This window comes from Alishewanella jeotgali KCTC 22429 (assembly GCF_000245735.1).
GTDB classification, from domain to species: domain Bacteria; phylum Pseudomonadota; class Gammaproteobacteria; order Enterobacterales; family Alteromonadaceae; genus Alishewanella; species Alishewanella jeotgali.
Genome location: NZ_AHTH01000023.1, coordinates 1 through 57,671, shown reverse-complemented (window position 1 = coordinate 57,671; position 57,671 = coordinate 1). Strand labels below are relative to the sequence as shown.

General features: G+C 47.4%; 40 protein-coding genes and 1 pseudogene (1 of these 41 running past the window's edge). 25 read left to right on the top strand and 16 right to left on the bottom strand.

Annotated features, from left to right (window positions below; translation table 11 throughout):
* The 4 genes from atpD to glmU all read left to right on the top strand — a co-directional run.
* Window positions 1-1,146, top strand: partial view of a F0F1 ATP synthase subunit beta gene (gene atpD / locus AJE_RS08985; RefSeq protein WP_008950593.1) — the 3' portion only. 240 nt of this gene lie to the left of the window's left edge; 1,146 of the gene's 1,386 nt are visible here — the last part of the coding sequence; its start codon lies beyond the left edge, outside the window; it ends in the stop codon at window positions 1,144-1,146.
* Window positions 1,147-1,168: 22 nt separating this feature from the next.
* Window positions 1,169-1,585 (top strand): F0F1 ATP synthase subunit epsilon, encoded by a 417-nt coding sequence (locus tag AJE_RS08980; protein ID WP_008606222.1) that lies wholly within the window; start codon window positions 1,169-1,171, stop codon window positions 1,583-1,585.
* Between the two features lie 149 nt (window positions 1,586-1,734).
* On the top strand, window positions 1,735-3,678 hold the full coding sequence (locus tag AJE_RS08975; RefSeq protein WP_008950592.1) for an alpha/beta hydrolase family protein: 1,944 nt from the start codon (window positions 1,735-1,737) through the stop codon (window positions 3,676-3,678).
* 116 nt (window positions 3,679-3,794) lie between these two features.
* Complete coding sequence (gene glmU / locus AJE_RS08970; protein WP_008950591.1) at window positions 3,795-5,159, top strand: bifunctional UDP-N-acetylglucosamine diphosphorylase/glucosamine-1-phosphate N-acetyltransferase GlmU; 1,365 nt, start codon at window positions 3,795-3,797, stop codon at window positions 5,157-5,159.
* Between the two features lie 65 nt (window positions 5,160-5,224).
* Here glmU and AJE_RS08965 read toward each other — a convergent pair whose 3' ends face one another.
* The 10 genes from AJE_RS08965 to AJE_RS08920 all read right to left on the bottom strand — a co-directional run bounded on the left by AJE_RS08965 (window position 5,225) and on the right by AJE_RS08920 (window position 17,294).
* On the bottom strand, window positions 5,225-5,476 hold the full coding sequence (locus tag AJE_RS08965; RefSeq protein ID WP_008950590.1) for a DUF1289 domain-containing protein: 252 nt from the start codon (window positions 5,474-5,476) through the stop codon (window positions 5,225-5,227).
* 56 nt (window positions 5,477-5,532) lie between these two features.
* Entirely contained in the window at window positions 5,533-6,669 is a 1,137-nt protein-coding gene (locus AJE_RS08960; RefSeq protein WP_008950589.1) for a dicarboxylate/amino acid:cation symporter, read from the bottom strand.
* 115 nt (window positions 6,670-6,784) lie between these two features.
* The gene (locus AJE_RS08955; RefSeq protein WP_237709332.1) at window positions 6,785-7,234 is read right to left on the bottom strand and encodes a hypothetical protein; all 450 of its coding nucleotides are present in this window, start codon (window positions 7,232-7,234) and stop codon (window positions 6,785-6,787) included.
* Window positions 7,224-7,610: a GntR family transcriptional regulator gene (locus tag AJE_RS08950; RefSeq protein WP_008606246.1), complete on the bottom strand. Its 387-nt coding sequence runs from the start codon at window positions 7,608-7,610 to the stop codon at window positions 7,224-7,226. Before AJE_RS08950 ends, AJE_RS08955 begins: the two co-directional genes overlap by 11 nt.
* Window positions 7,603-8,877 (bottom strand): hypothetical protein, encoded by a 1,275-nt coding sequence (locus AJE_RS08945; RefSeq protein WP_008606249.1) that lies wholly within the window; start codon window positions 8,875-8,877, stop codon window positions 7,603-7,605. The genes AJE_RS08950 and AJE_RS08945 overlap by 8 nt, the downstream gene beginning before the upstream one ends.
* Complete coding sequence (locus tag AJE_RS08940; RefSeq protein ID WP_008950587.1) at window positions 8,874-10,139, bottom strand: hypothetical protein; 1,266 nt, start codon at window positions 10,137-10,139, stop codon at window positions 8,874-8,876. Before AJE_RS08940 ends, AJE_RS08945 begins: the two co-directional genes overlap by 4 nt.
* On the bottom strand, window positions 10,136-11,011 hold the full coding sequence (locus AJE_RS08935; protein ID WP_008950586.1) for an ABC transporter ATP-binding protein: 876 nt from the start codon (window positions 11,009-11,011) through the stop codon (window positions 10,136-10,138). The genes AJE_RS08940 and AJE_RS08935 overlap by 4 nt, the downstream gene beginning before the upstream one ends.
* Window positions 11,012-11,095: 84 nt before the next feature.
* A complete protein-coding gene (locus tag AJE_RS08930) occupies window positions 11,096-12,187 on the bottom strand; it encodes an ATP-binding protein (RefSeq protein WP_008950585.1) in 1,092 nt (363 codons plus the stop codon).
* Window positions 12,187-14,436: an ATPase, T2SS/T4P/T4SS family gene (locus AJE_RS08925; RefSeq protein ID WP_008950584.1), complete on the bottom strand. Its 2,250-nt coding sequence runs from the start codon at window positions 14,434-14,436 to the stop codon at window positions 12,187-12,189. The genes AJE_RS08930 and AJE_RS08925 overlap by 1 nt, the downstream gene beginning before the upstream one ends.
* Window positions 14,433-17,294, bottom strand: coding sequence for an EAL domain-containing protein (locus tag AJE_RS08920; protein ID WP_050858389.1), 2,862 nt, complete (start codon window positions 17,292-17,294; stop codon window positions 14,433-14,435). The genes AJE_RS08925 and AJE_RS08920 overlap by 4 nt, the downstream gene beginning before the upstream one ends.
* Before the next feature lie 226 nt (window positions 17,295-17,520).
* On the opposite strand from AJE_RS08920, the gene AJE_RS08915 reads away from it, so the two are divergent.
* Window positions 17,521-18,081: a YceB family lipoprotein gene (locus AJE_RS08915; protein WP_083216255.1), complete on the top strand. Its 561-nt coding sequence runs from the start codon at window positions 17,521-17,523 to the stop codon at window positions 18,079-18,081.
* Window positions 18,082-18,199: 118 nt separating this feature from the next.
* Here AJE_RS08915 and AJE_RS08910 read toward each other — a convergent pair whose 3' ends face one another.
* Window positions 18,200-19,327: an ISAs1 family transposase gene (locus tag AJE_RS08910; RefSeq protein WP_008608682.1), complete on the bottom strand. Its 1,128-nt coding sequence runs from the start codon at window positions 19,325-19,327 to the stop codon at window positions 18,200-18,202.
* 118 nt (window positions 19,328-19,445) lie between these two features.
* On the opposite strand from AJE_RS08910, the gene AJE_RS08905 reads away from it, so the two are divergent.
* From AJE_RS08905 to AJE_RS08850, 13 genes are all read left to right on the top strand, one after another.
* On the top strand, window positions 19,446-22,757 hold the full coding sequence (locus AJE_RS08905; RefSeq protein ID WP_008950581.1) for a sensor histidine kinase: 3,312 nt from the start codon (window positions 19,446-19,448) through the stop codon (window positions 22,755-22,757).
* Window positions 22,758-22,977: 220 nt separating this feature from the next.
* A complete protein-coding gene (locus tag AJE_RS08900) occupies window positions 22,978-23,745 on the top strand; it encodes a DeoR/GlpR family DNA-binding transcription regulator (protein ID WP_008950580.1) in 768 nt (255 codons plus the stop codon).
* Window positions 23,746-23,799: 54 nt separating this feature from the next.
* On the top strand, window positions 23,800-25,629 hold the full coding sequence (glmS, locus tag AJE_RS08895) for a glutamine--fructose-6-phosphate transaminase (isomerizing) (protein WP_008950579.1): 1,830 nt from the start codon (window positions 23,800-23,802) through the stop codon (window positions 25,627-25,629).
* 787 nt (window positions 25,630-26,416) lie between these two features.
* Window positions 26,417-26,722, top strand: a complete 306-nt coding sequence (locus tag AJE_RS18165; RefSeq protein WP_083835109.1) for a hypothetical protein — start codon at window positions 26,417-26,419, stop codon at window positions 26,720-26,722.
* A gap of 345 nt (window positions 26,723-27,067) precedes the next feature.
* Window positions 27,068-27,829: a hypothetical protein gene (locus tag AJE_RS08890; protein WP_008950578.1), complete on the top strand. Its 762-nt coding sequence runs from the start codon at window positions 27,068-27,070 to the stop codon at window positions 27,827-27,829.
* 97 nt (window positions 27,830-27,926) lie between these two features.
* The gene (locus AJE_RS08885; protein WP_008950577.1) at window positions 27,927-28,754 is read left to right on the top strand and encodes a heteromeric transposase endonuclease subunit TnsA; all 828 of its coding nucleotides are present in this window, start codon (window positions 27,927-27,929) and stop codon (window positions 28,752-28,754) included.
* Entirely contained in the window at window positions 28,741-30,831 is a 2,091-nt protein-coding gene (locus tag AJE_RS08880; RefSeq protein WP_008950576.1) for a Mu transposase C-terminal domain-containing protein, read from the top strand. Before AJE_RS08885 ends, AJE_RS08880 begins: the two co-directional genes overlap by 14 nt.
* Window positions 30,824-32,434 carry an ATP-binding protein gene (locus tag AJE_RS08875; protein ID WP_008950575.1) on the top strand — a complete coding sequence of 537 codons (1,611 nt, stop codon included), beginning with the start codon at window positions 30,824-30,826 and terminating at the stop codon, window positions 32,432-32,434. The genes AJE_RS08880 and AJE_RS08875 overlap by 8 nt, the downstream gene beginning before the upstream one ends.
* Window positions 32,435-32,436: 2 nt before the next feature.
* Window positions 32,437-33,948, top strand: coding sequence for a TnsD family Tn7-like transposition protein (locus AJE_RS08870; RefSeq protein ID WP_008950574.1), 1,512 nt, complete (start codon window positions 32,437-32,439; stop codon window positions 33,946-33,948).
* A gap of 4 nt (window positions 33,949-33,952) precedes the next feature.
* Complete coding sequence (locus AJE_RS08865; RefSeq protein WP_008950573.1) at window positions 33,953-35,563, top strand: Tn7-like element transposition protein TnsE; 1,611 nt, start codon at window positions 33,953-33,955, stop codon at window positions 35,561-35,563.
* A 123-nt stretch (window positions 35,564-35,686) separates the two neighbouring features.
* Complete coding sequence (locus tag AJE_RS08860) at window positions 35,687-36,610, top strand: phosphoribosyltransferase-like protein (RefSeq protein ID WP_008950572.1); 924 nt, start codon at window positions 35,687-35,689, stop codon at window positions 36,608-36,610.
* 6 nt (window positions 36,611-36,616) lie between these two features.
* Window positions 36,617-38,620: an ORC-CDC6 family AAA ATPase gene (locus AJE_RS08855; RefSeq protein WP_008950571.1), complete on the top strand. Its 2,004-nt coding sequence runs from the start codon at window positions 36,617-36,619 to the stop codon at window positions 38,618-38,620.
* Window positions 38,620-39,522 (top strand): hypothetical protein, encoded by a 903-nt coding sequence (locus AJE_RS08850; protein WP_008950570.1) that lies wholly within the window; start codon window positions 38,620-38,622, stop codon window positions 39,520-39,522. Before AJE_RS08855 ends, AJE_RS08850 begins: the two co-directional genes overlap by 1 nt.
* Here the strand turns inward: AJE_RS08850 and AJE_RS08845 are convergent.
* Complete coding sequence (locus AJE_RS08845) at window positions 39,511-40,692, bottom strand: HsdM family class I SAM-dependent methyltransferase (protein ID WP_008950569.1); 1,182 nt, start codon at window positions 40,690-40,692, stop codon at window positions 39,511-39,513. The genes AJE_RS08850 and AJE_RS08845 overlap by 12 nt on opposite strands.
* 135 nt (window positions 40,693-40,827) lie before the next feature.
* Here AJE_RS08845 and AJE_RS08840 point away from each other — a divergent pair, with 135 nt between their 5' ends.
* The 3 genes from AJE_RS08840 (at window position 40,828) to AJE_RS08830 (ending at window position 43,294) form a co-directional block, all read left to right on the top strand.
* Window positions 40,828-41,178: a hypothetical protein gene (locus AJE_RS08840; RefSeq protein ID WP_008950568.1), complete on the top strand. Its 351-nt coding sequence runs from the start codon at window positions 40,828-40,830 to the stop codon at window positions 41,176-41,178.
* Between the two features lie 563 nt (window positions 41,179-41,741).
* A complete protein-coding gene (locus AJE_RS18450; RefSeq protein ID WP_039928402.1) occupies window positions 41,742-42,461 on the top strand; it encodes a HipA family kinase in 720 nt (239 codons plus the stop codon).
* Window positions 42,458-43,294 (top strand): DUF3037 domain-containing protein, encoded by an 837-nt coding sequence (locus tag AJE_RS08830; protein WP_008950565.1) that lies wholly within the window; start codon window positions 42,458-42,460, stop codon window positions 43,292-43,294. The genes AJE_RS18450 and AJE_RS08830 overlap by 4 nt, the downstream gene beginning before the upstream one ends.
* A gap of 128 nt (window positions 43,295-43,422) precedes the next feature.
* Here AJE_RS08830 and AJE_RS08825 read toward each other — a convergent pair whose 3' ends face one another.
* Both AJE_RS08825 and AJE_RS08820 read right to left on the bottom strand, forming a co-directional pair.
* The gene (locus AJE_RS08825; protein ID WP_008950564.1) at window positions 43,423-44,385 is read right to left on the bottom strand and encodes a sensor domain-containing diguanylate cyclase; all 963 of its coding nucleotides are present in this window, start codon (window positions 44,383-44,385) and stop codon (window positions 43,423-43,425) included.
* A 297-nt stretch (window positions 44,386-44,682) separates the two neighbouring features.
* The gene (locus AJE_RS08820) at window positions 44,683-45,057 is read right to left on the bottom strand and encodes a DP-EP family protein (RefSeq protein ID WP_008950563.1); all 375 of its coding nucleotides are present in this window, start codon (window positions 45,055-45,057) and stop codon (window positions 44,683-44,685) included.
* 327 nt (window positions 45,058-45,384) lie between these two features.
* On the opposite strand from AJE_RS08820, the gene istA reads away from it, so the two are divergent.
* Both istA and istB read left to right on the top strand, forming a co-directional pair.
* A complete protein-coding gene (gene istA, locus AJE_RS08815; protein ID WP_039928185.1) occupies window positions 45,385-46,938 on the top strand; it encodes an IS21 family transposase in 1,554 nt (517 codons plus the stop codon).
* Window positions 46,939-46,949: 11 nt separating this feature from the next.
* Complete coding sequence (gene istB, locus AJE_RS08810; RefSeq protein ID WP_008950208.1) at window positions 46,950-47,696, top strand: IS21-like element helper ATPase IstB; 747 nt, start codon at window positions 46,950-46,952, stop codon at window positions 47,694-47,696.
* Between the two features lie 20 nt (window positions 47,697-47,716).
* On the opposite strand, the gene AJE_RS08805 is transcribed toward istB, so the two are convergent.
* The gene (locus AJE_RS08805) at window positions 47,717-50,974 is read right to left on the bottom strand and encodes an nSTAND1 domain-containing NTPase (protein WP_008950562.1); all 3,258 of its coding nucleotides are present in this window, start codon (window positions 50,972-50,974) and stop codon (window positions 47,717-47,719) included.
* 227 nt (window positions 50,975-51,201) lie between these two features.
* Here AJE_RS08805 and AJE_RS08800 point away from each other — a divergent pair, with 227 nt between their 5' ends.
* Window positions 51,202-53,841 carry a glycoside hydrolase family 16 protein gene (locus tag AJE_RS08800; RefSeq protein WP_008950561.1) on the top strand — a complete coding sequence of 880 codons (2,640 nt, stop codon included), beginning with the start codon at window positions 51,202-51,204 and terminating at the stop codon, window positions 53,839-53,841.
* Window positions 53,842-53,866: 25 nt separating this feature from the next.
* Complete coding sequence (locus AJE_RS08795; protein ID WP_008950560.1) at window positions 53,867-56,824, top strand: TonB-dependent receptor; 2,958 nt, start codon at window positions 53,867-53,869, stop codon at window positions 56,822-56,824.
* 204 nt (window positions 56,825-57,028) lie between these two features.
* Here the strand turns inward: AJE_RS08795 and AJE_RS08790 are convergent.
* Window positions 57,029-57,671: pseudogene (locus AJE_RS08790) on the bottom strand (IS630 family transposase); the annotation flags it as partial.

The following is a 57,671-nucleotide window of genomic DNA, read 5'->3' as shown; positions in this document are numbered from 1 at the left end:
GTGGGTAAAGCCACGCTGGGCCGTATTATGAACGTTCTGGGTGAGCCAATCGACGAAGCTGGCCCAATCGGTGAAGAAGAGCGTTGGTCAATCCACCGCGCTGCACCAAGCTACGAAGATCAGGCAGCTTCAAACGCCCTGCTGGAAACGGGTATCAAGGTTATCGACCTGGTATGTCCGTTCGCCAAGGGTGGTAAAGTGGGTCTGTTCGGTGGTGCCGGTGTAGGTAAAACCGTAAACATGATGGAGCTGATCCGGAACATCGCGATCGAGCACAGCGGCTACTCAGTATTCGCCGGTGTAGGTGAGCGTACCCGTGAAGGTAACGACTTCTATCACGAGATGAAAGACTCTAACGTACTGGATAAAGTATCGTTAGTGTATGGTCAGATGAACGAGCCACCAGGAAACCGTCTGCGCGTAGCCTTAACCGGCTTAACCATGGCAGAAAAGTTCCGGGATGAAGGCCGTGATGTTCTGTTCTTCGTTGACAACATCTACCGTTATACTCTGGCCGGTACTGAAGTATCTGCACTGTTAGGCCGTATGCCTTCAGCAGTAGGTTATCAGCCAACCCTGGCGGAAGAGATGGGTGTACTGCAAGAGCGTATCACCTCAACTAAGACCGGTTCTATCACGTCAATCCAGGCCGTTTACGTACCTGCGGATGACTTAACTGACCCGTCACCGGCAACGACGTTCTCGCACTTAGATGCGACCGTTGTATTAAGCCGTAACATTGCGTCACTGGGTATTTATCCGGCGATCGACCCACTGGACTCTACCTCTCGTCAGTTAGACCCACTGGTTATCGGTAAAGAGCACTATGAAGTGGCGCGTGGCGTACAAACAGTACTGCAGCGTTACAAAGAGCTGAAAGATATTATCGCCATTCTGGGTATGGATGAACTGTCTGATGAAGACCGTACTACTGTATACCGGGCGCGTAAAATTCAGCGCTTCCTGTCACAGCCATTCTTCGTTGCTGAAGTATTCACTGGCTCACCAGGTAAGTACGTGCCGCTGAAAGAAACTATCCGTGGCTTTAAAGGCATCCTGGCCGGTGAATATGACCATATGCCAGAGCAGGCTTTCTACATGGTTGGTTCAATCGACGAAGCGATCGAAAAAGCGAAGAAACTGTAAGTTCAGGCTTTAGGAGAGCGAGATGGCGATGACAGTGCAACTGGATGTAGTAAGTGCCGAAGAAAAAATCTTCTCCGGCCTTGTCGAATCCGTGCAGGTCACAGGCAGTGAGGGCGAGTTGGGTGTGTTACCCTTTCACGCCCCTTTACTGACCACCCTGAAACCTGGCATGGTCCGTATCGTGAAGCAGTTTGGCGAAGAGCATCTGATTTATGTTGCTGGTGGTGTATTAGAAGTACAACCCGACAACATTACAGTGCTGGCCGATGTAGCGGTACGTGGCGAAGACTTAGATGAGCAGGCTGCTTTAGACGCACAAAAACGTGCTGAAGAAGCCATGCAGCATGCCAGCGCTGACTTTAATTACGCCGAAGCTGCGGCACAACTGGCGGAAGCCATTGCCCAGCTGCGCGTTATTCAGAAAATGCGGAAGAAATAAGTCTTGCGAGTTTAAAAAACCACCTGCGGGTGGTTTTTTTACGTCAAAAAATTCCTTGTAACGGCCCTGTTACAACTTGTACCAAGCAGTAAACCTCCCTATAGTAAAACGGCTACGCGATAGATATTATTAACACAGGAAAATTCACCATGCGCTTGCTGATAGCCGCCCTGTTTATGCTATGCCAGTTTGGTGTAGCGGCTCAAACCCTGACCCTGGAGGATTACGCCAGACAGGCTCAGTTTCTGGAAATAAAGATCTCGCCAACCGGTAAATATCTGGCTGCAACCACGCGAAGCGATGAAGGCAATATTTACCTGCAGGTTATCGATATCAAAACCAATAAAATCCTTAGTATTCGTCATTTTACCGGTAAGGATTCAATTGGCGCCATTAACTGGGCCAATGCTGAACGGATTTTGATTTACCTGGTACGGGACATCGGCTCGCTGGAATCGCCGGTACCAACCGGTGAGATTTTTGCGGTTAATGCTGATGGCTCTAATCCGAGGATGTTAACCGGTTATCGGGCTGATAACGATAAAGATCCGGCGGTCGTTATTAACTATCTGCCAGATGAAGATAACTTTGTGCTTATCGTCAGTGCTACGCCAAACCGGGTAGGTTCTTTTAGTTTAATTAAGCGGCTGAATATTGATAACGGACGTACCCGGCAGATTGCGCGGGCGCCGATGCGTTCGTCGGATATGATCACCGATGGTAACGGTGTGGCCCGTATTGCGGTTGGTGTTGATCAGAACAACGATAATGAAATGGTGATGATGTATCGCCAGAATGAACGTAGTGAATGGCAAACTTTACGTCGCTACGGCCAACGCGATGGTAATTTTATACCCTTGGGTTTTATGGCGGATAATATCCGCATCGTCGGCTTAAGTGATACGCAGACTGATACCAAAGCCATTAGTATCTTTAATCCGCAAACCAATGAAGAAGAAATCCTGGCTCATCATCCTAATGTCGATATCAGCCCAATCTTTAGCTTTCGTAATGGTTTGATCTATGAAGTGATAGGTGCCTCCTATGATTATGATATTTATAACGAAGTGTTTTTCGCCGATATACAGAGTAAGGAATTCAGCGCGCATTTACAGGGATTGCGTGCAGTCTTTCCCGGCCGTCGCATAGGCATTACGTCAGGCACCCGTGACAATAGTCTGGCAATACTTTCGGTGCGCTCTGCCAACCACCCAGTGGAATTTTATATCTATGATCTAAAAAATAAGCAATTAAGTTATTTGCTCAATGCCAGCCCCTGGCTTAAAGCTGAGCAGCTGGCGCAAACCCAGGCGATTTTTTATAAGAGTCGTGACGGCCTGGATATTCACGCCATCCTAACCTTACCCAACAACAAAGAAGCTAAAAATCTACCGCTGATTATGTTACCGCATGGTGGCCCGCATGGTCCTCGCGACTACCTGGATTACGACAGTGATGCTAAGGTTTTAGCGCAACACGGTTATGCTGTTTTACAGCCTAACTTCCGTGGTTCGGGTGGTTTTGGCCGCAGCTTTTTACAGGCCGGCTATCTGAATTGGGGCACGACAATGATCGATGATATGACGGATGGCGTGTTACATCTGGTCAAAGAGGGTATCGTCGACCAAAGTCGGGTATGTGCCTATGGTGGCTCTTACGGTGGCTATGCAGCGTTAATGAGTGCGGTGCGGGAGCCGGACTTATATAAATGTACTGTCGGTTTTGTTGGGGTCTTTGATTTGAATCTGATGTACACCGATGGTGATATTCCACAACGCAAAAGCGGGATTAACTATCTGGAAATGGCGATTGGTCGTGATAAAGAGCGGCTTGATGCCCAGTCACCGATCAAGCACTTAGACAAGCTTAAAGCACCGGTATTTATTATCCATGGTAAGGAAGATCAGCGGGTGCCTATTATTCATGCCGAGCGTTTACGGGCCGAGCTGGAAAAGCGCAATCACCCGTTTGAGTGGTTGGTTAAAGAAAAAGAAGGCCATGGCTTTTACAAGCCGGAAAATAACGTCGAACGCTGGCAAAAGATGTTAGCCTTCTTCGATAAGTATATTGGTGACGGCCGCGCCGCCAATTAACCAGCGATAGCTGCTATAAAGAGGGAGCCGGCAGGCTCCCTTTTTTCTGAGGGTTGGCTTACATCGCAGCCTATCCTTGTTAAAATACCGGCATCTTACACAACAGGATCGTTATTATGGGTTTAAATGTCGTCATTTTAGCCGCCGGTAAAGGCACACGGATGAAATCGGACTTACCTAAGGTATTGCACAAAGTGGCCGAGCGGCCGATGGTGCAGCATGTGATTGATACTGCCCGCGCGCTCGGGGCCGACAAGCCACAGCTGGTTTATGGTTATGGTGCCGAGGCGTTAAAAGCCGCTATGGGCGAGCAGCCACTGCATTGGGTATTACAGGCGGAGCAGCTGGGCACCGGCCATGCGGTGGCGCAAGCCATCCCGAATATCGCTGACGAAGATACCGTATTAGTGCTGTATGGCGATGTGCCGTTAACCCGGCTGGAAACACTGCAGCAACTGCTGGCAGCAAAACCGGCTAACGGTTTAGCCATTCTTACCGTCAATCTGCCGAACCCAACCGGCTATGGCCGTATTGTGCGCGAAAACGACAAGGTAGTCGGTATTGTCGAGCAAAAAGATGCTTCGCCAGAACAACTGAAAATTCAAGAAGTTAACAGCGGCATTATGGCGCTGCCGGGTAAACAGCTAAAAGGCTGGCTGAGCCGGTTATCGAATAGTAATGCCCAGGGCGAGTATTACTTAACTGACGTGATTGCCATGGCGCATAGTGAAGGTGTTGAAATAGCCACTGCTCAGCCGCAAAACCCGATGGAAGTCGAGGGTGCCAATAACCGCGTGCAGTTAGCCGCGTTAGAGCGCGCCTATCAGCAACGCAAAGCCGAAGAGCTGATGCTGGCTGGCGCTAACCTGCGCGATCCGGCGCGCATTGATGTGCGTGGTACGGTTGAAGTGGGCAATGACGTGATGATCGATATCAACGTTATTTTTGAAGGCAAAGTGTTGCTGGGGAAAGGCGTGACCATTGGTGCCAACTGTATTCTTAAAGACTGCACTATTGGTGATAACACTGAAATTAAACCCAATTCGATGATAGAAAAAGCGACGGTCGGCAGCGACTGTTCCGTCGGCCCTTATGCCCGTTTACGGCCAGACAGCGTAATGCTGGACGACAGCCATGTTGGCAACTTTGTTGAGATGAAAAAAACCACCCTTGGCAAAGGCTCTAAGGCTAACCATCTTACTTATTTAGGCGATGCGGTGATTGGCGATAAAGTGAATGTTGGTGCTGGTACCATTACCTGTAACTATGATGGTGCTAATAAATTTGTTACCACCATTAAAGATGGCGCCTTTATTGGCTCTAACAGCTCACTGGTCGCACCGGTTACGGTAGGCGTGAATGCGACTGTCGGTGCCGGTTCAGTGCTAACCCGCGATGCCGCCGATGGCGAGCTGGTGGTAGCCCGCGCCAAGCAGAGGCATATCGAAGGCTGGCAACGGCCGGTGAAAATTAAAAAGTAATCGCTGTTATTAACCCCACCAAGTCGTGGGGTTAATTTTATGTCGGGACAGGCTTTGTGTAAGGCTCAATCTTGTGATCGTTTTGATGCTTGTTTTGCTGCCTGCCACTCGGCCTGCGTTATTGGGCTGGTTGTGATATTGAAGATATCTTGTTGCTGATAAGCGGCTTTACGTGCCGCCACCTGCTGCATAATAGCTGCCAGCTCCGCCTCTGAGCGACGATTCCAGTCGACAATTTCACTGATATGCCGATAACAGCCAATGCAGACCTTGGCACTATCTAACTTACAGCAGGCGACACAGGGAGATTCGATCATCTGACGCTTATCTTTAGCCAAATAAGCTGGCCGGGGAGCCCCGGCCAGCAGCTGCTTTAACTGTTATCTACCAGCACTGCTATGGCGCCATCACCGGTGACATTACAGGCGGTACCGAAGCTATCCTGCGCCATATAAAGCGCTATCATCAGTGCTATGGCGCCTTCGCCAAAGCCCAGCATTGAGCCCAATAATCCGACGGCCGACATCACAGCTCCGCCAGGCACGCCCGGTGCTGCCAGCATCACTACACCCAAGGTCAGAATAAAGGGCAGCATGGTTAGCAGAGACGGGATTTCGAGATTGCTCTTCATCATCATCACCGCAACAGCGCAGGATACAATGGTAATGGTTGAACCTGCTAAATGCGTGGTTGCACACAGCGGCACGGTAAAGTTGGCGACATCTTCTTTTACACCATTATTTTTGGTGGCTTGCAGCGATACCGGAATGGTGGCAGCGCTCGACATAGTCCCCAGCGCAGTAAAATAAGCGGGCAGCATATTCTTAATTAAGCTCAGTGGTGACTTACCGGCTTTCAGGCCGGCAATCAGAAAGAGCGCAATAATCCATAACCAGTGCAGTACTATCGCCATAATCAGCACTATGCCAAAGGTTTTTAAGGTAACAAAAACACTACCTGCGGCAGCCATCTGTGCAAAGACACCTGCAATGTATAACGGCAACAACGGAATAATAATCCGGGTCAGTAACAACTGAATAATATCACGGCCCTGATCCGACAGTTGCTTCAATGAGGTCGCCTGAGTACTGGCGATACCCAGGCCAAAGATAAAGGCCAGTGCCAACGCCGTCATCACGTTAAATAGCGGTGGGATATTCAGTTCGATATAAGGTGTTAAGTTAACACCGGCAGTACTGGCCAGATCGGCCGCCGCTGGCGCCAGCAAAGGAATAACCCCGGCCGCAATTAAAAACGCGAAGCTACCGGCCGCGATAGTCGATAAATAGGCTATGCCCAGAGTGCGGCCCAATAACTTGCCGGAATTACGCGGCAGGGCGGCAATACCACTGGTAATAAAAAACAGGATAAGTAGTGGAATAGTAAAAAACAGCAACTGACCAAATAAGGCTTTAAAGGTGATCAGGATTTGCGTTAGCCAATGTGGCGCATACAGCCCCATCAGCATCCCCAGCACTATGCCGGCGACTAATTTCAGGATCAGTAACATAGGTGATTCTCGTTATTCTGGTTTGTCAGAGCACGGGGCGCTCTGCCCGGTTGTTCCCCAGGGCAGAGCATATCACACTCTGGCGCGCCTTAGCTGCTCTGGCTGGTTTAGCCAGTTAGTCGATAATCTCAGCCTGCGGTAGTTCCGTCGCCAGCCAGGCTTGCAAGGCAGCTAATTGCGCAGCCGGAAACAGCATTGCGGTGACGCGGTAAAGGTTAAACGGGAAGTCCAGCAGCGCTTGCTGCTCATCCAGCTTACTGAGCGCCACCTTTTTAATCTTCTGCACTTTAAGTTGACGTTGTTTCACGTGGAGCACATCATGCTCGCGCTTTAGCTGAGTAAAAATATCGGCTACCCATTCTGGCTCGTGCGAAGGGTTGGGCTTTAGGCCTAACAACAGGCTTTGCAGCAGACCATTTAATGCCGCAATCGTGAAGATAACCTCATGCTGCAGGGCATAATGTACTGTTGCAATTGCAAAAATAGTCGCAAGCAATACACGTAATGGGTGGCGTTGGCAAAAGTTACGGATTTTCAGCAGTGGTGAGAGGTGTTTAAGCATCATCTGACATCCTGTCGAGTAGGTTTGATAACGTGGATATTACAATTTCTTTTGAAAGTTGCAACTGATCTGCGGCCAGCGCCAGCTGTTGCAATTGCGGCAACAGTTGCTGCAGGCGGCTGGCTTCAGTTTGGCTCGGCGCGCTGGCTGCGGCTATCGTCATCGGCTTGCCGCGCTGGCGCTCTAACAGGCCTTCAGCCTCCAGTAGGCTATAGGCTTTGGAGATGGTCATCGGGTTAATTGCATATTGCGCGGCTAATTCCCGCACTGAGGGAAGCTCGGCTCCAGGCAGCAACTGACCTCCGGCCACCATGCGTTTAACCTGCTCGGTAAGCTGCCGGTATATGGGTTCGCCACTATTGGGGTTAATACTAAACATCCTGCTGCCTCACTGCTTTGGCGGCCTGGGTAAAATCCAATTGTTGCCAGCTTTTAATTGCCCAGCTACGTAATAGCAGTGCCATTAGTAATAGGCCTGTTAACAGCCAACTTTGGGTGCTGGCCTGGGTAGATACAGGCCAGATTTCGATGGCGAAAGCAAAGATAAGCCCATAGCCGAAATAGAAGCCTAATTTCGTCTGGGCACCTAATAACAGGTAAGTGCTAATTAACAACAAAGTTAGGCTAAGTAGTAAAGCAACCAGCAGTTCAGTCTGGTTCAAGCCAAGACTGAGCATTAAGCTGCATAGTGGTAGTAGCAGTAGCAACTGCTGCTGCAGATAGTAGCGTTCTATATAGTAAAATAGTTGCTGGCGGCTAAAAGGATAAAATAACCAGGCTTTACTAAGATTGCTTTGTTGTTGCCGAATCTGCAGCAGCCAACATAGCAGCGGGCTAACTAGCAGCATATTTTTAAAGATCGACCAATTATCTGCCGGCTGCCACTGCCACTGACCAGAGATAAACAGGTGGATGGTGCTGCCGATAACAGGTAATGCAAAGCAATAACAACAGTAGAAAAAGAGCCGATAGATCCAGTGCCCATTTTGTTGTAGGTGCAGGCTAAGCGCTAAGGATGGCTGGAAAATCCTCTGCGGCCAGTAAAATTTAAAGTCGGGTTGAGATAGCTTACCTGATGCTAACAAGGTTTTGCTAACAACGGTGGCGACACTCAGACTCGCTATCGCCAAAGCGATACCAAACCATTGTTTCTGGCCAAAAAACAGCAGAAAAAATCCGTTTGGCAGTAAATATAGAGTTACAACCAGCATCGCCAGACCTGCTTCGGCTTTTTGCTTGGTTAACCATAACGCCAGAATATGCATTAGTGCATGGATGCCGGCCAATATTAGTATCAGTTGCCATAGCGGAACTGCGCTTAACTGCTCGCCAGTGACGTGAAGTAGACCCGGAATAGGTAACAGAACAACCACTGACGCCAGCAGTGTCAGACCTACCAGACGTTCAGTCTGACTTAGCAATAACCGGCCATAACTACTGCGCATAAAATATAAGGCTTTTGGTAACAGGTTGCCGTAGTAATAGGGCAGCAACAGTAAGTTTGCCAGCACAAAACTAAAGGGAGCGGCAAAGCCCAGTAACCAAAAAAAACCGATCACACCCCAGACGAAGCTTCCCAGGGGGGTAAGGGTGAGTAGCCGGCCACAATTGCTCACAGCGACAGGTAGCGCAGCTTTATTACTCATAACCCACTCCTGATAGCTTGTGGGTTGATTAACTTAAGTTGTCCCCAGTCCAATTGCTGCAGCTGGGCTTTAACATGGCGGCGCAATGCAGCTGCCAGCAACCATAGCCCTGCGGTGCTCAACAGTAACAGCCAGGAACTGGACCAGTGCGTCAGCAACAGGATGACACCGGCAAATTGCAAGCTTACCAACACCAGGCCACTTTGCCACAATGGCTGATTGATCAAACGCCAGTTTAGTAATACCGAACACGCCAGCAGGCTTGGCCATAGCAGCAAAGTGCAGGCGGCAGCGACCAAATCCGGTGCCAACAGCAGCACCAGCGGCGCTAAAATCAGGGTACAAAGCAGGATATGTTGCGCTGCCTGTTGTTCCAGCAGTGGATAAAGTTGCTCCCGGCTGACCGGCAGTTGTAACCAGGCACGTCTGACGCGTTTTAGCATCAGGGTCAGTTGCTCCAGCAGCAACACTGCGGGTAAGAAAATATATAAGGCTCGAAGTAGCAGATCTTCGGGCAAGCCGTTATTGCCAAATAAGGCACCCCAAAGCCACATTGCCGCCGGCAGATACCAGCAATAAGCCAGATAGCGTAAGCTGCGCGAAAGCCAGCTATCGCCCTGTCCCAGTAATAAGGTACCGGAAAGTGAACCTGCGCGGCGGGTCAGGCGCTGCATTGCAAGCCAGGGAGTACGGGCACCAGTGCTGCTCTGATAGCGCTTGTCCGGGGTTAACCAATTCAGGGCAAACCAGGCGAGTAGCAACATATTAAGCAGGCCAAGCAGCGTTAATAGCAATGGCAGGCTAAACAGGGGCAATTGTTGCGGTAGCTCAGCGGCCAATATCAGGATCAGTAAGCTGCTGCCAAACCAAAGTGGCCGCAAATGGCCCAGCACCAGACATGGCAGGATCAAGCTGGCAAAGGCCAGTACGCCTAATTGCAACCCCAGCATAAAGCTTTGCTCTGCCAACCCCAGCAGGGTGCCGGCTAAACAACCGAATAGTACCGCGCTCAGTAACAACTGCTGCCGGCTATGGCGGCGGAAATTGGGCAGTAAGCGCCAGCTGCCACGTCGGCAGAGCGTCATAAACTGCAACGGAATACAAAACAGCAATAACATCAGGCAAGCCAGAGGTACTACCATGGCTTTAGGGTAAGGGCTGAGCAAAGTAGCAATTAGCAGCAGTACTAGCAGGCCCCAAACAACTTTGATCACGATACTTGGCCATAACAGGCGGCCAAGCAAGGCAAACCAGGCGCTCATCGGTGCAGCTCCAGAAAAATTTCTTCCAGATTCAGGTGTTCAACCCGGATACTGGCGGCCAGCTGCTGTTCTAAGCCGGCCTGCCATTCTGGTTGCCAGTTGGTTACGGTAACAGTGTATTGAGATGCCTGTTGTTGCTGATGTAATATCTGCAGTGGTGGCAGCGATGCCGGCAAGCTTTGTTCGGTGCTCAGATGCAACCGTACCACGGACTCTTTTAGTTCATCCAGTTCGCCCTGCCATAAAAACTGCTGATCTTTTAATAGCCAGACTTTATTCGCCACCCGCTCCATATCGGTAACGATATGGGAGGAAAAGATAATCGTTGTTTGCTGATCGGCAGCAATATTTACCAGCTCGGTCAGGAACTGCCGCCGTGCCAGCGGATCCAGACTGGCAACGGGTTCATCCAGAATCAGTAACCGGGGTTTGTGACACAGCGCCAGCATGATAGACAGTTTTTGTCGCTGCCCGAGTGACAGCTTGCTAATACGGGTCGTCAGAGGGATTTCCCAGCTGCTACTCAGGCGATCTGCCAGCCGTGGGTCCCAGTTCGGTTGAAAGCGGGCGAATAACTCAAGTTGCTCGTACGGGGTCAGTTGCTCCAGCAGTTCGTCTTGCTGGGGTACAAAGCCAATCAATTGCTTTTCTCTGGCACCGATTTCGGTGCTTGGCGTACCAAATAACTTCACCTCACCCTGCTGCGGCACTGCAAAACCAAGTACCGTTTCCAGTAAGGTCGTTTTACCGGCCCCGTTTTTGCCCAATAGCGCGACCACATCGCCTTCGTTGGCATTGGCCTGCAGTTGGTGCAGGACGGTACGGCCGCTAAAGTTGCGGCTTAAGGCGTTAATTTCGATCACTGCTGGCATATCCTTGTCTCCATCATAACTGTATTAATACACTAATACAGTAGTGGCGGATCTGCAAGCGGTTAACGAGAAAAATTTACATTTCTATAAAATTAATTCGCGGTGCCGATACAATTGCTGCCAATGGCTACCGGCTTTGTTACTGATTTCGCTATCAAAATAGTGCAGTAAACGGCGTCGATCTTCGGGGTTATCTTTTAAGGCCGAACCCAGTAAGAAATGCAGCAACTGGCCATATTCCAGCTGGCCTTGCTGATAATAGTAACTATGTACGCAAAGCGTATGACCTACCACCACGGCTTCGGCGGTCGACATTGCCGCCGCAGCCAGCCGGTCGGTGCTGCGTCCGTCCAGTGTTTGGCCATTGCGCAGTTCATGGAAAATGGTCGCCAGCATTTCGAACAACAATGGGTCGAGCGTGATGTCGATACCGGCTGCAGCATTCAGCTTGGCGGTTTCCCACATCACGACACTGATTTCATCGTCAATATGGCTGATCGGTTTAATATGTTCAAAGTTCATCCGGCGTTTCAGGGCGGCGCTCATTTTATGTAAGCCTTCATCGACACTGTTGGCGGTGGCGATAATATTGAAGCCTTTTTTCGCATACAGCACGCCCTGCTCGCCGCTGAGTTCAGGAATAGTAATTACCCGGTCGGATAGCAGCGACAATACGGCATCTTGCAGTGGTTGTGGGCAACGTGACATCTCCTCAAAGCGCACAAATTTGCCGTCACGCATCGCCCTGTACAGCGGGCTTGGGACTAAAGCCGCCAGACTGGGTCCTTCACGCTGCAAAATGGCCTGATTCCAGCTGTAGAGCAACTGATCGACGCTATTTACCGCCCCGCCCTGCACGATCAGTGAAGAGTCGCCGGATATAGCGGCACACAGTAATTCTGATAACCAGGATTTGGCAGTACCGGGTTCACCAATTAACAAGCAGCCGCGTTGGGTACATAGCGAGATTATGACCCGGGTCACGACATTGGGGGCGGCAATAAATTTTTTATGGATCCCGAGTGCCGGATCGCCGAGGATAAATTTTTCAGCGGCGATCGGCGATAGCTGCCAACCCGGCGGCACGGGTGCCGGATCCCAGTGCTGTAAACGCTGTAATTCTTCGGCAAAGCTCTGCTCAGCCGGCAGGCGTTGTTTATCTGCGGTAGTATGCATCAGCTTCTCCGGGTGCCGCCGCGGGCTTCAGGTGCCATCCGATCTTGCGGCAGAATTTTGGGTAGTTCAGATAGCGGAATAATGCCGTTAATTACCAGATCCAGTGCACTATCCCGCATGGTGATCAAGCCGGCATCGAGGGCTTGCCAGCGAATTTCGGTGATCGGGGGTTGGCGCGAAATGGCGCTGCGAATATCGGTATTAACCTGCATAAACTCCACCACAGCGGTACGCCCTTTGGTCCCGCGGTCATGACAATGGCTGCAGCCTTTACCCTCGTAGCAGCGGAAACTGGCTGGTACACCTTGCGGAAAGACTTCACGTAAAATGGCCGGGTCCGGGCTGGCTTCTGTTTTACAGTGCGGGCAGATGCGTTTGGCCAGACGCTGGGCAATCACCGCCAGTAATTCGCTGGCCAGCGAATTGGGATGAATATTCAAATCATACAGCCGTTGCAGCGCGTCCACCGCATCATTACAGTGCAGTGTAGATAGCACCAAATGGCCGGTTTGCGAAGCGCGGATCGCTTCTAAGGCGGTTGGGTGGTCGCGAATTTCGCCAACCAGAATCACATCGGGATCTTCCCGTACAAAGGCCCGTAATGCCTCCGGAAAATCAAAGCCAATATCGCTGCGGATACGGGTTTGTTGAATATTATCAATCGAATATTCGATAGGGTCTTCCACCGTGATTACTTTACGGGTGCCGTCATCAGCCAGCTCCTGTAGACCGGCATAGAGTGTGGTTGACTTACCGGAACCGGTTGGCCCTACGACCAGCACTAAACCGGCCGGGTTGTTCAGTAAGCGATGATAATAGCTGGCGACCTTGGGCGACATGCCCAGCTCCTGCATGGTCAGAGCGCGGCCGGTGTGTTTTAGCAGCCGGATCACCACATGTTCGGCATGTAATGCTGGCTGAGTCTGGATCCTCAGGTCGTAGGTGTTATTACCATGTTTTAATTGTGAGCGTCCGCCCTGGGGTAAGCGGCGCTCGGCAATATTGAGTTCTGCCCGGATTTTGATGATGTTGACCAGGCCCGCCATCTCCGCCAGGCTAAACTGAAAATGTGGTACGTTATGTAAATCGCCGTCTACCCTGAGCCGGACTCTGGCGGCATTATTATAAAACTCCAGATGGATATCGCTGGCATTTTCGCTAACTGCCTCCAGCAGAATGGCTTCATACAAGGCAACCAGATAAGGATTTACCGTATCGGCATTGGCTTCACGGTTCTCGGCCGGTTCAGGGTTAGTGGCCGGTCGGGCAAAATTGCTGCGCTGAGCGACATCCAGATGTGACCAAAGACGTTTGAAGTCGGTTGGCGTGACCAATACACAGCGGATGCCACCGCTGCCATTCATTCCCGACAGCTCGTCCAGTTGAATATCAGGATTATCAGTGGCCAGTAACAGCTGCTGCTGTTGATAGGCAACAGGTAACACATGCTGACTGTCGAGGTATGTATGGGAGAACTGGTTGAACAACTGGCAGTCGATCCGCTTTACCAGCTCGTCAAAATCCTGCAACGCCAACTGACGCTCTGCCGCCAGCGACGCATAGAGTTTGCGTTCATCCAAATTAAGTTTCTTGGTTAGCACCTGCAGCAGCGGTTTATGCTGTTTTTTGGCTTCCAGGCTGGCTTCACGCAGTAATTGCTCGTCGGCCAGTCCTAAATCGATAATGCTCTGCTGCAAACGGCGGCTAAAATCAATCCAGCCCAGATTTTGCCGTCGTTCCAGTTTGCCGGCGACCTTTTGATACAGTACCAGATTGGAAAATGCGGCCTGTTCTTGCTCCAGCAGCACCAAATAACCGTGTTCTGTTAACCAGGGCTCCAGATACTGCAGTTCCGTTAGCTGGCAGGTACAGAGTATCAGCTGGCAGGGTTCACGCACACTAAAAGCACTATTGGCATCGGCATGGATCAGTTCAATATTTTCCTGGCCATCAGCAGCCAGTCGTTGTGCCGCCTGATCCAGCCGCTGTTGGTCGCGTTCGACCACATAAACCCGGCGCACCAGCTTTGCCAGCACGGCTGCGACATAGCCACTGCCCCCACCGACGTGCAAAATGGCGCTGCCGGGATTGAGTGGTGGCAGTAAATTTAGCAAGCGTTGTAAAGCTGCCTGGGTTGGCAGGCTGTGTCCGGAGATCAGGGCTTCACGACTCCGGTCGGCAACATAGTGTTGCCGAGGTGTAGCGGCTATCGCCGGGTGCAGCATGCTCTCATCAATCTGATAAGTCATATCGGATGATCTGCTATGGGTAAGGTTAACAACTGCTCAATAGGCTGTGGCTGGCAGAATCCGGGCGCGGGTTTACCGAACAGAAACCCTTGAAACAGGTCGCATTTTAGCCAGGAAAGCATCTTAAATTGTTCCGTGGTTTCCACACCTTCCGCCACCACGGTTAGCTTTAGCGTTTTAGCCATACTGATAATGGTATCGACGATAGCGTAATCGGTTTGGTCGCTCAGAAAATCACGGACAAAGGAGCGATCTATTTTCAGCACCTGGATCGGAACATTTTTTAAGAAAGCCAACGACGAATAGCCGGTACCAAAGTCATCCAGTGCAAAGCGGATCCCCTGCTGATTCAGTTGTTGCAGCTTATGCCGGGTTTGTTCAACATCCGTCATTAGCATACTTTCGGTAATTTCAAACTCCAGACGAGAAGCCTTAACGCCGGCAGTTTTAATTTGTAGTAGTGTTTGTGCAACAAAATCAGGAGTTTGTAATTGTCGTTTGCTGACATTAATGGCTATGGTCAGTTGAGGGTCGGTAAGGTGTTTAAGTGCATTACAGGCTTCTGCCAGTATCCATTGCCCCAGTACGGTAATAAAGCCGGAGGTTTCGGCCACCGGAATAAACTGCTCCGGACTGATCATGCCGCGCTCAGGGTGTAGCCAGCGCAACAGAGCCTCATAACCGGTCAGCTTGCCTTTGTTATTGACCTTAGGCTGAAAGAACAATTTGAACTGCTGTTGGCTTAATGCCAGATGCATTTCCGATTCCAACTGTTGTCGCAACAAGCTGCGCTGCTGCATACCAGGTTCGAAGAAATACAGCTGGTTTCGTCCTTGCTCTTTCGAGTGGTACATTGCCAGATCTGCAGATGACATCAGTTCATCTGTGGTTTTGTTACTGCTATTAAATAATACAATGCCGATACTGGCGGTAATCTGATATTGGCGGTTTTTCAGTAAAAAAGGTTCGCGGATCTGGGTCAGTAACTTAGCGGCCAACTGTTGGGCGTCGGCAGCGGCTTCTTCGATAGTCGCCTTATAGGTTGGCGCCAGCAGGATAAATTCGTCGCCACCTGGCCGTGCCAGAGTATCGGTTTGGCGCAAACTATGTTGTAGACGTGTGGAAAGCTGTTGCAGTAACTCATCACCATAGGAATGTCCCAGCGTATCATTCAGGCGTTTAAAGTGATCGAGGTCGATAAAGAGTAGCGCGGCATAGAAGCCGTTGCGATCCGCTTCATGCTGGATGTCGGTGATCCGCTCCAGTAACAGACGACGATTGGGCAACTGGGTAAGAGGGTCATAATAAGCCAGTTTGTAGATCCGCTGCTGATCAGATTTACTGGCGCTGATATCGTTAAAACAGGCAATATAATGGCTGATTTCACCGTTACTGCCTGTAATGGCATTGATGATTATCTGTTCCGGATAGATTTCGCCATTTTTGCGTTTATTGTACAGCTCACCACTCCAAACACCTTGCTGATAAAGCTGCTGCCACATTTGCTGGTAAAACTGCTCATCATGTAGTCCTGAGCGCAATATCGCCGGTGTTTTACCGCAAACATCTTGCTCGCTATAGCCGGTGATCTCGGTAAAGGCCGGATTAACACGTACTATCCGCCGCTGGGCATCGGTAATCATAATGGCTTCGCGGGTATGAAATGCCAATGCATTAAGCTGTTCGGTTGCCTGGGCCAGCTTTTGTTCGGTGATATTGCGGGCGGCCAGCACAAAACGTGGTAATACCGAATCGCGGCTGGCGGGTTTTAGTGAAGCTATCACCTGAAACCATTGGATCTCACCGTTTAAATCTAGTGTGTATTGTTTGGGGCTGGATAGCCCCTTGTTGTTCCAGGCTTCCCGAATCGCCTGCTGGCCAGCACTGGCGGCGGATTCCGGCAAGACTTCAGCCATGGTCTTGCCGAGGAAATGTTCAGGCTGGAACAGCAGCTGTTGGTTTTGCCCGGTATGAGCCTGATAAAAACGACCGTTTAGGTCGACATCAAACAGTAAGTCAGGTACGGCATTCAGGGTAGCGGTCAGTTCTGCTGAGGAAAGACTGAGTTTGCGGAACGGCTCGGCCAGATTTTCATAAACCAGCGCGCGATACAAAAACAAGTAAGACAGTACCTTAAGCAAATGGCCGCTTAAGTTATATAGATCATTGGTATTCTGATATAGGGTAAAGAAAAACTCTGACAGTATAGTGGTGATCAGCGCGGCGATAAGCGCTGGCGCATGATAGGGGCGAGGTTGGTGCCGGAAATGCCAGATAAAACCGAGACAAAGCAGGCAAATGGCAATAACCAGGTACTCGACCAAGATTTTAAAGGGCGTCAGGCCGGCACCGGGCTGATAGGTAGCTGGCACCGACTCCGGATAACCAATAAACCACAGGTGGCAAGCCAGCACCAGTAACGCGCTGCCACTAATTGCCAGCCAGAGCTGAAATCGCCGCGCAGCTTTATCCGCCTGGGGTAATAATACGTACAACAGGGCGCAGGCGACAACCAGGCGGGCGGCTAACCAAAAATTAATCGCTTTTGCCGGCGAATTCGCTGTGAAGTAGGCTGGCATACCTTCAAAGGATAACAGATGCGCCAGGTCGAGCCAAAATACGGCAAAGAATGCGGCGGCCAGGACGACACTGCGCCGGCTTAGTTGGTAACGAGCCTGCTCACGTACCACAGTAAAAATCAGTGCGCTGATGGTGACAGCAATAATTTCCAGTGTCGTGTGCAGCGGCAAATAGTAATGGCTGGCAATACTGGGCAGGGTTGGTTGTAGCCACAGAGGTCCAAACGTCAAAGCGGTTAATGCCAGTAAAAACAACCCGAGTAATATTACGGAGCGCATGGGAAATGGCGACGAAGCGGTATGATTACTGGCTGGCATCAATAAGCTTAATTTGATTAATCTAATTTAAGAATACGCGCTTTTTGCTAAAACTCAATTCGCTTTGCATGACAGTTGATCCAGCACAAGCTTGCAGCTTGTTCAGGTTCTGCTAAGGTCAGAGCGGTACCTTATGCAAACTCTAGCAGCAGCCTCACCTGTCGGTGAGCAGAAACCGGAAACTCAGATGCGTAATATCTTGCTTTTAATCCTCTCGCTGGTATTGGTTGCCTGTAGTCAACTGAATCAGGTCGCGGTGTACTCGGTCTCAGAAGCGCAGCTGGAGCAGGTGCTCCGGCAGCAAATTCCGCAATTAACCCGACAGGCTAATGTGGCCGGTATCCCGTTGAAAATGGCGGTAGAGCGGATGGCGGTGCAGATTGGCCCCGATAACTCTGATGTGGTGCGGATCGATACGGCGGCCAATGCCAGTTTAAATCTGTTTGGGTTAACCTATCCGGCCAGTCTGCAATTACAGGTAGAGGGGGTTCCCTACTATGATGCTGAGCAAAAGGCCGTGTTTGTGCGCTCAGTTAAGCTATTAAACTCCACGGTCGATGCGGCCGGCTACCGCGGCAACTTAACCCCGGTCAGCAATGAGTTATTGCAGCTGGTAAACCAGATGTTGGCGACGCAACCGGTATACCGGCTGGATACCGCTGATCCGGCTATCCGGATGTTAACGGCACTGCCTTTTGATATGGCGGTACAGCGTGGAAAAATCGCCTTTATTCCCAAAAGCCGCTAAATAAAGTGAGCGCTCAGCTTGCACAACGGGGCGCTTTACACTAATACTTTCGGATAGTCTTTTTATATAGATCCGAATCGTGCAGTTATCGGTTGTTACAGGGCTCCCGCATGAGTGTTTAATTTTCAAACACTCTGCTGCTGAAACCAGCTTTTAAGACATCTTCCAAATAATCCGTTTTCATCCAGGCACGTTTTTGTTTTGCGGGGATGCTGCCTTTCGATGGCTCTGCTCTTAGCATATTTAAAGACCATTGCCGTAGTATTGACCAGTTTTCCGCCGCGTGATTCTGATAAATCTGGCAAGCATCTTCTTTCATGCTGACATCCAGCACCCAATGTAGGCTATTTTCAACGGCCCAATGAGCTCTAACCGCCTCGGCTAACTGTACTTCGTTCAGCTTGGCTGAACTGATGTAGTAACGATAAGTGAGTTCCGATTTTTTTCCTTTTACTTCCCGGTAACTTAGATTCATTCCAACGGTTTGCAGACCAACCCATTTACTAAAGTTTCCCTTCAGTTCGCTGGCGTCTTTTACATGGTAACTTCTTGCTTCTATTCGGCCTCGGTTCTTTTCTATGACAATCCCATCAAGAGGGCGACTTCGTTGCCCGGCAAATAACGCTTCTACTGCGTTGTATAACGTTCCCTGGTTTGCCTTAAGCGCCAACAGATAATCCCCATTCCCCTCTATCACTTGCTCTGCTATCGCCGTTTGACATCCCATCGCATCTATTGAAACCAGGGCGCCTTCAATATCCAGCAATCGAATCAGCTCTGGGATGGCTGTGATTTCATTCGATTTTTCCACGGTCTTCAGCTGCCCCAACACCACTTTGTTCGCACAAGCAAAGGCGTTCACCATATGGATGGTCGATTTTCTGTCTTCTGGTGCATAAGAGCTACGTAGCGTTTTGCCATCTATGGCAATCACTTCTCCCTGCGTTAGCTTGTGCACCGCTTGCATCCAGTCGATAAAACATTGCCTGAATTGTTCCGGAGCAATTTTGGAAATAATACGCGCTATCGTGTCATCTACCGGGACGCCATCACTTAAAAAACCTTGTTTCTGAAACCACTCGTGATGACCTTTAGCATAATCATGGATCTCCGACCATCCCTCTGCGCCTGCAATCACGCCACATAAGGTCACGAATAAAACATCAGATAAAGGATAGGTAACTTTTGCAGACTGACGGTTGTCGATGATGGTGTCAAAGTGTGTAGTAAAGAGTTCAAGGTACATGGCATGCTCCCAAAAAAGGAGTATATGATCACAACTAGATCAGATCGTCAAACTGATCGTTTATTGTTTAAAAAACGTTCGCGATCTCGCCCTGTCGGTTGTTATCCGCCTGTCAATAATGATGTTATTGGTTTACGTTGCCCTGCCTTTGCGGGCCGTAAGCCAGGAGTCTATTGAACACAGCCGGGTATTCAGCCGTTTTATTCAGCTCAGTGTCCCTGGCCGTTCTTTGCCTGTTCCCACCACCATGACCCAAGACCAACAAGGTTTCTTATGGTTAGGCACCCAACATGGCCTTTATCGTTATGATGGCACTGATTTACAGGAATTTAGAGCCAATCCTGGTCAGAGCGGTAGCTTGTCAGCTGGTTGGGTGTCTGCGTTAGCGTCAGATCCTCAGGGGTGGTTATGGGTAGGTACCCGTTACGGCGGTTTAAATCGTTTTGATCCAGTAACTGAGTCCTTCGTTCGCTTTGAGTTACCTGGGCCTGAGGACGTGTCTTCGGCTGAAATTAGTGCACTGGTGTTCGATCAGTCGCAGCAATTATGGATTACTTCTTACGGTGCAGGTTTGTTTAAATGGCAGCATGAGCAACTGCAACCTGTCACACTACCAACGATTTACAGCGAACTGGCTGTTAAATTCATTAACAGTTTATTTATTGATACCAGTGGTGGCCAATGGCTAGCGATTGGTGAAGCACCACTCCGTACTTATGGGCAGCAACGTGGTGGTGCCTTGTATCGTGCGAATGAACAAAGTGATTGGCAGGAGGTTGGCTTTGCCAGCGATGCGCCAGTCAGGGCATCCGTCAGTAAAATCAATCAGAGTCTCGATGGAACGGTTTGGGCCGCAACCTATGGTCAGGGGCTTTACCTGTTTGATACTGAACAACAAATTTTCCAACTTGCCAGGCAACCAGAACCGTTAAAACAAGCATTGCTGTCTGATTTGCATTTTGATGCCGAAGGAGGGCTTTGGCTTACTAGCTACAGTGCTGACCACCGCGGTGGCTTATGGCATCGCGATCAGCAAGGTAATTGGGTGCACTATCCTTTTCAAGCTGAATTCAGCGAGGGGTTGGCCCGAGCTGATTTATTGGCGCTATTTCAGGATCAACAAGGTATTTTGTGGACAGTCAGTCAGGGTGGTTTTCGGGGGCTGAGTCGTTTTGCCAGAGCGATCCGAACCTTACCTAATGGCCAAACTGGCAGCGGTTTACTGGCCGCACCCAATGTATTGGGTATTGATGCGGTCGCTGAAAACAGTATCTGGTTAGCTAACCGAGAGGGTGGCGTTGCCCATTTTGATCCTCAAACAGCCATATTAAAGTATTGGCTGCTACCTGACGGCCCAGAGCAGCCAACACTAGTACAAGCGGTACACCAGGATAATGACGGCACTCTCTATGTTGGTACTGATCGCGGATTGTATCGTTTAGTTCCTGCCACATCGGAATGGCAAAATATCAGTCTGTATCCAGCGGCAGAGCCATTTGTCAGACTATTGTATCGGGATCGGCAACAAAACTTGTGGATTGGGACTCGAGGGCACGGCTTATTCCGTTTAGCTCCTGACCGCACCCAACTGGAGCATTATCGCCGGGCTGACGGGAGGGAACAAATCCGCTTTGAAGATATCAATAATGTGACGGAAGACTATCTCGGAGCTATCTGGATAGGTTCGACAGATCAGGGAGTTGCTCGTTACCAACCTGAAACAGGAGAGGTTGAGTATTGGCTACAGCATGCCGGCAGTCAGCATGGGTTGCAACTGAACGGTATTCAACTGATGTTGGAAGATCAATCCCAACGGCTGTGGATTCGAGCAGGGAATATTAATCATTTGGTCTTACGAGATCCAGATCAGCCCGCGCTGGTTAGAGGCTTTAAACCCTATTTAACGCTTGATGATTATGATACTGCATTACAGCAAGCGCCCTTTTTTCGCTTGCTTTACCGACTACATTGGTTAGAGGAGCAACAAACTTACCTCGAGCTGAACGAAATGCATGGAATGCAGAGCAGTACCTGGATTGGTGCCTGGGATATTTTAGGTACTACAATTTATCGTGGCGGGGCCCGAGGTTTTGATTATTTTGATATCAATAAGTTACCCAAGCGAGTTGCATTGAATCAGGTGCAGTTAACTGCGCTTTCATTGTTTAATCAACCCGTCCGGGCTGGTTCGGCGTTATTACCACAGACCTTGGCCAATCTTGAACAGTTGGTACTGACCTATGATCAGGATATGTTTAGCATTCGTTTCGCCTCACCTGAATATAAACAAGCACAGCAAATTCAATATCGTTATCAACTAAAAGGCTTTGACCGTGATTGGATTCAAACGTCGGCACAAAGTCCGGTTGCAACCTATACCCGTTTACCACCAGGCGATTACTTGTTCAAGGTTGCGGCTCGCTTACCGGATGGACAATGGACTACGGACACTGAATTATCGGTGCGTGTTTTACCGCCCTGGTGGTTGACCTGGTGGTTCAAGCTCATCCTCTTTTTGCTATTGCTGTTAACTGTGATGGTAGTGCTACGTTGGCGTTTGCAGCGAGAATATCAATTACGACGAAAACTAGAGCTGTTAGTAGAAAAAAGAACCGCGCAGCTTGCTGAACAAAATCAGGCCTTGGAGCTATCCTATCAGCGCTTGCAACAAACACAGCAGCAATTGATTACTCAGGAAAAAATGGCTTCTTTGGGTGGCCTGGTGGCGGGGGTGGCTCATGAGATCAATACGCCGCTAGGTATTTGCGTTACCGCAACCAGCCACTTACAAAATGAGCAGGCACAGCTTGCCGAGGCTGCTGCAAACCGAACGATGCTACAAAGCCAGTTCAACCGCTTTATGCAACAACTTAGTGATGGTTTAAAAATACTGCAGGTTAATACGCAGCGAGCTGCAGATTTGGTAAACAGTTTTAAGCAGGTATCTGTTGATCAAAGCCACGACAGCTATCGTGAATTCGAACTTTGCCAGTATCTTAATGATGTGTTGCTGTCGTTGCGCTCGCGACTCAAACAACAACATTGCGAGCTAACTTTTGATTGTCCCCAGCCAATCATAATGTATTCCGATCCTGGTGCTATAGCGCAAGTGGTAACTAATTTGGTGATGAATGCGTTAATTCATGGCCTTGACGGGCATCCCGCACCTAAGATTCGGCTGCTAGTGGAAGATACAGCCAGTGAGGTTCTAATTCATTTTAGTGATAACGGCAAAGGCATGACAGATGAGGAGCTGAAGCAGCTTTTTGATCCTTTCTTTACTACTAAAAGAAATCAGGGTGGTAGTGGTTTGGGAGCGCATATCGTCTATAACCTGGTTACAGTAAGATTACATGGTACAATCTCAGTTAGTAGCCAACCTATGCAAGGTTTACATTATTTATTGCGTTTAACTAAGCAGGTAACGTAAAAAATCGGGGAGCCTGGGCTCCCCGTCAATGCAGGACAAATTTCACAACGACCAGAACATCCGTATTCAGGCTAAGCCCTCTCATTCCGTCGACGTTGATACTATAGCGCTCCTTTTGTGTTAATGCAAATGATTATCATTAATGACCTGCAATTTATTTGCTTGCAATAACAGTAAAGATCATTAAAATATGTTTCGTTTCGAAACTTAAGCGAAAGAAATGAATAAGCGTAATACCCAACAACGCCGCCATCTGATCGTCGCCCGCCTGCAACAACAGGGCGAAGTGACTGTTGAGCAGTTAGCCGAGCAATTTCAAACCTCCGAAGTGACGATTCGTAAAGACTTAACGGCATTAGAGGCCGCGGGGTTGTTATTGCGCCGCTATGGTGGTGCTGTGCCGGTGCCACAGGACTTTGTCTCCGATAGCAGCCTGGAAAAAGTTTCAGAGCGAAAGTTGGCGATTGCCAAAGCAGCGGCGGCGCTGATTAAAGATCATTACCGGATTATTATCGACAGTGGCCGCACCACGGCGGCCTTGTTACCTGAGCTGGCGCAAAAACGCGGTTTGGTGGTAATGACCAACTCGCTGGCCATTGCCAATGCGCTGCGCGAGCTGGAAAACGAACCGACGCTGCTGATGACTGGCGGTACCTGGGATCCGCAATCGGAAGCCTTTCAGGGCCAGCTGGCAGAGCAAATGCTGCGTAATTACGATTTTGATCAGCTATTTATCGGTGCCGATGGTATCGATCTGGCGCGCGGCACCACTACCTATAACGAGCTGTATAGTTTAAGCCGGGTGATGGCTGAGGTTGCGCGTGAGGTAATCGTGATGCTGGAGTCCGACAAGCTGGGGCGCAAAATCCATAATCTGGAGCTGCCCTGGTCACTGGTTAAGGTACTGGTTACCGACAGCGGCTTGCCGGAAAGCGCAGCGGCTGAAATTGCAGCACAAGGGGTAAGGGTGATCCGGGTTCAGGCCTGATTAACCTGAGAGCGATAACGTAGAATTTATTTATCAACTTATTGGAGTAAGGCTATGTGTGGCATTGTAGGCGCGGTCGCGCAACGGGATGTGGTGGATATTCTGGTTGAGGGTTTACGCCGGCTGGAATACCGCGGCTATGATTCTGCCGGTGTGGCAGTAGTTAACGACAGTGGTGAGCTGCAACGATTGCGCCGCCTCGGTAAGGTTAAAGAGCTGGCGGATGCGGTTGCCGCGCAGCCGGTTCCCGGTGGTACCGGTATCGCTCATACCCGCTGGGCTACCCACGGTGAACCAAGCGAGCGCAATGCCCACCCGCATGTTTCCAGCAATATTACGGTGGTGCATAACGGTATTATCGAGAACCACGCCGTATTACGCGACGCCTTAAAAGCCAAAGGCTATATCTTCACTTCTGATACTGACACCGAGGTGATTGCCCACCTGGTTGAAGAAGAGCTGAAAAGCCACAGTTCATTACTGACTGCGGTGCAGGCCGCGGTAAAACAATTACACGGTGCTTATGGTACTGTGCTGCTGGATAAAACCGATGCCAGCCGCGTGGTAGTGGCCCGCTCGGGCAGCCCGCTGGTGATTGGTCTGGGTATCGGTGAAAACTTTATCGCCTCGGATCAGCTGGCGCTGCTACCTGTTACCCGCCGCTTTATCTTTTTAGAAGAAGGCGATGTGGCGGAAATCACCCGCCACAGCGTTAGCATTTTTGATAAAAACGGTCAGGCGGTCGAGCGCGAAGTGCATGAGTCGAACGTTAGCTATGACGCCGGCGACAAAGGCCAGTACCGCCACTTTATGCTAAAAGAAATCTACGAGCAGCCAAGTGCAATCAATAACACGCTGGAAGGCCGGCTGAGCAGCGACAGTGTGCTGGATGAAACCTTTGGCAATGGCGCGGCTGAGCTGTTTAAAAAAGTAAAACATATTCAAATCGTCGCCTGCGGCACCAGCTACCACTCGGGTATGGTCGCCCGTTACTGGCTGGAAGCGCTGGCTGGCGTGTCCTGTAATGTCGAAATTGCTTCTGAGTTCCGCTACCGTAAATCCTTTGTGCAGCCAAACAGCCTGCTGGTTAGCATTTCACAATCCGGTGAAACGGCCGACACCCTGGCGGCACTGCGCTTGGCGAAAGAAGCCGGTTATCTGGGTAGCCTGACTATTTGTAACGTTGCCGGCTCGTCGCTGGTGCGCGAATCGGATCTGGCCTTTATGACCCGTGCCGGCGCCGAAATCGGTGTTGCCTCTACCAAAGCCTTTACTACCCAGTTAGTGGGCCTGGCGATGTTAACGTTGGCAGTGGGTAAATATAACGGTTTAACGCCAGAGCAACAGCGTGAGCTAACAGCTGCCCTGCGCAGCCTGCCAGCCAAGCTGGAAGAAACACTGACGCTGGCGCCGCAGATTGAAGCCCTGGCAGAAGAGTTTGCTGACAAGCACCATGCGTTATTCCTCGGTCGTGGCGATCAGTATCCAATCGCGATGGAAGGGGCGTTAAAGCTAAAAGAAATTTCCTATATCCACGCTGAAGCCTATGCCGCCGGTGAGTTAAAGCATGGCCCGCTGGCGCTGATCGACGCCGATATGCCAATTATCGTGGTAGCTCCCAATAACGATCTGCTGGAGAAGTTGCAGTCGAACGTGGAAGAAGTGCGTGCCCGCGGCGGTATTCTGTATGTGTTCGCCGATGCCAACGCCCGCTTTAAATCAGATGCCACCATGCGCGTTATCAATGTGCCGCATGTGGCTGATATTCTGGCACCCATCGTCTACACCCTGCCACTGCAGTTACTGAGTTACTATGTGGCCATTATCAAGGGCACCGACGTAGACCAGCCGCGTAATTTGGCGAAGTCAGTTACTGTCGAATAAGCGGTACTAAAATACGAAGGCCATTGTGGGGTGAAAATAAAGTTTCACCCCACAGAATAAAGCCACATCATATAAAATATAGTGTCATCACAAATGGCTGGTTTCCGATGCCGCTTTTTTATGCTTGAAATTCACGCAATAAATGATTTAAACAAAGAAATAGGAGCATGTAGTGTGAAATCTATTTCTAAAGAGACAAATTGTGACAATTTAACTTTTCGCGTTAAACTTTTATAGACATCGTTCGATAGGCAAGCTCCAAAATCTGGTGATCTGCCTCCCACTACAAATTCGTGCTCGTTTTTGGCTGATAACGCAATGCCGTTTGCTGCGCCTCTCTGTTTACACGTCACCCGTTCATTTGCGAAGTTTGTTTAATAACAGATTTTTTTGCTACTGAAGTCACCATTTTTGACAAAAGATCTTTCATGTCTTCGACTTTCAGTACAAGCATTTTCAGGCTTGCCGTTCCTAAAACTATTCCAGAAGCTTAGTTTATGCTTAGCCCTACATACTTGTTACGGCAATTGTAAGATGTGCCGATGGATATACCCATCTCTCGGAAAAGGTCTTCAACTCTTGTATCAGCTTTATGCTGTTTGATGGCTTTGATACCTTGTTCTTCGATGTGGCTTTTTCATTCTGAGATCCTCATTGGCTTCAGTTAATTGAAGCCAATGAGGAGACATGGTCTTAAATTTTGGGTAACAGTTCGTCACTATTGTTGACTTATTTAATGCTTAAGTCTATGCTATTTGCTCTTTAATTGGTTTAAGGTAATGGCATTATGAGTTTAACAATGCACCAGATCGACGGTTTTATTGATACCGCGATAAACCGCCTTTCAAGCGAAGCGGGATCGACCGTTAGTTATTTTTATGTTGATCTCCGTTCTTACCAGCAGCGCATAACTCAAAATCTTGTGGATCAATGCGTCAGAGTTTGCCTGTCGCGTGGGCTTTCAGCTGAACGCCAGGGCGATGGTCTGACCGTTACCGTAGATTTGAATACGTGTTTTTTGAATCCTAACCAAGCGCTGGCTTATAACACTGCTTTGATATACACACGAACCGTGCATGGCAATCACCTTTAAAAGAGTTGCTGGCTGGATGTTTCGATTGGGAGAGGAGCTACGGTCTTTGCGAAAGAGACAAAGTGTAGCCGGACAAAATAGTTCTGATATCTGACAACAAAAATCTATGACGAAAATGGCTTATTTGTACTTTTTTATTGCGGAGTTATTTTGTCAGGTCCTAACCTTTAGGGGGTAGAATAGGATGTGTCGTACTACCAGAAACAAGTGAGCCACCTAAAAAGGTGGCTCTTAAACTCGCTACCTGTTGTCAATACTCGTTAGAGCGTAAGAGGACAGGGCTATCACAACAAGAGGCTATGCCTCAGTGGATACAAATATACATAATAAATTTAATAAGGGCAAATGTTTGTGGATTTAGACGAGATAAAACAGGGACTATCCACTGAAAAGCTTGAAACTTATAGACAAGTCTTAGAATGCAAATCAGACAGTGAGGTAATTGCCGTATACATGGCTATGCAGGGGATTATGAGTCACTTCTTTACCGTTGTTCAGTTATTAGAAGTTACGCTAAGAAACTCTATACATAAAGCAGTTACCGCTCAGTTTAAAGACGATGAATGGTACAAACGTGTCCCGATCAGCGAAGAGTCCAGAAAACAAGTCAGTTTTGCCGAGCAGCAATGCATTGAGGAGATTGGCGCTAAGTATTATACCAGCGGTGATCTTGTCTCTCGATTACCCTTCGGTTTTTGGGTCCACATGCTACATAAGGATTACAACAACCCTCGGGATAAAGAACATAATATTTGGCAGTTTCAACTTCACAAATGTTTTCCGAATGCTAAACGGCAGAATGTATCGCTTAATACCATTTTTCAGAAAATGGGGACGCTCAATCGTTTCAGGAATAGATTATTTCATCATGAGCCAGCATGGAAATCACGCCAAACCAAAAATCGTAGCGATGCTATCAGTTATTTGAACAGCATGTACGGGGAGCATATGGAGGCTATAGAACTGCTCTCTTCCAGTAAACGTGAATTGATTTCTTTGTTGGGCTTTGATGCAAAATTTACAGACGAATGTGATATCAAAAATTTAGATAGATTTGAATTACTGCTGAATCCAGAAAAGGAAGAAGAGAAAGCTCAAGAAAATTAAATAACTTCACTTAATCTATGCAAGGGAGCATGAAGCTATTTATTAAACAATGTTATTGTACTAATCTATAAAAATCAACAGTCTAGATGGCTTAGCGATGGCAGGAAGTTACAAAGGCCTTTCCGACCAGCAAATCCAGAAACGGATAAAAGAAGGCCGTGGTCAAGGCGAAGGTCGAGATTACAGACCCTGGATTCAAACTTGGGATGTGTCCTCACTTGGCCGGTCTCACCGGATATTTGGCAACCGCAGTGGCCGGTTACATCACCTGCTTTCAGATCTGGAACTCGCTATTTTTTTGACATTAGACTGGCAACACTCAGTGTTGGATATCCGTGAACAGTTTCCACTGCGTGTCGAAGATACCACCCGTCTTGCTGATGAGCTCGGTATTAGCCATGCCGTCTTCAAAGGCGCACCCCAAGTGTTGAGCTCAGACTTTTTGGTCACGTTCGACCGACAAACTCAGCCCTTAATGGCGTTTCAGGCTAAATACAGCAGTGATTTATCCAAACCTGAAGTGATTGAACGGCTGCAACTGGAAAAACGATACTGGGAAGATAAACAGATACCATGGGCTATCATCACTGAGAAGGAAATCAGCAAAGAGGTGGTGATGAATATTCAGTGGCTTTATCCTGCAGAAAGCGAAAAGGTTGCTGAAGACGAGTTGCACCATCAGTTCCTGCTGTTTCAAACCCAGTTTGATAAACAACCAAACGACTCAATCATCAAAATAGCTCAGCAGTTGGACCTTGCGTATAACCAGGAACCCGGTCAGGCATTGTTCTGGTTGCGCCATCTGCTTGCCAGACGTTATTTCCAGTTTGATATTAATCTGCCCTACCGAAAGTTAATTGCAGCAAATCTCATCGCTACTACCCATGAAAAGGAGATCACGGAGGCCAACTATGTTTCCGGTTAATCAAGTTTTTAAACATGGTGAGTTGTATTACCGGCTGCTGTGGCTGGATGGCGAGCTTTCATTCTGGATTGATCTGTATTCGAAAACTGCATGGCCAGAGCAGATTGCTGTTACTGGTATAGAGCAATTATTAATTCAGCAGGAAATAACTCGGGTTGACGACCCTTGCTTCAGTTTGGTTGCGCGTAGCGTCGAGGAGGGCTCAACTGACTGGCAAAAGCGTGAGCATGCGTGGTCAATTATTAAAGATGATATTGAAAGTACCGCCCTGTTTTATCCTCGAGAGCGCGGCGCTGCTGTTAAGCGCATGATGGCCGTAAGTGGTGCCACCCACCAGACGATAAACCGTTTTATTCGTCGCTACTGGCAACGTGGTATGTGTAAAAATGCGTTGTTGCCAGATTATGCAAACTCAGGCGCAAAAGGCAAACCACGGCAGTCTGGAAAAGCAAAGCTGGGCAGACCAAGGACTGTACGGCCAGGTGTGGGTACTAACATTACACCAGTGATCGAAAGAGTATTTCATCAGGTAATCACCAGCAAACTACTTATCGAAAAGAATACGGCTGTAAGTCAGGCCTATGCCGGTGCATTAAATTTGATCGGTGCACTGATGCCCGAGCTCCAACCTGAAGAACTTCCAACACCTGAACAATTTCGCTACTTCTATCAAAGCCGCTATGCCAAAACGCTGGTCGTTGAAAAGCAGCATTCAGCGGTCAAATTTGCCAAAGATATCCGGCCATTAAAAAGCACCTCGACAGCAGAAACCTTTGGCCCAGGCCACAGGTACCAGATTGATGCCACCATTGCTGACGTTTATCTGTTGTCTGAGTATGACCGTAGCAGAATAGTTGGTCGGCCGGTTATTTACATAGTGCAGGATGTGTTCAGCCGGATGGTTGTTGGCCTCTATATTGGCTTTGAAGGGCCTTCATGGGTTAGTGCTATGATCGCTCTTGCTCATATAGTTGAGGATAAAGTGGCGTATTGTCAGCGGTTTGGTATTGAAATCTCAGAAGAGGATTGGCCCACCAAAGGTTTACCTGCAGTTATTCTGGCTGATAAAGGGGAAATAAACGGTACCAAGGTTGAAAAGTTTGCTGAGGCTTTTGGCGTTCGTATTGAAAACGCTACCGCCCGTCGTGGTGATGCTAAAGGTATTGTCGAACGAGCCTTCAGGACAGTTCAGGACGAATTTAAACCCTACACTCCAGGCGTTGTTGAAGCTGTGATGAGTACAAAACGCGGTGGTCATGATTATCGTCAGGATGCAACGCTGAACTTGCCAGAGTTCACCCGAATTATTCTGGCCTGCGTGCTTTATCACAATACCGATAAAGGTTTGGAAGGATATGACCGTACTGAGGATATGCCGACTGACTTACCCTTAATTCCTATCGAATTGTGGCGCTGGGGTGTGTCGAATCTGACTGGCAGGCTTCGCACTGCGCCAGAGCAGTTGGTCCAGATTAACCTGATGCCGCACTTTGAGGCGACAGTTTCAGAGCTTGGCGTCAATTTGTTCAACTGTTTCTACACTTGCCCTGAATTGATTAAAGCCGGCTGGTTACATCGCTCCGGAACCAAAAGGCCAGGCAAGGTATTGGTAGCCTACGATCCAAGAACCGCAGATCATATCTACATCAGGCCGTCTTCCGATTTAAGTGAATACTGGGTTTGTGAGTTGACGGATCGGAGCAGACGTTTTCGTGGTTTGTCATTTTGGGATGTCTGGCTTATCACCAAAGAAGAGCGAAAAACTGATGCCAAGGTGCGGATGACAACTGCGGTAGCCAAGGGAAAATTGATTCAGCAGATTGAAAGTATCGTTGCTGAAGCTGACGAAAAGCGGACTGAACTTAAGCGACCTGGAGTTAAAAAACTTGGGCAGCATATCAGGCAAAACAAGCAGTTGGAGAAATCAGTAGAGCGACAGGTGACAGCTTTCAGACCGGAACGAACGGAAATGAGTACGCCAGCACCTGTTGTGCCTATCCGTGGTAACAAACCTGAAAACTATAGCTTCCCTGATATGACTGATTTAATTTTTGGAGAGGATACCGACAATGACTGACGTTACGCAAGGTCGGATTCCTAATGCCGTTTATATTGATCCCGGATTACCTGAATATCGGGATAATCCGTTGATTGCTTCTCTGCCTCCAATTTTTGATACCAAGCAGGTTATTACTAAGCTTAGGTTAAAACCCTTGTATGACAGTGCCGAGCGTAATTTGGATGGTCGACTGAGAGTGCATGCTATTGCTAGGTTGCTGAATCGGTTTTTTCAACCGTTAAGCCACCATCTGGAATTAGAGCAAAAAATATCGCTAATCCTCAGGCAAGGCTATCTGGGACGTAATCCTGATCAGGGCTCATATCACCTTCATCTGCAAAATGGTTTTAAGCGGATTCAGGAAGAAGATCTTGATGCTTTTGTATTTGACCAGGCAAGGTCGAGCGCAAACAGCTTGTCACTATTTGGCTGCTCCGGCTGTGGCAAGTCTGTCACAATCAATCGAATTTTTTCGGTTTATGAACAAGCGATTTTTCACCCAGAACACAACATCACTCAACTAACCTATCTGAAAATCGAATGCCCGGTCGATGGTGATTTGGATGAGCTTTGTCTGAGCTTTTTTAATGAGGTGGACCGGGTGCTACACACTCAGTACAGCACCTCACATGGCCGGAAAAAGCTGGGAACCAAGCGTTTGATGGCCAGCATGTGCCAGATCGCCAATCTGCATGCTCTGGGCGTATTGATAATCGATGAAGTGCAAAACCTGAATGAAGCAAAATCCGGTGGTGCAGAAAAAATGCACAACTTCTTTGTGTCTTTAGTGAACACTATCGGTGTGCCAGTGATTCAGGTGGGTACCCACCGTGCACGAAAATTCTTTCAGCGAACATTCCGCGCTGCGCGTCGTATAACCGGATTTGGCAGTTTACTGTGGGACAGATTGCCGAATGACCATCAGTGGCGTCAGTTATTAAAACTGCTTTGGCAATATCAGTGGTTACGAAGTGCTGAACCGATAAATGATGAGCTGGTGGGTACAATGTACGACCTGACTCAGGGTGTAATGGATATAGTGGTCAAGCTTTATGTGCTGGCTCAGGTCAGGGCTATAGTCACCGGCATGGAGCGCATCACATCAGAGCTGCTTAAGCAGGTTTATCATGATGAATTAAAACCGGTTCATCCGATGCTAGCGGCTTTACGCAGCAACAACCCGGGATTACTGGAACAGTACGATGATCTGCTGATGCCTGAAATAGAAGCCAGAATGTTATCAATGGTATCGTCACTCGAACAGGCTGATACGTATGTAGACCGGCCAGAGATTTCAACCGATAAAAGTAAAAAACTGCTCGCCTTGCTGTCACAAATGGATATTCCGGAAGACATCGCTATTCCTTTGGTTGATAGGGTAATTAGCCGACATCCGGAACTATCCGTGGCGGCGCTGATGCACAAAGTTACTGAGTATACGGCGGATGTGACGGTTGAGCCCCCGAAAATAAACCGGATAAAAAGAACTCAATGGCTGGAATTACCAACCAATGATTTACGTTATTTGTACGCCAGTAGTGATAAGAACAATGTATATCAGTTGTTTAAGAAGCAGGGACTAATATATGACCTGAAATCAGTTAGTAACAGGACGGGTTAACTATGCTGGCTTACTTCCCCAAGCCTTATCCGGACGAGCTGTTGTACAGCATGCTCGCCAGATGTAAGGTACATATGGGGATAGATAGCCCAAAGCATTTGCTAGATCTGCTCTACCAAAAACGTACAGTCATTGCTGTACCCGACTTACCCGCTCAACTGCAATTGTTGTGTAACAGTCTCCAACATGTACAGCAGCTAAACGCCAAACAACTTCTTTACCAAAGAACCCTGTTCCCGCTGTATGCCCTTTTTATTCCCGAAAGCCGTAAGCAACACCTGACTGACTTGCTGGTCAATAGTGACGGTTCTGCTGTGTATGTGGAGATAGGTATGAGCGCTGGTACGGTAAAGTTACCAGCGTTTTTCCGATATTGTCCTGTGTGTATGAATGAGCTGCAGCAAGAGTATGGCGAGTTTGCCTGGTTACGGCGTTGGCTGGTGCCCGGTTATCAGGTGTGCCATATCCACGGCTGCGAGCTTTGTGATTCCAAGCTGCCGCTGAGATCTATCCATCGGCACGAATATTTGGCGGCATGCCCTCAGTATTGTGAAGACTTCACTGTAAACACAAATCATAGTTCTAAGCTGGCATTACTTTCTTCTAGTATTACGGAGTTGTTGGCCACAACCGAAAGCGAGAGCCCTACATATCACCAATGGACGTTGTTCTATCGAGAACTGGCTGCTGAAGCTGGTGTCCAAAATGGCATGCAGGTGTCAGGAACTGAGCTTCACAGCAAGTTCAGAAGCTACTGGCCAAATTCATTTTTAGTGCCCCTGAACCTGGTGCCGGTCGGCCCCAACTCCTGGTTATTAGCCATGTTTCGCAAACACAGGAAGTCTTTTAGTTATCTGCAGCATTTACTAGTTTGGCAGGTATTGAAACCTCAACTCTCAATCTCTCAGGTACTGGCTTGCGTACACTCATTGCCTGAATCAGCCAGCGTTTCACAGAAAGTGTTACCGGAAGGGCCAATTAATCAGGCTGACCGTGATCGTTGGCTTCAGTTACTGCAATCTGGTCTTAGCGTAAAGCAAGCAAGAGTTCTGTATGACAAAGCCTTGTATGCCAGATTGTATCGAAATGACCGAACCTGGTTACTGGAGACTAACAAGGGATGGCATTTAAAAAGAACAAATCACAGCAATACAAACTGGCATGCCAGAGATAGGCGCTATTTACGACAGTTGTATCAGGTGTTGGCGTTAAGGGATTTGGAGCTTAAAACGCCAAGGCAGAGCAGGAATTGGTTTTTAAAACAGCTCATGCGCTCATCGACCGCTGAAAAACATTTATCAAAATTACCCCTTTGCCAATCCTTTCTAAATAGGTACAGTGAGACTGTTGCTGAATTTCAAATACGGCGATTAGCCTATCAGGTTTTGTTAGATCGTCAGAATAATCAAAGCCATCTATGCTGGGAATTAGAGCGGCTGTGCGGATTAGCCACTGGCCGTACTCGACCACTGACATTGAAGTTTATGGAGTTGTTAGAAAGGGAAGTCTTGTAAATCAATGCAGAAAAAGATCTTTAAGAGAATCCCATCAGAGGCAAAGTTAGTCGCGTTAGGTAACCAGTTCAGAAGGGATGAACCTTCTTCATTTTGGCGTTTCTCAACATTTTTCAGCAGGCTAGATCGTCAGGAATATTCTGAAAACTTCGAGCTGGAGGCCCTTTGTGTTATGGGGCTCGGCCGAAAGTTTATGCAAAATACAGATCAGCTGTATACATCCAGTGGTTTCCATCAAACCCTCACTTTCCCTCCTGTTGAACAATGGGAAGAAGCATTGCTTGGGGATTGTCCTCAATTAGCAAAACGCCTAGCTGCCAAATCGGAAGTCGCCAATCAAAGATGTTTTGTATTCATAGCTGGTGGAGTGAAGGTATGGCTACCAAAGCTAGAACTCGCGCGAAAACTGTTTTTCCATGCGGGGTTTATGGTTAGAGCTGCCTATTTACCGAATGGCCTGGATAATTTGTTCCAAATGCGTTTAGGTGCTGACAAACTTTCATATGATGTATTTACCCCCAGCCGCACTGGTGTCCCGATAGCCTTTTTAAAACAGCCTGCTTATCGTGAGTTTTTTTCGTGGCTTCTGGTGAATAAAGATATTCGCAATTCGTTTGAATCCATTTGGCAGAAGTTAAACGCAGAACAAACCATTAAAAATGGCTACTGCCGTTGGGTGTTTAACTTCAACCCGCCGACCAGCATGGTTGGAGTGGAAGCAATGTTCCGTGGCATATACAACCATGAAGAAAAAGAGATCTTGGTTTGGGAAATTGCATCGCTTTCCGGATTGCCATACAACACCCTACGCACAGTTATATTTAGTCATCCGCAATTAAAACAACCAGTAAAAAATGGAGATGCTGCCGGAGGAGGATCTGGTGGCGGCTCCCCAGCTACCGTTGAGATTGATACTGAAGATGAGCCGTCCGGAGACAATGAAAGGGTTCGGATTGAATTACCCAGCGAAAGCTTGTCCTTCGACCGGGAAATAAAAACCAAAGTAAATTACAAAGGACAGAAAGGATACCCCGGCGGTAAAGGCGGTGGGGAAAGCTTGTCAGATGCGGGAGCCATTCAAACTGTAAGCACAAAAGATGATGTTATTGATGGCCGTGGGCGAGCTGGGGATTTTGATCAGTTAGGGCTGGGTTATGAAGGCGATACGAACCGTTATGCAGAACGTTTTACAGCACTAATTGATGTTATAAAGGAACTGTCAAAAGATCAGCGTTTAGAGTACTTAGGAACAAAAATTGAGCCATTGCCCGTGGTTAAACGCTGTAGCTATCACAAAATGAACGATGAACGGCCAAGGTGCTATTTGCTGGCCAAGTTCAGGCGAACTGATGGTGAGGTACGATACATACTGGATATCGACACCTCAGATGGTGCCAGAGCAGTTTCAACCCTTATACTTCATTCCTGCCCTGATTTTGATGAGTTACTTGAAAAAACGCTTGTTTTGACTCTAAGAAAATCGTTGAGGTGGCATGTTGTTAAGGTTTTAAGGATAACCGCAGTTCATCATCCAGAGTGTGATCAATCCGGAGTGCTAAGTATTCAAAAATTAGAGTCTTGGAAGTCCCGCCTTTTGAGCAGGCTGCTTCCGTAGTGAGATAAAACAATCATAAAAACGTGGACATCTTGGCTGGAATATGGAAACTTGGATGTATGGGAGAGCCCATTCACTAAATAATTGCTCTCTTGTTGCAGCATTAAGACGTAAGGAATAAACATGGCATTTCATGTTCCAGATGGATGGGAATCATATTTTCGACAAATAAAGATGTGTTATGAAGCTCTGATTAGGGAGCGGGTTATTCAAGGTATAAGTCCGACAACTTTGGGTGCTTGGTATAACAACTTTAAGACTGCTGAAGAAAAATATTTTGCTGCACACTTATTAGACTCATTTATTTTCCGTTCTGAGCCAATGTTAGTTGCTGCCTGTCGTCAAATCATCACTAAAACATTGCCTCAAATTTTAACTGGGTTAGGTTGTAATTTTGGTAGTATTTCTGATTTTCTCAGTGCCGTGCAAACAAACGACCATGACAAGAAAATCATATTTGTTCCTGTAACGTCGACGGTGCCTGGGAAAAGCTCAGATGCGATAATCCGGTTGTTTAAGAGAGCAAACTCTATTCCTGACTCAAAAACGAAATACCCAGAGGATATTCCGTTATTGGGAGAGGACTTGAAGTATGTCGTGTTTATTGATGACATGTGTGGTACCGGTCGCCAATTTAGTAAATTCTATTCTAAATATCAGCTAGCGAGTTTGGCTAATGAAAGAAAAATAGAGTTTATCTACATTCCTTTTATGGCTCATTTAAAGGGCCTCAAAAAGTTGCAACGAGACTGCCCTAATCTCCATGTGCACCCACTGGAAACTTTGGATATACAGCATAATTTTTTTCATTCTGTTGAAGGTGATGTAGAACCAAAATTATGGTTCAAAGATAAGGTAAACACAGTTGATGATGTGAAAAATTTTTATAAATCGATTCTTAAAAATTATGGAATCGAGACAATTACCCCTTTCGGTGATGGAAAGCTTGGTTTAACTATTTACACATGTTTAAGTAGTCCAAACAACAGCTTAAATATTTTCTACACTGACAAAAGTCCAAAGTGGGTACCATTACTTGCAAGGTGAAATTAAATGAGTGATGTTTCTTTAAGGCGCATATTTGTTAATAACCGAGCTGAACAATTACCAGATGATGTTTGGAATGAATTCGTTATTCCTGCTCACTTTAGAAAGATTGATCTAGGTAGTGATAGAAAATCCGTGCTCATTGAGGGAGGTAGGGGTTGTGGTAAAACTATGTTTATACGCTATTACTGCCACAACACTATATTCAGTCTCCAGAGGGAAAATATTCCTGATAGTGAGCTAGGTAATATAGGTATTTATTGGAAACCACATGTTAAATACTGTGCGTTTTTAGAGAAACCATCGTGGATACCTGATGAATACAAAGAGCGTACTTTTCAACATTATGCTGCTTTGGCTATCCTTGAGGATTTTTGTAGAGCGCTGAAATCCATAGAGCAGGCAAACTTAGAAAATGGACCAATTTCCATTTTGGATAAAAAGATCCCTCCACAAGCATCTATGTATTTTCAAGGCAGGGTCGAGACATACAAAGACTTGCAGGATTTCGTAATTATAGAAAGAACCCGTCTCGATATGTGGACAAAAAATCCACAGCTTGAAAAACCTATATTCATACAATTTGACCAGATTTTAGAGAGCCTGTCTGAATCACTGTCGGAGACAAACTCTCGATTAAAGAATGTTTTTTTCCGAGTATTCGTTGATGAATATGAAAATTTACAACAGCAACAACAACGTTTGCTGAATGATCATATAAAGCATCCTGGTAAACATTTTTGTCTGAATATTGCGACTCGACGCAATGCTACTTTTTGCACTGAAACAAGTGGCTTTGAGCGAGTTGTTGAAATTCACGATTATCGACGTGTAGATTTGGAAGCAGAGTTTTTATCGAAAACGGGTAGGAGTTCTTTTTCTCTTTTAGCTGCAGAAGTTTTGCTGCTGAGGTTACATCAAGCTGGATTTGTGTTTTCTGATGCCCCTGATTTAACTGCATTACGGGACAGAGATAGGATTGATGAGAGGCAAGTTCAGGATTATCAAGATAAGGTAAAGCGTGTTGCTAGAGACATGTTTCCGCAGCTCACTGCATCTGATATAGCAAAAAATGTGTTTGAAGAACAAACGTTAAAGCGAAGGCTTACTAAGTTAATTGAAAAAGGACTAAAAAAACATCGAGTAGAAAAGGAATATTCCGTTAATGAGTTTCTCAAAGAGAATGCACCAGAAGCCAGTATTGTTGCAGCCTGCATACTTAATAGGGATAGAACAGTTCCAAGTAAATTACTAATAGAGCTAAAGAATGCGGAAAGTGGCTTGCCTTCTAAATTCTCTACCAATGGAGAATGGGTTAAAACCAATCTTTACGGCGCACTCTACTATATATATATAGGCCTTCCCAAGCGTCCATGTTTGCTATATTCAGGGTTTGATCGATTTTGCCAAATAGCTAGGAGTAACCTTAGATACTTTCAAGAGCTATGTCATGAGTCATTTACTATTTTTGAATCAGATTTTCCCGCGAATATTCAAAAGAATAAAGTCTTTATCATACCTTTCGATGTACAAGCTGAAGCCGCTAAAATCGCGAGTGAAAAGTTGTTAATAAATATTTCTGATTTTGGTGTGGAGTTGCTCCATTTGATTCGGCGACTAGGGAAACTATTTCAACTAGCCCAGAAAAGACCTGGTCAGTCTGAACCGGAAGTTAATCATTTCTCTATATCGGGAAGTTTTACAACTGAACAGCAGGTGATAGTGGATAGTGTGCTTGCCAAAGCGAGAGTATGGTCTGTTCTATATGAGGACAAAGATACAAAAAATAAGGGGGCTGATGATACAGAATCAGTTGATTACATCCCTAATCCTATTTATTCACCATATTTTGGTATCTCTTATCGGAAGAAAAGAAAGTTAACTTTCACAGCTCAAGAGTTTATGGACATACTCGAAGGAAATGATGAGCATTTCAAGAGAATCGAAACTAAATATGAAACAAATTGGGAGCTGACTGATGATGTATCTATTCAGCAGGAGATGTTCTGATGTATAAGTTTTTGATTAATGAGGAATTTTCAGGGAAAGAGTTTGATATTAACTATAGGTACGATATTTCTTTGACTTCTTGCCCTATAGATGAAAGAAGTAAGTTCTCGAAAGAAATTGCAAAGGCCAGTAGCATTCAACAAATTGAGTTGTACTACGAGCAGGAAACGTTATCACTAACTATTGATGATAAAACTGAAAGCTTGTTTGATTTTTTGCAAAGAAAGGATATTTGGGGAGCTAGAAGTGTTTTATTTGACGCAACTAATTTATCATTTCCTGAATTAGTAATTGTGCTTCGGCTTTCGCTAAGTCTAAAAAGTGTAGGGCGTATCGGATTTATTTACACTGAGCCTGCTGAATATACTAGTAAGGTTGTGACCCCTTTAGAAATTCGCGGATTTGACCTCTCTTACAAAATTAATCCCTTGGACTTTATACCTAGGTTCTACAATGCATTAGAATCGGGGCTTAAAAACTATCTACTGGCTTTTGTGGGATTTGAGCAGACTCGTTTAGCTAGACTTGTTGATCCTGATCTGACAGAAACCTTTACTAAATTATCTGTCGCTTTTTCTGTTCCACCTTTCCAAGCTGGATGGGAAACTCATTCACTCATGGCACACAGTCGTATTTTTGAAAACAATAAGATAGAGGACGCTTTTTTCACGCCAGGTAACCAACCATACGAATCATATTTATTGATTCAGCGTCTTAAGAAGGCTGATGATGAAGCACATCTTACTTTAGCGCCATTTGGCACCAAGCCAACATCTGTAGCTGTTGCATTGGCTGCCGCTGAAGATGAAAATATAAGTGTACTTTTTGACTTCCCAGCAAAAAAGACTGATCGTTCAAAAGGTATTGGCATCACACATCATTACCCAATTTTAATTGAATAGGGGCATGTTTAACAAAGACTCTTTAGTAAGATATTTGGCGCAGGAGCCTTTGGCATTTATTTGTCTCCACAGTTTTCCATATTTGCTTGAGAGCGATGCAATAACTGTATCGATATCTGCTTCTGGCAGTTTAATCGTATAAATACAGTCAGTGATTGCTCTCTTCCCAGCTGTGACTAAAACTTGTCTATCCAAACACCTAGTACCAACCCTGGCTAACAGAATATCCCCTTCTTGTCCGAAGCGAATCCCATCTTTAACGTCGTCATCCAAAGATATTTCTATTTCGTTTATCGGAAAACTTGTCGTGTGAAAATGAGGAACGCTTTTTCTGACTAGTTCATTCCTCGACATATTACCCCTATGTATTAAGCCACCAATAGATCCAATAGTCTCGGACTCTTCTATACGAATACCTGACTCACTCATAAGCCTATGGTATGAGAAGTCCATGCGTGTTACTGCAGCTGCGGAGTCAATTTTCAGATAGTTTTCTATATCCCCATTGGCGTCTATGCAGCCTAATGTTAGTTGTTGGTTTTTTGTTTTTCTGTAGTTGAAATACAAGATGCAAGTACTGACTTCTGCGCCGGAGAATATACGACTAGGCAACTCAAATAGGGAAATGTTCGAAAAATTATCGATTATGTGCTCTCTGAAATATCTATATTGCTCAGAAATAAAGAAGGTCTTGGGTAATATAAATGATGCTTGTCCTCCCAATTTTAGCTGTTTGAGTGACTTTGCAAAGAAAAGCATTTCGCTACGCATTTTGTAGCCGGATGAGAGGAAATTTGGAATTGCATCTTTTACTTCTAAGACTAAATGGTTTGAAATTGGAATCTCAAGAAATGGCGGATTTCCTACTACTGTATCAACAGGCATAAAATCAGAAATAAGTGATAAGGCTTTTTCTTCTAAAACATCCGCACAGATGATAGTTTGCTCCGTGAGCAGATTGGCGCAATGATTAAAATGCTCCCTATCTTTTTCAATACCGACATATCGAGCCAAGGGAAAGCGCTTCAGTATTGATTTACCAAGTTGTCCACGTCCACATCCCAAGTCTAAAGCAAATCCCACTTGCTGTTCCAACAACTGCACTAATCGATCAGCTATCTGAGGTGGAGTAAAAAACTGTCCCATCGACTTTTTATTAATTTTTGACACTTATAATTTCCCTTCCGGTCATATGTGCAAATCTACCACAGCTTTTTACTGTTGGAGTTAAACTTGAATAAAAAATGATAATATGCAATAATTTTATATTAAAAATATAATTTTTGCAATAATTATGGTGCGACAATGACGTTAAAAGCTAGGCCAATCAAGGATATAAGGCATCAGCTAATTAATTACAAAGAGTCGTCGAAGCGAGGGGTTGTCAAGCGTGTGTCCGAGGCTACAAAGATCGATCAGTCTCAGGTAAGTAGGATACTTGCAGGCAACTTTGTAAGAGTCAGTCCGAATGTGAGAGAAATATGCAAACACGCAAATATTACAGTTAATGAAAAGGCTAAAAAGCCGAAGGTCTTGAGCAAAAAGCTAATCGACACGATAATGGATGTTTGGGATGGCTCGCCAGAAGTTGAGGAGCTTTTGTGCAATATGATTATTAGCATTAAGCCAACCATTGACAAAAACTATATTGGTTAGCAGTTTTCATAGAGTCCCAAGTGAAAAATAGGGAGATGATTTTTAGCTCTGTCTGTTTTTTCTAGTTTAGCGAAGTCTAAAATAAACTCGCTGTTATCTGTCCGGGGTATTAGTTGCTTTAGGGATAGTTTAAAAATTAGCTAATTTTGATATTGTCTAGCCAATCAGTGATGAAACTATATTTTCGCCTATAAAATCCATAAAGCTTAGCTAGATGAACCCAAGATGGTACTTTATCTTATTGGTTAACCCTCCCCGATTCATTGAATAAGTACTGTAGGGCGGTTTGCGTTAAATCTTTATTTTCAAACGACAGCCATTAACAGTATGCTGTGATGGCCTTTTTTTACCGCTTTATTAGCTGTACCTTTATCATGAATTTCGGTTAAGCCTCACAGTTTAATTTTGTTTCCAAAAGTGCTTCTCGATGCACAAAGCCTTGGTTTTAGTAGGGTAAGACAGCTTGATTGACGCAAATTACTTGCGAGCTGCTAACTAACTGACTAACTTAAAAGCAGTTTCAGAATTCTGGATGTTAATGCCGCAATCAAAAGGGGGCTTTGGTGCTCGACGTAATTGAAATTCAGCAAAAGTCCAGTCAAGGTCGAACAGAGCCTTATCTCTGCCGATTATCTGACAACAAGCACTACTATATAAAAGGACCTCAAGCAGGTTGTAAAGGACTGATAAACGAGGCGGTATGTGCATACCTTGGTCAGGCTTTACAATTAAAGGTGCCCGCATATTGTTGTGCTTACTTACCACAAGGTCTTTTGCATTTTGATTACGTTGCCAGTCGCGTGTTAGGAGCAGGTGACAGTGTAGTGTTTGCATCGGAACTTGTACCCGATCTTTTGGAGGTAACACCTACAAGTGTTTTATCTATGCCTGAGTCATACGCTCGTGATCTATTTCTTTTTGATTACTGGATCCGAAATGAGGATCGGACTATTACCGAAAAAGGTGGCAATCCGAACTTGTTTTATCAGGCAGCTTCAAAGCAATATATAGTAATAGACCATAATCTGGCTTTTGAGACCGACTATAATTTCAAGGACAATGCCAAACTACACTTAGCTTACAATGCTTGGTTTGGTTCGCAACATGATGCACTATGGCGTACGCATTACAGTGCGAAACTCGCCATTGCGTTACAAGGGTTGCCCCAGTATGCTGCCACTTTACCGCCTGAATGGTTGGCAGAAGAGCCGGGTTATCTGGCAGAAATAAACGACATACTGGCTTCATTTAACAGCGACGAATTTTGGGAGGTACTGATATGAAAACGCTATATCAGTATGCAATAGTACGGTTTCTACCTCATGTTGAGACGGGCGAATTTGCTAACGTCGGTATAGTACTGTGCGCCCCAGAATTAGGCTTATTTGATTTTCGCCTGGCGCCAAGCCGGTTTGCCCGTGTAACAGACTTTTTTGAAGACCTTGAAGGCAAGCTTTACAAGGCTACACTGCAGACGGTCGAGCAAGAATTACAACGGATACAAACTTATGTCACTCGGCTCACCCCAAAGGCGTTAGCACAACAGATGCAGGAAGTGGTACGGCCAAGAGAAACCTTGATACGCTACTCTGAACTGCGTTCTTTATATCTGGACCAGAAACCGACTGCCGTGCTTGAACAGTTGTTTGAGCGCCTGGTGCACCGTACTTTTCTGACCGAAGAGTATCAAGAAAACCTAATGGTTAAAGTCATTCGACAGCAGTTAAAAGACGAAAAGCTGACTCACTTTAAACAGCAGAAAATTCAGGATAATTTTATTGAAGTAACACTGCCGCTGGTGGCAAAAACCAACGGCCTTTTTGTGATAAGACCCTTAGCGTTTCGCCAGCAAACTGCTATTAGGCTGTTTGACCATGCTGAACAATGGCTTGGTCGTTTTCGGCGACTGGTAAATCATCATGTGCTACATAAAGAGCATATTTTGTTGCCATTACAGGGGCCAAAAGTTAGCGACAGCAAATTGCTCGGTGCATTCAGAGAAGTAGAGCGTGAATTGGCAGCCTTTGGCGTGCAAACTTTGGATTATAAAGATAAAGCCGGCATTAGCTGTTTTGCCAAACAGGCATTAATACCAGATGGTTTTAAACTTCAGTAATTCTACCCAATCGGAAGCTTAAAACTTCTAAGATTTGCCGTATCTAGCAAGTGAATATGCCAAAAATGGTATGCAACTTGGATACACAATTTAGTGCTACCGACAATTGCAAATATCGGTGTCATGTTTTAGCAACTGGTATTAATACAGTCGCGGCCATCTGCTTTGGCACGGTATAGCGCGGTATCCGCGGCGCATAATAGCGCTGTGCTGGTGCGAAACTGGCCGTTAATTTCACTGGCTATGCCCTGACTTACTGTAATGCCAACAGAAGCAGGTAAAGCTGCATCGGTAAATTGTAATTGCCTGACCGCTTGCTGAACCTCTCGGGCTACGGCTAATGCTTTAATTTCATTATAGTTAGGCAAAATCAACGCAAATTCTTCACCGCCATAGCGGGCGGCCAGCTGTGCGTCTAATGGCATTGCTTGCAGAATAGCGCGCGCGACTTTACGTAAGCAGGCATCACCCTGAATATGGCCGTAACTGTCGTTAAACTGCTTAAAAAAGTCGATATCGATAATGATGACGCTAAGAGGTCTTTTTGCTGCCGTGCACTGTAGCCAATGGTGCAATAATTGTTCGTCAAAACTGCGGCGATTTGCCAGGCCGGTTAAGGCATCCGTTGCCGCCTGGCGGCGTAGTTGCTCAAACTCGGCTTTTTGGCGGGTTAGGTCGCGTAAAATCAGTAACAGTCTGGCCTCAGGTTCTGATAAAAAGGACACAGATAGCTCAATATCTTTTAGTTCACCATTGGCGCAGCGAATAACCATCTCTGTGGGGCCAGTTTGCAGCGATAGCACTTGTTTCGCTACTATTTTGACCAGTCCCTGATATTGCGCTACGCAACGGTCATGTAAAAAGTCCGGCCAGGATTCACCAAGTAAAGGCCGCTCTATTCTGTTTAATAACAACGCAGCCTTGGCATTAGCACACTCTATTACCCCATCGGTATTCACCACCAGAACCGCTTCGGCCAGATATTGAATAAAGCGGTTGATATTAAAGTCGGCCGTATTTTCGTCACGACTTACTGACAAGCCGCTGTTGCCTTCGGCTGATAAAGTGCTTTTGAAAGGCGCTACGCTCATCTTGGTGTTCCGCAGTAGTGAGTTTTGTTATGACTCACTATAGAGCCTTGGTTGCGCCAGAACCTTTCGGTAACCTTACTTTTTAAGTTTCTGATTCTGTTTGATTATTTTTATTATTTGTTGGCCTGATTAGGAAGTAATAGGCAATAAGCGGGCATTAAATGCCGTCTCGGCTGCTGGCGTTGGCAGTGATTGGTATAAGCCGGGTTGGAACAGGAACGTATTGATAAGGTTAAAAGCCCCGGTTGGGGCTAGCTCAGAAGTTAAAGATCGCGCGTATCTGTAGTTGCGTTGACCTTAATCTGGTTCATTTTTAACTTGCGGATCTGGACTTAACACGAATAAAGAGTTCGTTGAGTTTGATAGTACAAATTGAAATTTAGTATCGCCTGCCGTTTGATCTGTATCCAGCAGTTGCAGGTATTGGCCATCACTGCTTACAGTCACAGCGTCGATAACGCCATCAAATGGCGTACTAAAACCGGCTCCGACAAATTTTAAACCTTTCCCGGTATTATCGATCAGTCGGTAAGTAATAGTACTGGCTTCCGTAACGGTTATATCGCCACTGGGTAAAGGTTCACCGCTTGTGCTTTGGTAACTAAAAGTGGGCTCACCTTGTTCTAGATTTACAATGACATTGATCATCAGAGAGGCGTTGGGAATGGGCATCGTCTTTTCCTTGGTTGTGTTGATCAAAAGTGGAAATTGGTAATCGCATTGTGTTGTAGCAAGGATATCAGCACTGAGTGTTCACTTATTTTATTTAAACAGTCTAACGCTTTTGCATAGTTGATAAGATACCGCGGTTCCTTGTTGCGTATTTCGGGATGATCCGGCCAGCGATTTCGGCATGAGTCGGCCACCCATTTCGGTATCATCCGGCCACTGATTTCGGCCTCATCCGGCCACCTGTTTCGGTATCGTCCGGCCAGTTTGTTCTTCCTTCGTTTTACGGTCTTTGGCATAACAGTTTTTTAACTGTTTGCCGGAGTAGTCATGACACGTAAAAAGAAAATGGTAAGGACAGATATGCAAACTTATCTGGATATATTCCGCCTCAAATTTGAGGCCAAGTTAAGTGACAGGCAAATCTCTCAGGCGCTAAATATTGGCCGGGCAACCATCAGTGATTTGGTTATCCGCTTTAACAACTTAGGCCTCAGTTGGCCGCTGGCAGCCGACTATCCGCTTGATAGCCTCGACAAACTGTTATTTCCTGGCCGTGATTACAGTACGCAGCGGGTCTTGCCGTCGTGGGTGCAGGTACATCTTGAGCTGCGTAGAAAAGGCGTCACCAAACTGCTGTTATGGCAGGAGTATCAGGCAGAGCACGGCAGTAAAGCGCTTGGCTACACGCAGTACTGTGAACATTACCGGCGTTGGTGTGCTGTACAAAAACGCTCGATGCGACAGCATCATGAAGCCGGTGAGAAGCTGTTTATCGACTTCTGTGGCCCGACAGTGCCGATTGTGAACCCAGAAACAGGTGAGATAAAACCGGCCGCTATCTTCGTCGCCACCCTGGGCGCATCTAACTACACCTATATTGAAGCCTGTAAAGGTCAGGATAGGGAATCCTGGCTGATGGCGAACAGTCGTTGCCTGACCTTTTTAGGTGGCGTACCCGCATTATTGATACCCGACAATCTCAAAGCCGCCGTTGATAAAGCGGATAAGTTCGAGCCGGTGATTAACGACAATTACAAAGCGCTGGCCAGACATTATGGCTGTGCGTTGATGCCCACCCGACCACGCAAACCGCAGGATAAAGGTAAAGTCGAATCTGCGGTGCTGATTGTGGAGCGCTGGGTATTAGCCCGGCTGCGCCATCAGGTATTTCACTCACTGGCAGCGTTAAATCAGGCTATCCGGGAGTTGAATACTGAACTCAATCAGCGGCCCATGAAGCATTACAACGGTGCCAGCCGTGAGCAGTTGTTTAACTTGCTGGATGCGCCTGCATTACAACCACTGCCGCCTTACGCTTATGAGTACACCGATTATCGCATTGCCAAAGTCGCCAAAGACTACCACGTACAATACGACTATCACTGGTACTCGGTGCCACACCGTTTAGTCGGTGAGCGGGTTGAAATCAGTGCCACGCAAACGCTGATAAAGGTTTACCATCAGGCGAAATGCGTCGCTCAGCATCCGCGCAGCTATACCCGCTACCGGCACACGACTGATATAGCGCACATGCCAGAAAACCATGCTGCCCATCTGGAATGGAGCCCTGAGCGCATTCGCAGCTGGGCAACCCATATCGGCACCAACACGCTGGCGGTGGTCTTAGCGGTTGAGCGTAACAAAGACCATCTTATCCAAGCGCAGCGCACCTGCCTGGGACTCCTGAGCGAGCAAAAACGCTACGGCAGTGACCGACTAGAAAAGGCCTGCGCACTGGCCATCAGTCGCCAACTACCTTATATACCGGTCATCAAAAAGCTGCTTAAAAACGGTGAAGATATGCGCTGGCAACCGGATGAAACTAAAACCATTATCCCTGGCCCGCACACCAACATCCGTGGCTCAAAATACTACCAATAAGGACAACACCAATGGACTCACTGCTTATCCAACTACGCCAGCTTAAGCTGGCGGCTATGGCCAGTGCGCTGGAGCAACAACGCCTGGCGCCCCATACCTATGCCGAACTTAGCTTCGATGAACGATTGGGATTGCTGGTCGAGCAAGAACATCTGGCGCGGGATAACACCCGCTTACAACGCTTGCGCAAACAAGCCAATCTGCGCCTTAAAGCGACACCAGAAGGCTTACGCTATCCGGCAAAGCGCGGCTTGCGAGCTGAACAAATTACACCACTTATGCAAGGACATCACCTGACGTACCACCAGAATATCTTGATAACCGGGCCCACCGGCAGCGGCAAAACCTATCTTGCCTGCGCCTTAGGTGAGCAAGCTTGCCGACAGAATAAACGCGTGCTGTATTATCGGTTAGGTCGGTTACTGGAAAGCCTGAAAATGGGGCATGCTGATGGTAGCTATCTTAAACAACTGGTACAGCTACAAAAGGTAGATATGTTGATCTTGGATGATTGGGGCCTTGAGGGATTTAAAGGTAAACAAGTGAGCGATTTACTGGACGTGATTGAAGATCGCTACGAGCAACGCAGCACAATCATCGTCAGTCAGTTACCGGTCTCGGAGTGGTACGGCTTAATGGATAATCCAACTGTTGCAGATGCGCTGTTAGACAGAGTGATCCACAATGCCCACCGACTGGAATTAACAGGTGAGTCACAACGTAAAAAAACACTGGTTCAGGGTGAAGAAGTCGGGTAAAAAGAGAGGATAAACGAAGGTCAGATCATGCTGGCCGGATCACACCGAAACGCCTGGCCGGATGAAACCGGAACAGGTGGCCGGACAAACCGAAATACGCACTTGTTGTTTTCGATAATGTCAGCAAGTCTCTCTTTGATGTTTCTACAAATTACTACTGCCTTATCTTGCCCATGCAGTACAGAACGCGTTTTGGCTTGCAATAATTGGCTCTCCAGTAACGCAATATAATGTGCTCGATTTAGTGGAAAGTTTTCACTTAGCTCTGAATAGCCGGAGACAGCCAGATCGGTATAATTTTCGCTCAAGGCGATCTGATTGATTTGATGTAATTTTACTCCGGTTGTCAGCCACAACCTCGATAAAAGCTCTTTACGTTGCGAATCTGATAGTTGAGTAGGGCCTGAAGTTAAGATGTGTTTGAGTGAACTCACGTGTTGCTCAATTGCTGTTATATCGTCGTTAATTGAAAAGTTTAGCGCGTTGATATCCAACAGATGTTTTCTTCTCTGCCAACGACTGTTGTCAGGATCTTGCTCTAACGCCTTTGCTAATGTCCGATAACCCTCTAAATAAAATGCACGTGCAGTTTCGAAATCTCCTTGATAACTGAGAAAATCAGCAAGAATTTGGTAACTGCTGGATAATATGTCTAATAAATACGGCTCTTTTACTTCAGCCAGGACAAGGTCATTTTGTAACGCTTTGTGAATTGTTATCGCCGATAGTAAATTACCTTCAGCCAGCGTTGCGCTTGCGAGCCAGGAGCGGGTATCGGCAATATCGGCTAGTAGCTGTGTATTTTCCGGCTGTTTTGCCTGCGCCAGTAATTTTAGCCGCAGCGATTCTTCGAAGTTTTCCCGCGCTATAGCAAATTGCTGCTGTTTTATCGCCAGCGAGCCTAGAGAATTGGTGGCGTAGGATAACTCCATAATGGCATCAAGGCTGTCGGGCGCCAGTTCGTACATTAATTCACTGTACTGATAATAACGCTGAAACTCGTGCTGGGTGCCCTGCCAGTTACTGGCGTCGTATTGGATCTGTCCCAGCCAGAAGGCATTGGCGCCCAGGGTCTTCAGCAGCTCGAGATTTGTTGGTTGTAGTTTGAGTGCGGCTTCTAACTGACTGCGGCCGGCTTGCAGGGCGGCGCTGGCTTCATCTATTTTACCGCGCGAGTAAGCCACCTCGCCCATGGCAGTCAGAGTTTGTCCGTGCTGCAGCATGGCTGCAGTGCTTTGTAAGGTGCTGCTATTGCTAAAGTCGGTGAAGTATTCCAACGCCTTATTGCTAATACCATCCAGTAGATCCATCCGGCCGATACTGCGCAGCTTGTCGGCAAATTCGCCTACCATAAACCCCAGCAGATTTTCGGCAGCCAGGCGTTTTTGCTGCGCTTGTTGTTCGGCGTTATAGCTTTTAAAACTCATGGCAAAGGCTGTAACGGTTAACAAGCACAGCGCGGCGATAGTGCCATGGCGTAGCCAGCGTTTTTGCCGGGCTTTTTGAGCGGATGCCTCGATAAAGGCCAGTTCGGCGGTATCGAGCTGAAATAACGGGTTTCGTTTTAACTGCAGCGCTTCTTGTAGCGGTTTGCCCGGGGCCAATAAATAAGCGCTATTGCCCTGTTCGACCTGCCAGCGCTGCTGCAAATGTTGCAGACGGCTCTTAATGCGTAAGCTGTCGTGGTGCTCGCTAATCCAGGCGGTGGCGCGCGGCCAGCGCCGCAGTAGCGCTTCGTGTGCCACACTAAAGCAGGGCTCGCCTTGTTGTAAGTGCGATACAAATAGGCGTTGTTCTACCAGCGTTTGTACCAGGGTGCGCTCAGCATCGGTATTTAGCTGACTAAAGCGGGCGGTGCGGCTGGTAATGCTTTGCTCATCTTCACGCAGTGTCACCAGCAACGAGAGTACGGCCGGCAAGCTGGCTTGCTCGGTTTCCGTTAAGGTGCAAATGGCTTGCTCGGCATTTTTACCGATAGCGCCCTCAATACCGCCCAGCTTTTTATAGGTCGCCACTTGCAGCTTATTGTCGCTGCTACGCTGTAAATAAAGTTGTTGCAAGGTGTATTGCAGCATTGGCAGGGCGTCGGGGTTGCTGGCGGCTTCGCTACAGAGTATTTCGTCTAACGGAATGGCGGTATCGGGGTCGATATCAAAACCCAGCCCGGCAGCAAGCGCCGGCAGCCTGATCATCTGTAGCAAGTCGTTACGAGTGGGAGCGGCCAAATCGAAATGTGCCCCCCTGGCTTTGCCGGCCATCAGCGTAGGGTAATTAACCAGCAAAGGGTAAAACTCATTGCGGCAGGCACTCAGCACCAACACACTGTTGCTACAGGCTAGCTGCTCCAGCAGGCTGATAAATTGGCTGCGCTCGGTTTCATTAAACAGCGGCGACGACAGCAACACTTCCAGGCGATCGACAAAAAGTGCCAGGCGCTTTAAGCCCTGCCGGCCATTTTGCAGGGCCTGGCTTAACATATTCAGAATCAGCTCTGGGGTTGCGGTTAGTGCGGCGGCTAGCTGTTCGGCGCTGTAACCTGTCAACACGGGTTCATCCTGCAATTCCCAGTCTAACAGGGTGCTGGCCAGATTAAGCAACAGTTGCCTGGGCGCGACATCGGCTAAATCCAGGCTGGAGTAACTTAGTACTTCGATACCATGATAGCCACCTGTTTGCATTAAATTAGGCAGCACACCAGCATGCACCAGTGACGATTTGCCGCTTCCGCTAGGCCCCAGTAACAAACAAAACGCCCTGCCAAATTTTACCTGTTGTGCAATGCGCGATAGCAAAGTGCTGATTTGTGCGCCGCGGCCGAAAAATACACTGGCGTAGCGGGCGCCATAGGCTTGTAAGCCCGGAAACGGCGAGCCTTGTTGCCAGCTCAGCTCGTTAACACTCTGCTCTTGCCCAACCGGGAAGCGCACCTCTGCAATGGCGCGATAACCGCGTTTACGGATGGTCTCAATATAACGGGGTTGAGTAGCGCTGTCGCCAAGGGCTTTGCGTAACTGCGCCAGGGTTTTATGTAAGGGGTTATCGCCGGTGTCCAGCCTGGACCAGCAGCGGTTAATAATTTCATCGGTCGTGACCACTTCGCCGGCGTGGCTGCATAACAGTAATAATAACTCCATGGCTTTGGGCTCCAATTGGTATTGGAGCTTTTGCTTTAGCAGCGTATTCGCTGCCGGGTTAATTTGCCATTCACCAAAAAAGAAGATGTTTTGCATAATAAGGGCGTTGTTATTCGTGGTCATCGCAGGGCTGGAATCAACCATAACACGCTGTTGTTGATTTGTTTAGCGACAAAGTATTGTTGCCGAATAGCCCGGGGTTTGTGCAACTTTCCTACCATTGCTGCGGAATTAAATCTGAGCTTTTTTTACACAGTGCATTGACGGCTGAAAATTCTTGTTCTACCTTATGTAAGCGCTTACATTTTTAAGTGGGCGGTATGGCGTAGCCTGCCGCTGGCGTGACAAGGCAAAAAACAGGAATTCAGGGTATGACCATTAAAATGAAAACAGCAACCCCCCTGGCCGCAGCACTATTGGCAGTGGGGCTAAGTGGCTGTGGCGGGGATGTAAACACCAATTCAAACTTTTCCGCTGTAGATACAACTAAGCCGGTCAGTGACTGGAAGTTAGTTTGGAGTGACGAATTCGAAGGCAATAGTATTGATCGGCGAAAATGGACATTTGAAATTGACTGTCGTGGTGGCGGCAATCAGGAAAAACAATGTTATACCGATAGTCCGGAAAATGCTTTTGTCTCTAATGGCACCCTGAAAATTGTTGCCAGGCCAGCGGCCGAAGGCGCCCCTTTACCTTACACGTCGGCACGTTTAAATACCCGATATCAGGGGGACTGGAAGTACGGGCGTATCGAGGTTAGGGCGAAAGCCCCATCAGGCCAGGGTTCTTGGCCTGCAATCTGGATGATGCCAACTGATGAAGTGTATGGTGGTTGGCCCAAATCAGGCGAAATCGATATTTTTGAAGCCGTTAATCTTAAAACCGTTGATGCTGAAGGTAATGTAGAAGCTAAAGTTTACGGTACTTTGCATTACGGACGTGATTGGCCTAACAATGCCAGTAGTGGTAAGTCTTACACTTTACCGAACGGAGCTAATCCTGCTGATAGCTTTAATACCTATGCTATCGAATGGCAGGAGGGTGAAATTCGTTGGTATGTTAATGGCTATCTTTATCAAACCCAGCAGGCTTCCCGGGTGCGCACCAATAGTCGCGGGGAGTTAATCGGTCTAAACCATCGCGGTTGGTTCGCCGAATATTTTAATATCGCCACCGGTAAGCTTGAAACCCAGTATAACGCAGCTCCCTTTGATCAGCGTTTTTATCTGATTCTGAATTTAGCTGTTGGCGGAAACTGGCCAGAGAACGTAAATAATCTGGGCATTGACGCTGCGGCATTTGAAAACGGCCAGACTTTCGAAGTGGATTGGGTTCGTGTCTATGAATGTCAGGCTAATCCCCGCAATGGTAAAGGTTGTGAAACTATTCGGGCTGGCTACCTGGATAGTGATACCCTGGTAACAGGGCAAGCGCCTATTCCTGTACCGCCTTCCACAGGAGTGGCACAGAATCTGACCATTTTTGATGGTACACCCAATCCAAACTGGCCAGCCTGGGATTGCTGTGGTGGTTCTACTCCAGCCATAGTGCAGGATGCCAGCCGTGGCAATGTTTACGAGTTTGTCGTGGGTGCGTCACCTACCGTTAATGGTTTTATTAGCCGCTCTGCCTTTGTTACCCCACCCGGGGTGGCCAGTCCTTTTGATGCATCTCCGTTAAAAGATAAAGGTAGCATCAGTTTTGATATGTTGGTGGTTAGCCCCCCGGCAAATCCGGGTTCCAGTTGGCTATTTAAAGTAGAAAGTAACGAGAACTCTAGCGCTGTTGAATTGCCGCTTACTGCCAGCAGCGAAGGTGTTGCCCCGGTAACAGGGCAATGGCAAAGCTACACTTTCCCTCTAAGTATGCTGGATGCAGCGGGTTTAGATTTGTCGGCAATCGATGTAGTGATGATTTTCCCGGCCTGGGGTTCGGGTGAAGGTGCGGTATACCGGGTGACTAATGTGAAAATTTCTCAGCCTGCGGAGTTCCCGGAACTGGTGATCTTTAACAATGGCGCTAACGCTGACTGGCCAATGTGGGATTGTTGTGGTGGCAGTACCCCGATTGAAGTACTGGATGAGGAAACCGATCGTTTGGCCGCACAATTCACTGTAGGTGCTTCACCAACAGTGCTGGGCTTCTATAACAGAAGTCCGCTAGGTGGCGGTAATCCGTTTGATGCGTCGGCACTATTAGCCGATGGTGTGGTGCAATTTAACGTCAAGGTTGTAAACGCTCCGGCGAATCCTGCCTCAACCTGGTTGTTTAAAATTGAAGCCGCAGGCGGTGATTCAGCAGTTGAGTTACCTCTAAGTGCCGGTAATGGCGGCCAGGCCCCCGTTACAGGTCAGTGGGCAACTTATACCTTTAGTTTGCAATCGCTGTTCGATGCGGGTCTGGACATTAGCGCTATTGACGTACTGATGATCTTCCCTGCCTGGGGTACTGGCGAAGGTGCGGTATTCCGCGTGAATGAAGTGAAAATCTTTAACCCTAATGCCGGCAATAACCAGTTGGTGCTGTTCCGTGACGCTGTGAAAGCAGGTTGGGAATTATGGGACTGCTGTGCCGGTTCAACACCTAAGGTAGTTGATGTAGGAGCGCCATACGGCAAGGTCGCGCAGTTTGAAATTCTGGGTTGGCCAGAGACCGTACTGGGTTTCCTGGCTGACGAAGGTGAAGCCTTTGATGCAAGTGCCTTATTGGCCAATGGTAGCGTCAGCTTTGATATGCGCGTCGTATCTGCGCCAACCAATCCAAACAGCAGCTGGTTCTTCAAAATTGAATCCAGTGGTGCAGCGACGGCAGTCGAGTTGGCGCTAAGTGCGGGTAACAATGGCGTGGCGCCGGTTACTGGTGAGTGGCAACGCTACAGCTTCTCGCTACAAAGTTTATTTGATGCCGGTTTAGATATCAGTGATATCAGCGTGCTGATGGTATTCCCGGCTTGGGGTACCGGCCAGGGTGCCGTATATCAGATTGATAATGTTGAAATTTCAAATAACTAATACGGTGCGACGAGAGTAGAACATGATGAAAACAACAACTTTTAGCAAAAGCCGGGTCGCTACCGCAGTGTCAATGGTGCTGTTATCCGGAATAAGTTTACCGCTAATGGCACAAGACAGCATGACGTCTGATGACAATGCTGAACCGAAGATCGAGATTATTCAGGTTAAAGGTATTCGCGGTAGTTTAGCCCGCTCGATGGATGTTAAACGTGAAAGTTATGGCGTAATGGACGCTATCTCGGCCGAAGAGATGGGTAAATTTCCGGATACTAACCTGGCAGAGTCGTTACAACGGATCACTGGGGTCTCGGTTAGTCGGGTCAATGGCGAAGGTAGTCAGATCACGGTGCGTGGCTTTGGGCCATCGTTTAACCTGATTACGTTAAATGGCCGGCAGATGCCTGGTACAGGTTATACCCGTTCGTATAACCTGGAAAATTTGTCGTCTGAGGGGGTGAGTGCGCTAGAAGTCTATAAAACTGCACGAGCCGATAAACCTAGCGGCGGTTTAGGTGCTACGGTGAATATTGTGACCTCCAAGCCATTAAACAGCCCAGGTCAGAAATTTGCGGTAATGGGTCGTGGCTTGCATGATAGTTCAAATGAAGCCGGGAAAGATGTCACACCGGAGTTTGCGGCAGTGTATAGCAACACTTTCGCTGACGATCGCTTTGGAGCGGCTTTCTCGTTCTCTCACTCGCGGCGAGATTTCCAAATCCAGCAGGCGAATATTCAGGGCTGGCAGGCGAATGTGCCACTGCCTAATCTGGATTCACAGTATGTAGTTGACCGCCGCCCAGTCGGAGCAGACGGTTTACCAATCGGTAACCATTTCTTCCCAAAAGATATGAACTACAGTATTGCTGACTTTCAGCGCGAACGCACCAATGGTCAGCTAACCTTTCAGTATGCGGCAACAGACGATCTGACGTTTACGCTGGATTATACCGGCAGCCGCACCTTGACTGGTACCAACAGCATTGGTTGGGGGATCTGGAACGAATTCGGGGGCAATATCAATGCTTACGAATTAGATAAAAACGGCACAGCGGTGTTTGCCGATATCAGCGGTAACGATGGCTCTTTTACCGCCAACCGGGATACTACAGAAGTCAAAGCGGCCTCTATTGGTTTTAATATGGCGTGGCAGCTGACGGATGACTTCAAGCTAAGTTTCGATTTCCACGATTCAAACAACAAAACCGATAATGGTGTGGATAAAGGTCTGGGCAGTGCCGGCCAGGTTATTCTGGGTTCAGATCGTCTGCGGACAAAAATCTACGATTATCGTAACGGGGAAATTCCTCAGGCCTATGTGCTGTGGCGTAACGGTACCCGTGAATTGTTACCATCAGAGATTGACTCTAACTTTAGCCAGTTTATTCACTCACCAGGTGAAACAGAAATTAAGCAATATCAGCTGGATGGAACCTGGTTTAACTCGCGTTTTAAAATCCCACTGGTGTCGGTAAAAGGTGGTATAGCCCGTACCGATCAAACAATGGGTGGCACTAACGCCTGGAGTGGGCTACGTGGTGGTCCGGGCTTTAATCCAAGTTTTACCTTTATTTTTCCGGACGGTATGTTTACCCGGCGTGATACCGGCAACTTCCTTGATCAATTTAAAGGCGGTGGCAGAGATCTGGTGAGCAATTACTATTACACCTATAGCTTTGACGAAGCCGTAGCTCGACAGATGGCGTACCTGACGGAAGCCTTGCTGGGCACTGACGCCTATGTACCGGATGCTTATTTTAACGGCTTAACCGGTGCCAGCAGTGTGGGTGAAGTAACGGATAGCCTCTATCTGCAATCTGCCTGGGAATTTGAAGTCGCAAATTTACCGGTGCAGTTAAATGCGGGTGTACGTTATGAGCGCACAGATGTCACCAGTACAGTGCGGCAGCGGGTAGAACGTCAGGTTAATTGGGAAAGTGAATCTGAATGGATTATGCAGTACGAGGAAGGTGGTGAGGATAATTATGCTCAGTTTACAGGTAAGCATAACGTCTTGTTACCGAGTATTGATTTAAGAGTTGACCTGACTGATGAGCTGGTGAGTCGTTTCTCTATCGGTAAAACCATTAGCCGTGCCCCACTTGGCGATCTGGCTGGCGGCCGCAGCTTAACCGGCAGTCCGAAACCTGGCTCCAGAAGCGGTAGCCAGGGCAATACCAATTTGTTGCCATATGAGTCAACTAACCTGGATCTAAGCTTAGAGTATTACTACGCCCCGGGCAGTTATGCTGCGGTTGGCTATTTCTACAAGAGCGTAGATAACTTTATCAGTCGTGGCCTGACGACTACGACAATCCCAGGTTTGCACGATATCCTGGATGGTCCCAGATATCGTGAAGCAGTAGCGCAAATTATCGCAAGGGGAGAGCAAGCAGATACTACGGCTATTTATCAACAAATGTTAGCTAATGGCCACGGTGATGCAAATAATAAAATCTCACCAACCAGTCAAGACCCGCTGATCGTTTGGAGTATCACTGAACCGAAGAACACCGATCGCAAAAAAGTTCAGGGTGTTGAAGTAGCCTGGCAGCATCTGTTAGGTGAAACCGGTTTTGGTTTTGGGGTGAATGCGACCTTCGTAAATGGCGATGTCGAGTTTGATCGCGATAGTCTGGTGCAGCAAGCCCCGCTAGAAGGGATTAGTGACTCGGCCAACTTGCAACTGTTCTATGAGCAGTATGGTTGGTCAGTGAAACTGACTTATGCCTGGCGTGACAGTTATCTAATTGGGGTTGGCCAGGGCCAGGGTTCTTCAGACAATCCACCACAATTTGCTAAAGCCTACGGACAGTGGGATATGAGTGTGAACTATGATGTGACCGATAACTTTACGGTATTCTTTGAAGGGATCAACCTGACCAATGAGACCGAGCAAGGTTACGGCCGTTATGAAGAACAGTTCCTGTTCGCCCGGCAATATGGCCCGCGTTATACCTTAGGTGCCCGTTACCGCTTCTAACTGTTGTGCTACTCCCTGGTTGTCTTTAATGCCCGCTTTGCGGGCATTTTTTTGCTTTACTTGATTGGTATGTGTTCAGAAGAGATAGGAAAAGCCAAGCTGCCAGGTAAAGGGTTTGTAATTCAGATTAGCCAGCAGTTCACCATTGCGCTCATCTTTCAAATTGCCGGACTTGGCTCCGGCATGGCGTAATACCATTCCATCTTAAAGTTTGTTCAGTATCGCCCAATCTCTTGAGCACATCTTGATCACCCGAGCGGTATCGCTGATAAAGCTGTTCCAGGCTTCGCTACACGCATCCACAATCGCCTCATAGTTTTCAAAACAACGATTCGCTAAATGATGTTGCCGCAGCCAACTCCACACCTGTTCTATCGGATTGAGCTCTGGCGAATACGGTGGCAGTTTTAAAATAGCCAGATTATCAAAATCGTCAGCAATATCATCCGTATGCCAACCCGCGCCATCCATGATCACAACAGCAAATCGGCCTTTTGCTGTTGCAGCAGAGAGCTGCGCTAAGTGCTTTTTCATCATCTCTTTGCTCAGGAACGGGACAATCAGTGCTTCTGTCGCGCCCGTTGCCGGACACACGGCACCAAATAGATGCGCATATTCAAATTGTTGTTGTTTCACTGCGCGGGGACGCGAGCCGGTTTTAGCCCATAAACGGGTAGTCGTATTTTGTTGACCAATTCTCGCTTCATCCTGAAACCACACATCCACATTTTCCAAGCGCACTGTGCCGGGAATGTTAAGGATCGTTTCCAGTTGGAAGTTTTATATATGCGTCCTGGACGCTTTGTTGTTGCTTCGGATGTCGGGAGCGACTGGTGATCCAGCTAAA

Bases quoted from the DNA above. Each gene is read 5' to 3' on its own strand.
- AJE_RS08980 (WP_008606222.1), top strand. From the start codon at position 1,169: ATGGCGATGACAGTGCAACTGGATGTAGTAAGTGCCGAAGAAAAAATC.
- AJE_RS08975 (WP_008950592.1), top strand. From the start codon at position 1,735: ATGCGCTTGCTGATAGCCGCCCTGTTTATGCTATGCCAGTTTGGTGTA.
- glmU (WP_008950591.1), top strand. From the start codon at position 3,795: ATGGGTTTAAATGTCGTCATTTTAGCCGCCGGTAAAGGCACACGGATG.
- AJE_RS08965 (WP_008950590.1), bottom strand. From the start codon at position 5,476: ATGATCGAATCTCCCTGTGTCGCCTGCTGTAAGTTAGATAGTGCCAAG.
- AJE_RS08960 (WP_008950589.1), bottom strand. From the start codon at position 6,669: ATGTTACTGATCCTGAAATTAGTCGCCGGCATAGTGCTGGGGATGCTG.
- AJE_RS08955 (WP_237709332.1), bottom strand. From the start codon at position 7,234: ATGATGCTTAAACACCTCTCACCACTGCTGAAAATCCGTAACTTTTGC.
- AJE_RS08950 (WP_008606246.1), bottom strand. From the start codon at position 7,610: ATGTTTAGTATTAACCCCAATAGTGGCGAACCCATATACCGGCAGCTT.
- AJE_RS08945 (WP_008606249.1), bottom strand. From the start codon at position 8,877: ATGAGTAATAAAGCTGCGCTACCTGTCGCTGTGAGCAATTGTGGCCGG.
- AJE_RS08940 (WP_008950587.1), bottom strand. From the start codon at position 10,139: ATGAGCGCCTGGTTTGCCTTGCTTGGCCGCCTGTTATGGCCAAGTATC.
- AJE_RS08935 (WP_008950586.1), bottom strand. From the start codon at position 11,011: ATGCCAGCAGTGATCGAAATTAACGCCTTAAGCCGCAACTTTAGCGGC.
- AJE_RS08930 (WP_008950585.1), bottom strand. From the start codon at position 12,187: ATGCATACTACCGCAGATAAACAACGCCTGCCGGCTGAGCAGAGCTTT.
- AJE_RS08925 (WP_008950584.1), bottom strand. From the start codon at position 14,436: ATGACTTATCAGATTGATGAGAGCATGCTGCACCCGGCGATAGCCGCT.
- AJE_RS08920 (WP_050858389.1), bottom strand. From the start codon at position 17,294: ATGCGCTCCGTAATATTACTCGGGTTGTTTTTACTGGCATTAACCGCT.
- AJE_RS08915 (WP_083216255.1), top strand. From the start codon at position 17,521: ATGCGTAATATCTTGCTTTTAATCCTCTCGCTGGTATTGGTTGCCTGT.
- AJE_RS08910 (WP_008608682.1), bottom strand. From the start codon at position 19,327: ATGTACCTTGAACTCTTTACTACACACTTTGACACCATCATCGACAAC.
- AJE_RS08905 (WP_008950581.1), top strand. From the start codon at position 19,446: ATGATGTTATTGGTTTACGTTGCCCTGCCTTTGCGGGCCGTAAGCCAG.
- AJE_RS08900 (WP_008950580.1), top strand. From the start codon at position 22,978: ATGAATAAGCGTAATACCCAACAACGCCGCCATCTGATCGTCGCCCGC.
- glmS (WP_008950579.1), top strand. From the start codon at position 23,800: ATGTGTGGCATTGTAGGCGCGGTCGCGCAACGGGATGTGGTGGATATT.
- AJE_RS18165 (WP_083835109.1), top strand. From the start codon at position 26,417: ATGAGTTTAACAATGCACCAGATCGACGGTTTTATTGATACCGCGATA.
- AJE_RS08890 (WP_008950578.1), top strand. From the start codon at position 27,068: ATGTTTGTGGATTTAGACGAGATAAAACAGGGACTATCCACTGAAAAG.
- AJE_RS08885 (WP_008950577.1), top strand. From the start codon at position 27,927: ATGGCAGGAAGTTACAAAGGCCTTTCCGACCAGCAAATCCAGAAACGG.
- AJE_RS08880 (WP_008950576.1), top strand. From the start codon at position 28,741: ATGTTTCCGGTTAATCAAGTTTTTAAACATGGTGAGTTGTATTACCGG.
- AJE_RS08875 (WP_008950575.1), top strand. From the start codon at position 30,824: ATGACTGACGTTACGCAAGGTCGGATTCCTAATGCCGTTTATATTGAT.
- AJE_RS08870 (WP_008950574.1), top strand. From the start codon at position 32,437: ATGCTGGCTTACTTCCCCAAGCCTTATCCGGACGAGCTGTTGTACAGC.
- AJE_RS08865 (WP_008950573.1), top strand. From the start codon at position 33,953: ATGCAGAAAAAGATCTTTAAGAGAATCCCATCAGAGGCAAAGTTAGTC.
- AJE_RS08860 (WP_008950572.1), top strand. From the start codon at position 35,687: ATGGCATTTCATGTTCCAGATGGATGGGAATCATATTTTCGACAAATA.
- AJE_RS08855 (WP_008950571.1), top strand. From the start codon at position 36,617: ATGAGTGATGTTTCTTTAAGGCGCATATTTGTTAATAACCGAGCTGAA.
- AJE_RS08850 (WP_008950570.1), top strand. From the start codon at position 38,620: ATGTATAAGTTTTTGATTAATGAGGAATTTTCAGGGAAAGAGTTTGAT.
- AJE_RS08840 (WP_008950568.1), top strand. From the start codon at position 40,828: ATGACGTTAAAAGCTAGGCCAATCAAGGATATAAGGCATCAGCTAATT.
- AJE_RS08830 (WP_008950565.1), top strand. From the start codon at position 42,458: ATGAAAACGCTATATCAGTATGCAATAGTACGGTTTCTACCTCATGTT.
- AJE_RS08825 (WP_008950564.1), bottom strand. From the start codon at position 44,385: ATGAGCGTAGCGCCTTTCAAAAGCACTTTATCAGCCGAAGGCAACAGC.
- AJE_RS08820 (WP_008950563.1), bottom strand. From the start codon at position 45,057: ATGCCCATTCCCAACGCCTCTCTGATGATCAATGTCATTGTAAATCTA.
- istA (WP_039928185.1), top strand. From the start codon at position 45,385: ATGACACGTAAAAAGAAAATGGTAAGGACAGATATGCAAACTTATCTG.
- istB (WP_008950208.1), top strand. From the start codon at position 46,950: ATGGACTCACTGCTTATCCAACTACGCCAGCTTAAGCTGGCGGCTATG.
- AJE_RS08805 (WP_008950562.1), bottom strand. From the start codon at position 50,974: ATGGTTGATTCCAGCCCTGCGATGACCACGAATAACAACGCCCTTATT.
- AJE_RS08800 (WP_008950561.1), top strand. From the start codon at position 51,202: ATGACCATTAAAATGAAAACAGCAACCCCCCTGGCCGCAGCACTATTG.
- AJE_RS08795 (WP_008950560.1), top strand. From the start codon at position 53,867: ATGAAAACAACAACTTTTAGCAAAAGCCGGGTCGCTACCGCAGTGTCA.